Source organism: Streptomyces sp. NPDC046881 (genome assembly GCF_040645015.1).
Taxonomy (GTDB): Bacteria; Actinomycetota; Actinomycetes; order Streptomycetales; family Streptomycetaceae; genus Streptomyces.
The window spans coordinates 1-46,174 of the sequence record NZ_JBEYXJ010000070.1 but is presented as its reverse complement, the minus strand read 5'-3'; the positions used below and the strand labels follow the sequence as shown (position 1 = coordinate 46,174).

At 73.8% G+C, this 46,174-nt stretch carries 47 protein-coding genes, 1 tRNA gene and 1 pseudogene; 27 read left to right on the top strand and 22 right to left on the bottom strand.

Features of this window, described 5'->3' with window-relative positions; translation table 11 throughout:
* Positions 1-170: 170 nt before the first annotated feature.
* Genes ABZ923_RS27865 through mtnB form a run of 3 tightly spaced genes read left to right on the top strand, consistent with a single transcriptional unit; the run spans position 171 to position 2,091 of the window.
* Positions 171-770 carry a cupin gene (locus tag ABZ923_RS27865; RefSeq protein WP_361476645.1) on the top strand — a complete coding sequence of 200 codons (600 nt, stop codon included), beginning with the start codon at positions 171-173 and terminating at the stop codon, positions 768-770.
* Positions 767-1,486 carry an acireductone synthase gene (mtnC, locus tag ABZ923_RS27860; protein WP_361476643.1) on the top strand — a complete coding sequence of 240 codons (720 nt, stop codon included), beginning with the start codon at positions 767-769 and terminating at the stop codon, positions 1,484-1,486. The genes ABZ923_RS27865 and mtnC overlap by 4 nt, the downstream gene beginning before the upstream one ends.
* On the top strand, positions 1,483-2,091 hold the full coding sequence (gene mtnB / locus ABZ923_RS27855; protein ID WP_361476641.1) for a methylthioribulose 1-phosphate dehydratase: 609 nt from the start codon (positions 1,483-1,485) through the stop codon (positions 2,089-2,091). The genes mtnC and mtnB overlap by 4 nt, the downstream gene beginning before the upstream one ends.
* Positions 2,092-2,130: 39 nt before the next feature.
* Here the strand turns inward: mtnB and mtnA are convergent, their stop codons facing one another.
* Positions 2,131-3,162, bottom strand: a complete 1,032-nt coding sequence (gene mtnA / locus ABZ923_RS27850; protein ID WP_361476639.1) for an S-methyl-5-thioribose-1-phosphate isomerase — start codon at positions 3,160-3,162, stop codon at positions 2,131-2,133.
* 138 nt (positions 3,163-3,300) lie between these two features.
* Between mtnA and ABZ923_RS27845 the strand changes: the two genes are divergently transcribed.
* Together ABZ923_RS27845 and ABZ923_RS27840 are read left to right on the top strand one after the other, a co-directional pair.
* Positions 3,301-3,972, top strand: a complete 672-nt coding sequence (locus ABZ923_RS27845) for a FadR/GntR family transcriptional regulator (RefSeq protein ID WP_361476637.1) — start codon at positions 3,301-3,303, stop codon at positions 3,970-3,972.
* A 165-nt stretch (positions 3,973-4,137) separates the two neighbouring features.
* Entirely contained in the window at positions 4,138-5,061 is a 924-nt protein-coding gene (locus ABZ923_RS27840; protein ID WP_361476635.1) for a PAC2 family protein, read from the top strand.
* A gap of 170 nt (positions 5,062-5,231) precedes the next feature.
* Here ABZ923_RS27840 and mshC read toward each other — a convergent pair whose 3' ends face one another.
* From mshC to ABZ923_RS27820, 4 genes are all read right to left on the bottom strand, one after another.
* Positions 5,232-6,461, bottom strand: a complete 1,230-nt coding sequence (mshC, locus tag ABZ923_RS27835; protein WP_361476633.1) for a cysteine--1-D-myo-inosityl 2-amino-2-deoxy-alpha-D-glucopyranoside ligase — start codon at positions 6,459-6,461, stop codon at positions 5,232-5,234.
* Positions 6,462-6,554: 93 nt separating this feature from the next.
* Positions 6,555-7,379: an SCO1664 family protein gene (locus ABZ923_RS27830; RefSeq protein ID WP_361476631.1), complete on the bottom strand. Its 825-nt coding sequence runs from the start codon at positions 7,377-7,379 to the stop codon at positions 6,555-6,557.
* Entirely contained in the window at positions 7,343-7,933 is a 591-nt protein-coding gene (locus tag ABZ923_RS27825) for a DUF3090 domain-containing protein (RefSeq protein WP_361476629.1), read from the bottom strand. Before ABZ923_RS27825 ends, ABZ923_RS27830 begins: the two co-directional genes overlap by 37 nt.
* Before the next feature lie 99 nt (positions 7,934-8,032).
* Complete coding sequence (locus ABZ923_RS27820; protein ID WP_361476627.1) at positions 8,033-8,722, bottom strand: histidine phosphatase family protein; 690 nt, start codon at positions 8,720-8,722, stop codon at positions 8,033-8,035.
* A gap of 62 nt (positions 8,723-8,784) precedes the next feature.
* On the opposite strand from ABZ923_RS27820, the gene corA reads away from it, so the two are divergent.
* The gene (gene corA / locus ABZ923_RS27815) at positions 8,785-9,780 is read left to right on the top strand and encodes a magnesium/cobalt transporter CorA (RefSeq protein ID WP_361476647.1); all 996 of its coding nucleotides are present in this window, start codon (positions 8,785-8,787) and stop codon (positions 9,778-9,780) included.
* A 6-nt stretch (positions 9,781-9,786) separates the two neighbouring features.
* Here corA and ABZ923_RS27810 read toward each other — a convergent pair whose 3' ends face one another.
* Together ABZ923_RS27810 and ABZ923_RS27805 are read right to left on the bottom strand one after the other, a co-directional pair.
* Entirely contained in the window at positions 9,787-10,575 is a 789-nt protein-coding gene (locus tag ABZ923_RS27810; protein WP_361476625.1) for a ferritin-like domain-containing protein, read from the bottom strand.
* A 206-nt stretch (positions 10,576-10,781) separates the two neighbouring features.
* Positions 10,782-11,837, bottom strand: a complete 1,056-nt coding sequence (locus tag ABZ923_RS27805; RefSeq protein ID WP_361476623.1) for an LLM class F420-dependent oxidoreductase — start codon at positions 11,835-11,837, stop codon at positions 10,782-10,784.
* Between the two features lie 167 nt (positions 11,838-12,004).
* Here ABZ923_RS27805 and ABZ923_RS27800 point away from each other — a divergent pair, with 167 nt between their 5' ends.
* Positions 12,005-12,988: an aldo/keto reductase gene (locus tag ABZ923_RS27800; RefSeq protein ID WP_361476621.1), complete on the top strand. Its 984-nt coding sequence runs from the start codon at positions 12,005-12,007 to the stop codon at positions 12,986-12,988.
* On the top strand, positions 12,985-15,279 hold the full coding sequence (locus tag ABZ923_RS27795) for a helix-hairpin-helix domain-containing protein (RefSeq protein WP_361476619.1): 2,295 nt from the start codon (positions 12,985-12,987) through the stop codon (positions 15,277-15,279). The genes ABZ923_RS27800 and ABZ923_RS27795 overlap by 4 nt, the downstream gene beginning before the upstream one ends.
* 102 nt (positions 15,280-15,381) lie before the next feature.
* Here ABZ923_RS27795 and ABZ923_RS27790 read toward each other — a convergent pair whose 3' ends face one another.
* Entirely contained in the window at positions 15,382-16,083 is a 702-nt protein-coding gene (locus ABZ923_RS27790) for a hypothetical protein (RefSeq protein WP_361476617.1), read from the bottom strand.
* Positions 16,084-16,130: 47 nt separating this feature from the next.
* On the opposite strand from ABZ923_RS27790, the gene ABZ923_RS27785 reads away from it, so the two are divergent.
* Positions 16,131-16,319 (top strand): DUF5703 family protein, encoded by a 189-nt coding sequence (locus tag ABZ923_RS27785; protein WP_043407302.1) that lies wholly within the window; start codon positions 16,131-16,133, stop codon positions 16,317-16,319.
* A gap of 69 nt (positions 16,320-16,388) precedes the next feature.
* On the opposite strand, the gene ABZ923_RS27780 is transcribed toward ABZ923_RS27785, so the two are convergent.
* From ABZ923_RS27780 to ABZ923_RS27770, 3 genes are all read right to left on the bottom strand, one after another.
* Positions 16,389-17,249: a chaplin gene (locus ABZ923_RS27780; RefSeq protein WP_361476615.1), complete on the bottom strand. Its 861-nt coding sequence runs from the start codon at positions 17,247-17,249 to the stop codon at positions 16,389-16,391.
* A gap of 116 nt (positions 17,250-17,365) precedes the next feature.
* Complete coding sequence (gene chpH / locus ABZ923_RS27775; protein ID WP_189985800.1) at positions 17,366-17,599, bottom strand: chaplin ChpH; 234 nt, start codon at positions 17,597-17,599, stop codon at positions 17,366-17,368.
* Positions 17,600-17,746: 147 nt separating this feature from the next.
* A complete protein-coding gene (locus tag ABZ923_RS27770) occupies positions 17,747-19,072 on the bottom strand; it encodes a M20/M25/M40 family metallo-hydrolase (RefSeq protein WP_361476613.1) in 1,326 nt (441 codons plus the stop codon).
* A 215-nt stretch (positions 19,073-19,287) separates the two neighbouring features.
* Here ABZ923_RS27770 and ABZ923_RS27765 point away from each other — a divergent pair.
* Together ABZ923_RS27765 and polX are read left to right on the top strand one after the other, a co-directional pair.
* Positions 19,288-19,375 (top strand) — tRNA-Leu (locus tag ABZ923_RS27765).
* Between the two features lie 62 nt (positions 19,376-19,437).
* The gene (gene polX / locus ABZ923_RS27760; RefSeq protein ID WP_361476611.1) at positions 19,438-21,165 is read left to right on the top strand and encodes a DNA polymerase/3'-5' exonuclease PolX; all 1,728 of its coding nucleotides are present in this window, start codon (positions 19,438-19,440) and stop codon (positions 21,163-21,165) included.
* Positions 21,166-21,175: 10 nt separating this feature from the next.
* Here polX and ABZ923_RS27755 read toward each other — a convergent pair whose 3' ends face one another.
* From ABZ923_RS27755 to ABZ923_RS27745, 3 genes are read right to left on the bottom strand one after another with little or no spacing between them, the layout of a single operon-like run.
* A complete protein-coding gene (locus tag ABZ923_RS27755) occupies positions 21,176-22,291 on the bottom strand; it encodes a CapA family protein (protein ID WP_361476609.1) in 1,116 nt (371 codons plus the stop codon).
* A gap of 10 nt (positions 22,292-22,301) precedes the next feature.
* The gene (locus ABZ923_RS27750) at positions 22,302-23,606 is read right to left on the bottom strand and encodes a phosphoribosyltransferase family protein (RefSeq protein ID WP_361476607.1); all 1,305 of its coding nucleotides are present in this window, start codon (positions 23,604-23,606) and stop codon (positions 22,302-22,304) included.
* Between the two features lie 12 nt (positions 23,607-23,618).
* Positions 23,619-23,927, bottom strand: a complete 309-nt coding sequence (locus ABZ923_RS27745; protein WP_361476605.1) for a dsRBD fold-containing protein — start codon at positions 23,925-23,927, stop codon at positions 23,619-23,621.
* Between the two features lie 172 nt (positions 23,928-24,099).
* On the opposite strand from ABZ923_RS27745, the gene ABZ923_RS27740 reads away from it, so the two are divergent.
* A complete protein-coding gene (locus tag ABZ923_RS27740; protein WP_361476603.1) occupies positions 24,100-24,480 on the top strand; it encodes a YchJ family metal-binding protein in 381 nt (126 codons plus the stop codon).
* 18 nt (positions 24,481-24,498) lie between these two features.
* Here ABZ923_RS27740 and ABZ923_RS27735 read toward each other — a convergent pair whose 3' ends face one another.
* Positions 24,499-25,200: a FadR/GntR family transcriptional regulator gene (locus ABZ923_RS27735; RefSeq protein WP_361476601.1), complete on the bottom strand. Its 702-nt coding sequence runs from the start codon at positions 25,198-25,200 to the stop codon at positions 24,499-24,501.
* Between the two features lie 140 nt (positions 25,201-25,340).
* Between ABZ923_RS27735 and ABZ923_RS27730 the strand changes: the two genes are divergently transcribed.
* The 3 genes and pseudogenes from ABZ923_RS27730 to ABZ923_RS27720 all read left to right on the top strand — a co-directional run.
* Entirely contained in the window at positions 25,341-25,859 is a 519-nt protein-coding gene (locus ABZ923_RS27730) for a gluconokinase (RefSeq protein ID WP_361476599.1), read from the top strand.
* Between the two features lie 39 nt (positions 25,860-25,898).
* Positions 25,899-27,296, top strand: coding sequence for a gluconate:H+ symporter (locus ABZ923_RS27725; protein ID WP_361476597.1), 1,398 nt, complete (start codon positions 25,899-25,901; stop codon positions 27,294-27,296).
* Between the two features lie 10 nt (positions 27,297-27,306).
* Positions 27,307-27,567, top strand: a pseudogene (locus tag ABZ923_RS27720) (SDR family NAD(P)-dependent oxidoreductase); the annotation flags it as partial.
* Positions 27,568-27,636: 69 nt separating this feature from the next.
* Here ABZ923_RS27720 and ABZ923_RS27715 read toward each other — a convergent pair.
* The 3 genes from ABZ923_RS27715 to ABZ923_RS27705 all read right to left on the bottom strand — a co-directional run bounded on the left by ABZ923_RS27715 (position 27,637) and on the right by ABZ923_RS27705 (position 30,091).
* Positions 27,637-28,263 (bottom strand): cytochrome b/b6 domain-containing protein, encoded by a 627-nt coding sequence (locus tag ABZ923_RS27715; RefSeq protein ID WP_361476595.1) that lies wholly within the window; start codon positions 28,261-28,263, stop codon positions 27,637-27,639.
* Positions 28,247-28,993 (bottom strand): molybdopterin-dependent oxidoreductase, encoded by a 747-nt coding sequence (locus ABZ923_RS27710; protein ID WP_361476593.1) that lies wholly within the window; start codon positions 28,991-28,993, stop codon positions 28,247-28,249. Before ABZ923_RS27710 ends, ABZ923_RS27715 begins: the two co-directional genes overlap by 17 nt.
* A 120-nt stretch (positions 28,994-29,113) precedes the next feature.
* The gene (locus ABZ923_RS27705) at positions 29,114-30,091 is read right to left on the bottom strand and encodes a hypothetical protein (protein WP_361476591.1); all 978 of its coding nucleotides are present in this window, start codon (positions 30,089-30,091) and stop codon (positions 29,114-29,116) included.
* A 373-nt stretch (positions 30,092-30,464) separates the two neighbouring features.
* Here ABZ923_RS27705 and ABZ923_RS27700 point away from each other — a divergent pair, with 373 nt between their 5' ends.
* Genes ABZ923_RS27700 through ABZ923_RS27685 form a run of 4 tightly spaced genes read left to right on the top strand, consistent with a single transcriptional unit; the run spans position 30,465 to position 32,652 of the window.
* Entirely contained in the window at positions 30,465-31,361 is an 897-nt protein-coding gene (locus tag ABZ923_RS27700; RefSeq protein WP_361476589.1) for a DMT family transporter, read from the top strand.
* 23 nt (positions 31,362-31,384) lie between these two features.
* Positions 31,385-31,900 carry an NUDIX domain-containing protein gene (locus tag ABZ923_RS27695; protein ID WP_361476587.1) on the top strand — a complete coding sequence of 172 codons (516 nt, stop codon included), beginning with the start codon at positions 31,385-31,387 and terminating at the stop codon, positions 31,898-31,900.
* Between the two features lie 21 nt (positions 31,901-31,921).
* Complete coding sequence (locus ABZ923_RS27690; protein WP_361476585.1) at positions 31,922-32,314, top strand: DUF202 domain-containing protein; 393 nt, start codon at positions 31,922-31,924, stop codon at positions 32,312-32,314.
* A complete protein-coding gene (locus tag ABZ923_RS27685) occupies positions 32,311-32,652 on the top strand; it encodes a DUF202 domain-containing protein (RefSeq protein ID WP_361476583.1) in 342 nt (113 codons plus the stop codon). Before ABZ923_RS27690 ends, ABZ923_RS27685 begins: the two co-directional genes overlap by 4 nt.
* A gap of 13 nt (positions 32,653-32,665) precedes the next feature.
* Here the strand turns inward: ABZ923_RS27685 and ABZ923_RS27680 are convergent, their stop codons facing one another.
* Positions 32,666-33,631, bottom strand: coding sequence for an NADP-dependent oxidoreductase (locus tag ABZ923_RS27680; RefSeq protein WP_361476581.1), 966 nt, complete (start codon positions 33,629-33,631; stop codon positions 32,666-32,668).
* Between the two features lie 112 nt (positions 33,632-33,743).
* Here ABZ923_RS27680 and ABZ923_RS27675 point away from each other — a divergent pair, with 112 nt between their 5' ends.
* The 6 genes from ABZ923_RS27675 to ABZ923_RS27650 all read left to right on the top strand — a co-directional run bounded on the left by ABZ923_RS27675 (position 33,744) and on the right by ABZ923_RS27650 (position 40,105).
* A complete protein-coding gene (locus ABZ923_RS27675; RefSeq protein WP_361476579.1) occupies positions 33,744-34,043 on the top strand; it encodes a hypothetical protein in 300 nt (99 codons plus the stop codon).
* Between the two features lie 169 nt (positions 34,044-34,212).
* Positions 34,213-35,235 carry a phosphotransferase family protein gene (locus tag ABZ923_RS27670; RefSeq protein WP_361476577.1) on the top strand — a complete coding sequence of 341 codons (1,023 nt, stop codon included), beginning with the start codon at positions 34,213-34,215 and terminating at the stop codon, positions 35,233-35,235.
* Between the two features lie 5 nt (positions 35,236-35,240).
* The gene (locus tag ABZ923_RS27665) at positions 35,241-36,455 is read left to right on the top strand and encodes an acyl-CoA dehydrogenase (protein ID WP_361476575.1); all 1,215 of its coding nucleotides are present in this window, start codon (positions 35,241-35,243) and stop codon (positions 36,453-36,455) included.
* Positions 36,456-36,600: 145 nt separating this feature from the next.
* Positions 36,601-38,271, top strand: a complete 1,671-nt coding sequence (locus ABZ923_RS27660) for a helix-turn-helix domain-containing protein (protein WP_361476573.1) — start codon at positions 36,601-36,603, stop codon at positions 38,269-38,271.
* 221 nt (positions 38,272-38,492) lie between these two features.
* Positions 38,493-39,887 (top strand): diaminopimelate decarboxylase, encoded by a 1,395-nt coding sequence (locus ABZ923_RS27655; protein WP_361476571.1) that lies wholly within the window; start codon positions 38,493-38,495, stop codon positions 39,885-39,887.
* An 11-nt stretch (positions 39,888-39,898) separates the two neighbouring features.
* Positions 39,899-40,105 (top strand): hypothetical protein, encoded by a 207-nt coding sequence (locus tag ABZ923_RS27650; protein ID WP_361476569.1) that lies wholly within the window; start codon positions 39,899-39,901, stop codon positions 40,103-40,105.
* Between the two features lie 16 nt (positions 40,106-40,121).
* Here ABZ923_RS27650 and ABZ923_RS27645 read toward each other — a convergent pair whose 3' ends face one another.
* The 3 genes from ABZ923_RS27645 to ABZ923_RS27635 are packed head-to-tail and all read right to left on the bottom strand — an operon-like array spanning position 40,122 to position 43,191.
* Positions 40,122-40,715 (bottom strand): TetR/AcrR family transcriptional regulator, encoded by a 594-nt coding sequence (locus ABZ923_RS27645; RefSeq protein ID WP_030347448.1) that lies wholly within the window; start codon positions 40,713-40,715, stop codon positions 40,122-40,124.
* Positions 40,716-40,756: 41 nt separating this feature from the next.
* Positions 40,757-42,421: an AMP-binding protein gene (locus tag ABZ923_RS27640; protein ID WP_361476567.1), complete on the bottom strand. Its 1,665-nt coding sequence runs from the start codon at positions 42,419-42,421 to the stop codon at positions 40,757-40,759.
* A complete protein-coding gene (locus tag ABZ923_RS27635) occupies positions 42,418-43,191 on the bottom strand; it encodes an SDR family oxidoreductase (RefSeq protein WP_361476565.1) in 774 nt (257 codons plus the stop codon). Before ABZ923_RS27635 ends, ABZ923_RS27640 begins: the two co-directional genes overlap by 4 nt.
* Before the next feature lie 156 nt (positions 43,192-43,347).
* Here ABZ923_RS27635 and ABZ923_RS27630 point away from each other — a divergent pair, with 156 nt between their 5' ends.
* Both ABZ923_RS27630 and ABZ923_RS27625 read left to right on the top strand, forming a co-directional pair.
* On the top strand, positions 43,348-44,568 hold the full coding sequence (locus ABZ923_RS27630; protein WP_361476563.1) for a DUF1343 domain-containing protein: 1,221 nt from the start codon (positions 43,348-43,350) through the stop codon (positions 44,566-44,568).
* A 93-nt stretch (positions 44,569-44,661) separates the two neighbouring features.
* Entirely contained in the window at positions 44,662-45,963 is a 1,302-nt protein-coding gene (locus tag ABZ923_RS27625) for a serine-threonine protein kinase (protein ID WP_361476561.1), read from the top strand.
* Positions 45,964-46,174 lie beyond the last annotated feature (211 nt).

The following is a 46,174-nucleotide window of genomic DNA, read 5'->3' as shown; positions in this document are numbered from 1 at the left end:
AACCCCCCTTCCGCCCCCCCCCCCGGCGGGGGGCGCCCCCCGCCCCCGCCCCCCCCCCCTCTCGCCTGCCCGGGCGGAGTCCGCCTCGCCGCGATGCCCTCTTCCCTCCCCCGCCCCGCGGTGCTTGTCTCGGTGTCCGGACGTTCCTCCTCTTCGCTGGAGTTGCCGCCATGACCCTGCTGACGACCTGGCCGGAGTCCGGCCCCGGGACGCTGGTCCGCCGCACCGCGGACCCCGCCGAGATCGCCGCCGCCCTCAAGCCCCTCGGGGTGCGCTACGAGCAGTGGCCGGTCCGCGAGGACGTGCCGGACGACGCCGACAGCGAGACGGTGTTCGCCGCGTACGGCCCGGAGATCGACCGGCTCACCGCCGAGGAGGGCTTCACCACCGTCGACGTGCTGGGCCTGCACCCGGGCGACGACCCCGCGTACCCGGTGAAGGCGAAGGCGGCGCGCGAGAAGTTCCTCCAGGAGCACACGCACGAGGACGATGACGAGGTCCGTTTCTTCGTCTCCGGCTCCGGCATCTTCTATCTGCACGTGGGCGGCGCGGTGCACGCGGTCTACTGCGAGAGGGGCGACCTGCTGGGCGTGCCGCGCGGCACCACCCACTGGTTCGACATGGGCACCCGGCCCTCGTTCACCGCGATCCGCTTCTTCCACGAGGAGGACGGCTGGATCGGCACCTTCACCGGCTCCGCCATCTCCGCCCGTTTCCCGGACTTCGACACCATCGCCGCCGGGTACGCGCGGGGCGAGGGCGCCGCGTGAGCCTGCGGATCGAGGCGGACGCCGTGGTGCTCGACATCGAGGGCACCACGAGCGCCACGGGGTTCGTGGTGGACGTGCTGTACCCGTACTCGCGCTCCCGCTTCGCCGCACTGCTCACCGAGCGGGCCGGCGAGCCGGAGGTGGCCCGCGCCATGGCGGGGGTGCGGGAGCTGACGGGCGAGCCGGACGCGGACGCCGTACGGATCGAGAAGGCGCTGCACGCCTGGCTGGACGAGGACCGCAAGGCGGCCCCGCTGAAGACCCTGCAGGGCATCATCTGGTCCGAGGGTTTCGCCCGCGGCGACCTCGTCTCCCACTTCTACGCCGACGTCGTCCCCGCGCTGCACGCCTGGCACGCGGCGGGCGTACGGCTGTACGTCTACTCGTCCGGGTCGGTGGCGGCCCAGCGGGCGTGGTTCTCCTCGGCCCCCGGGGGAGATCTGCTGCCGCTGCTCTCGGGGCTGTACGACACGGAGAACGCGGGGCCGAAGCAGGAGCCGGAGTCGTACCGCCGGATCGCCTCGGCGGCCGGTGTGCCGGCGGACCGGCTGCTGTTCCTCTCCGACCGCCCCGGCGAGCTGGACGCGGCCCGGGAGGCGGGCTGGCGGACCGTGGGCGTCCGGCGGCCCGGGGAGCCGTACTACGACCACGGTGCCGGCGACCACGCGCAGGTGGGGACGTTCGGCGAGATCACCGTCGCGAGGAGGAGCACATGACCGCTGGCATCGGCGCGCTCGACCTGGAGGAGGCGGGGGCGGTCCTGGCCGCCGAGTCCGCCCGGTTCGCCTCGTTCGGCTGGATGCGGGGCACGTCCGGCAACCTGTCGGTGGTGCTGTCCCGCGATCCGCTGCGGCTGGCGGTCACCGCGAGCGGCCACGACAAGGGCGAGCTGACGCCGTCCGACGTGGTGCTGGTGGACGGGCGGGGCGCGGCCGTGCGGGGCGGCAGGCCGTCGGCGGAGGCCGCGCTGCACGCGCGTGTGGCCGCGCTGACGGGCGCCGGCGCGGTGGTGCACGTGCACACCGTGGCGTCGGTGGCCATGGGGCGCCGGGACCCGGGCGGGATCGTGTTCCGGGACCTGGAGATGCTCAAGGGCGTGGGGCAGCCCGCCCACGACGTCGACGTGGTGCTGCCGGTCATCGCCAACAGCCAGGACATGACGGAGCTGGGCGACCGGCTGGAGGCCGCGCGCAATCCCCGGATGCCGGCGGTGGTCGTCGCCGGGCACGGGCTGTACGCGTGGGGCGCGGACCCGCGGCAGGCCCGGCACCACACGGAAGTGGTGGAGTGGCTGCTGGAGTTGGAGCTGGGGGGGAAGTGAGCCCAGGGCTGGCGGCGGAGCCCGTCCCCGGCCGGGCTCCTACCGCAGCCGCTCGCCCGGCAGTTCGCCCGCCGCCACCTCCAGCACGCCCCGCTCGGTCACCAGCCCGGTGACCAACCGGCCCGGCGTGACGTCGAAGGCCGGATTGTGGCCGCGCGAGCCGGCGGGGGCGGTGCGTACGCCGGCCCACTCCAGCACCTCGCGTTCGTCGCGGAGTTCGATGGGGATGTCGTCCCCGGTGGCCGTCCCCGGGTCCACCGTGGTGGTCGGGGCCGCGACCAGGAAGGGGATGCCCGCGTCGGCGCAGGCGAGGGCGACGCCCACCGTGCCGACCTTGTTGGCGGTGTCGCCGTTCGCCGCGATCCGGTCGGCGCCCACGACCGCCGCGTCGACGGCCCCGCGCAGAATCGTGCCCGCGGCGGCCCCGTCGGCCTGCACGGAGTGCGGGATGCCCTCCTGGGCCAGCTCCCAGGCGGTCAGGCGCGAGCCCTGCAGCAGCGGGCGCGTCTCGTCGGCGTAGACCCTCTCCAGGCGCCCGCGGGCGTGCAGTTCGCGGACGACGCCGAGCGCCGTGCCCCAGCCGGCCGTGGCCAGGGCGCCCGTGTTGCAGTGGGTCAGGATCCGCAGCGGACGGTCCTCGCCGATCCGCTTCAGCAGCCAGTCGGCGCCGTGGGCGCCCATCGCCCGGTTGGCCTCGACGTCCTCCCGCTGGACGGCCGCGGCCTCGGCCAGCACCGCGTCCGGGCCCTCCTCGAAGCGGGTCATCACGCGGTCCACGCACACCATGAGGTTGACGGCGGTCGGGCGGGCGGCGCGGATGCGGGCGACGGCCGCCCGTGTCCGCTCGTCGGTCCAGCCCTCCCGCCGCCCCTGGAGCAGCGCGAGTGCCACGCCGTAGCCGCCGGCCGCGCCGATCGCGGGTGCGCCGCGCACCACCAGCCGCCGGATCGCGTCGACCAGGGTGTCCACGTCCCGCACGTGCACGGTCTCGGCGCGGTGCGGCAGCAGGGTCTGGTCGAGCAGCGCGAGACCGGTACCGGTCCATGCGACGGCGCGCAGTTCCTGGGGCATGAGGGGGCACTCCTCAGGGCCGGTGGTGTCCGCCACCGTACCCGGCCCCCGGGAACTTCCGTTCGAGACGATCAGGCCATAAACGGCGCCGCATAATGTGGCGGAGACATCCGATGTCCGGGCGACAGGAGGCCGGCCGTGGCAGTCACCGACGAGGCCATCGAGAAGATCAAGGGCATGATCGTCTCGGGTGCGCTGGGCCCCGGCGACCGGCTGCCCAAGGAGAGCGAACTCGCCGCCGGGCTGGGCCTGTCCCGCAACTCCCTGCGGGAGGCCGTGCGGGCGCTGTCGCTGATGCGGATCCTCGACGTACGGCAGGGCGACGGCACCTATGTCACCAGTCTCGACCCGCAGTTGCTGCTGGAGGCGATGGGTTTCGTCGTGGACTTCCACCGCGACGACACGGTGCTGGAGTTCCTGGCGGTGCGCCGGATCCTGGAGCCGGCCGCGACCGCGCTGGCCGCCTCGCGGATCGGCGCGGCCGAACTGGACGCCCTCGAAGCCCAGTTGGACGAACTGGGCGCGGAGCCGTCGGTGGAGCAACTGGTCGCCGCCGACCTGGAGTTCCACCGGAGCATCGTGCGCGGCGCCGGGAACTCGGTGCTGTGTTCGCTGCTGGACGGGCTGTCCGGGCCGACCACCCGGGCCCGGATCTGGCGGGGGCTCACCGAGGAGGACGCGGTCGGCCGCACCCTGCGCGAGCACCGGGCGATCCTGGGCGCGCTGCGCGACGGGGACGCGGAGGCGGCCCGCTCCTGGGCGACCGTGCACATCGCGAGCGTGGAGCAGTGGCTTCGCCGCTCCCTGTGAGGGGCGCCGGGCCGGCTGCCGGCCTCCCCGCTGACCGGGGGTGTTCCGGGCCCGGGAACGGGGCAGTGATCCGGTCACTCCCCCGTGCAAGGGGGCTGCGGGCGCCCCCGCCGGACGCCGTAAGGTTGGTGAGTCAAGCGAGGGCACGTCGGAAGGAGGCACTGGGTGATCGAGCTGGAGGGGGTTCCCGAGCTGATCGACCCAGTCATGGTGGCCGCGTTCGAGGGCTGGAACGATGCCGGCGACGCCGCCTCCACGGCGGTCGCGCATCTGGAACGCGAGTGGAAGGGCGAGGTGTTCGCGGCGCTGGACGCCGAGGACTACTACGACTTCCAGGTGAACCGCCCCACGGTGTTCATGGACGGCGGTGTGCGCAAGATCACCTGGCCGACGACAAGGTTGTCGGTGGTCCGCGTCGGCGGCGCGAAGCCGCGCGATCTGGTGCTGGTCCGGGGCATCGAGCCGTCCATGCGCTGGCGTTCGTTCTGCAACGAGCTGCTCGGCTTCGCGCACGAGCTGGGGGTGGAGCTGGTGGTCATCCTGGGCGCCCTGCTCGGTGACACCCCGCACACGCGGCCGGTCCCGGTCAGCGGGGTCACGTCCGACCCGGACCTGGCCCGCCGGATGGACCTGGAGGAGACCAAGTACGAGGGCCCGACGGGGATCGTCGGCGTGCTCCAGGAGGCGTGCACGCACGCGGGCGTCCCGGCGGTCTCGCTGTGGGCGGCCGTACCGCACTACGTCTCCCAGCCGCCCAACCCCAAGGCCACGCTGGCGCTGCTGAACCGGCTGGAGGACCTGCTCGACATCCGCGTCCCGCAGGGCGAGCTGCCCGAGGACGCGCGGGCCTGGCAGGTGGGCGTGGACCAGCTGGCCGCCGAGGACAGCGAGGTCGCCGAGTACGTGCAGACGCTGGAGGAGGCCCGGGACACCGCGGAGCTGCCGGAGGCGTCCGGTGAGGCGATCGCGCGGGAGTTCGAGCGGTATCTGCGGCGGCGGGACGTGGGCCCTCCGGGCGGCAAGCAGCGGCCGCCCGCCTCCGGCGGCGGTGCCAGGGAGGACGAGGAGGACGGCTCCTCGGAGGACTGAGGCGCCGGAGGTACGACGAAGGGGCGGTTCCCGTGGGGGAACCGCCCCTTCTCCGTGGTGCCGACGCGATCCGTGGTGCCGACGCTATCCGGGGTGCCGCGACGGGCCGTCGAGCGACCGGCGGCCCGTCGTGGCTGGTCGCGCAGTTCCCCGCGCCCCTTCGGGGCGCTTTACAGGGCCACTCCCAGCAGCGCGTCCACCGCTCGGGTCACCACGCCGGGGGCACCGGTGTCCGTGCCGCCCTCCTGTTCCTGGCGGGCCGCCCAGCGGTCCACCGCCGCGAGGGCGGTCGGAGCGTCCAGGTCGTTCGCCAGGGCCTCGCGGATCTCCTCCACGAGGGCGTCGGCGGACGGCCCGTCGGGGCGGGAGACGGCCGCGCGCCAGCGGGCCAGGCGGGCCTCGGCGTCCTGGAGGACCTGGTCGGTCCACTCCCAGTCGGCGCGGTAGTGGTGGGCCAGCAGGGCCAGGCGGATGGCGGCGGGGTCGACGCCGTCGCGGCGCAGCGCGGAGACGAAGACGAGATTGCCCTTGGACTTGGACATCTTCTCGCCGTGCAGGGCGACCATGCCGGCGTGGACGTACGCCTTGGCCATGGGGAACTCGCCGGTGAGCACCTGGGCGTGCGAGGCGCCCATCTCGTGGTGCGGGAAGGCGAGGTCGGAGCCGCCGCCCTGGACGTCGAAGCCCATGCCGAAGTGGTCGAGGGCGATGGCCACGCACTCGATGTGCCAGCCGGGCCGGCCCCGGCCGAGGGTGCCGCCGTCCCAGCTGGGCTCGCCCTCACGGGCCGCCATCCACAGCATCGGGTCGATCGGGTTCTTCTTGCCCGGGCGGTCCGGGTCGCCGCCGCGCTCGGCGGACAGCAGCCGCATGGCGGCGGCGTCCAGGTTCGAGACCTTGCCGAAGTGCGGGTCGGACTCGACGGAGAAGTAGATGTCGCCTTCCAGCTCGTAGGCCGCGCCGAGTTCACGCAGCCGCTCCACGAGCGGGACGATGCCCGGTATGGCCTCGACCGCGCCTATGTAGTGCTGCGGCGGGAGCATCCGCAGCGCGGTCATGTCCTCGCGGAAGAGGGCCGTCTCCTTCTCGGCGAGGGCGACCCAGTCGACGCCGTCCCGCTCCGCCCGCTCCAGCAGCGGATCGTCGACGTCGGTGACGTTCTGGACGTAGTGGACCTGCCGCTTGGTGTCGAGCCACACGCGCTGAACGAGGTCGAACGCGTTGTAGGTCGCCGCGTGACCCAGGTGGGTCGCGTCGTACGGCGTGATGCCGCAGACATAGATACGGGCGACGGGACCGGGGTCGAGGGTGACCAGGCCGCCGGTCGCGGTGTCGTGGATCCTCAGGTCGCGGCCCTGACCAGGCAGGGCGGGGACCTCGGAAGCGGGCCAGGCATGCATGTACATGAGCCTAACCGGCGCCGAGCTGCGGATACGAACGGGATCGCGCCCGATGGCCGGATTCGCGGTCTTGTACCTCGGCGCCGGATGTGCTTACACGGGCGGCCAGGGGATGGCGGGCCACTCCCCGCTCGGTTCCGGATGCAGGCCCGAGGTGAGCAGCGTCTCGACCCGCGCGCGCGTGGCCTCGATCTCGTCCGCCGTGATCAGGGCGGCCAGCCGCCGGCCCAGCTCGCCCTCCAGGCCGTCCCGGAGTCCCTTGAGGACGTCCACGGCCTCCGGGGTGAGGGACTGGCCGGCCCAGCCCCACAGCAGCGTGCGCAGTTTGTTCTCGACGTTGAAGGTGACGCCGTGATCGATGCCGTAGAGCCGGCCGTCGGCGGTGGGCAGCAGGTGGCCGCCCTTGCGGTCGGCGTTGTTGATCACCGCGTCGAGCACGGCGAGCCGGCGCAGCCGCTCGTCGTCGGCGTGCACCAGCAGCGCGGTGCGGCCCTCGCCGACCTCGGCGAAGCCGATCGCCTTCCAGCCCGGCTCCGGCTCCTCGGCGTCGACCAGGGCGAGCAGCTCCGCCTCGGCGTGCACGTCGATCCACAGCTGGCACATGCCCTCGCCGTACGGCCCGTCGCGCAGCACGGTGGGGGGCACGAGCCCCCAGCCGGTTGCCTCGGAGACCTCGTAGGCGGCCACCTCACGGCCGGCGAGGGTGCCGTCGGGGAAGTCCCACAGGGGGCGCTCCCCGGCCACCGGCTTGTACACGCAGGAGGCTTCCCGGCCGTCCAGGGCGACCGTGCAGAACAGCGCCGCGTTGGACGCCTCGCGGATCCGGCCGCGCACGGTCAGCTCACCCCGCGCGAGCAGCTCGGCGGGGTCGGGACCGGCCGTCACGCTCCGCGGCGGTATCCGTTCTGGCGCGGACATACATGTCCTTCCGGATCGAGCGGGAGGCTGCACAGCGGGCACGGCGGCCGCCCGGCGTTGACGATGTCGAGGGCACGCTTGGCGAAGGCCCGCGCCTGCGCGCCGGTCAGCCGGACCCGCAGCATCGGGGGTCCGTTCTCCTCGTCCTGGAGCAGCCGCTCCTCGGCCTCCGCGAGGTCCTCCTCGGTGTCGGCGTCCAGCTCGACCAGAGCCTGGGCCTCCACGATCATGCGCTGTTCCTCGCCGTCCCAGGCCAGGGCCATGGTGCCGACGCGGAACTCCTCCTCGATGGGGGTGTCGAGGGGGGCGGTGTCGGCGACCTCGGCGGGCGCCACCGCGGGGACGGGGGCGCTGCCCCCACTACGCCGGACGACCTCGTCCAGCAGCTCTTCCATGCGCTCGGCGAGCGCGGCGACCTGGGTCTTCTCCAGGACCACACTGGTCACCCGGGAGCCTGCGATGGCCTGGAGGAAGAAGGTACGGCGCCCGGGCAGTCCGACCGTGCCGGCCACGAAGCGGTCCGGCTGGTCGTAGAGGAACACCTGACGGGACACGTCCTGTCTCCATTGGATTCGTGGTTTCGAGCGGTTCAGCGGTGCGTGCCGTGCGGATACGCGACGCAGTAAGTCGCTTCACCCTACTGCGGCGGACGATCACGGTGCGCCCGCACCACCCCCGACGGGTGCGTCGCCGCTGTCACCGGGTTCCTCGCGGGGGGCGAGCGAAGCGAAGTCGCCGGTGTCGCCGAGCCGGACCAGGAACGGCCGCAGGCGGGTGTAGCGGATGGCGGTGACGGAGCAGGGCTCCACGGAGATCCGCTGGAAGAGGTCGAGGTGGAGGCCGAGGGCGTCGGCGACCAGCGACTTGATGATGTCGCCGTGGGAGCACATGAGGTAGACGGCGTCGGTGCCGTGCTCGGCCTCCACGCGCGCGTTCCACTCGCGCACGGCCTCGGCGGCGCGGGTCTGCATGGCGCGCATGGACTCCCCGCCGGGGAAGGCGGCGGCGGACGGGTGGGCCTGGACGACCTCCATCAGCGGCTCGTCCTTCAGCTCGGCGAGCTTGCGGCCGGACCAGTCGCCGTAGTCGCACTCCCCGATCCGCTCCTCGGTGTGGCAGCGCAGGCCGGGGCGGGCCTCCAGCAGCGGCCGCACGGTCTCCTGGCAGCGCTGGAGCGGGCTGGTGACGACCTCGGCGATCGGCAGGCCGGCGAGCCGCGCGGGCAGCGCGGCGGCCTGCGCGGCACCGCGCTCGTCCAGGGCGACGCCCGGGGTCCGTCCGGCGAGCACGCCCGAGGTGTTGGCGGTGGAGCGTCCGTGCCTTACGAGGATCAGCGTGGGCATGCGGACCAGGGTAGGCGCATCACCCGGTGCGCCGGCGGGCGGGCGAAGGGAGAATGCGCACCGTGATCGTGGACTGCGCCATCTACCGGCACGGACACCGCACCGAGGGTCCGGAGGACCTCTCCGACGCGCTCGCCGAGGCGCGGGCCGCGGGCGGGTTCGTGTGGATCGGGCTGTACGAGCCGTCGGAGCGGGAGTTCGACCTCGTCACCGACGAGTTCGGGCTGCATCCGCTGGCGGTCGAGGACGCCCTCAAGGCCCATCAGCGGCCCAAGCTGGAGGTGTACGACGACTCGCTGTTCATGGTGATCAAGCCGGTCGTGTACGAGCCGGACAGCGACGCGGTGTCGGCCGGCGAGGTGATGGTCTTCGTGGGCGACTGTTTCGTGGTGACCGTCCGGCACGGCGAGGGCGCGCCGCTGGCGGCGGTGCGGCACCGGCTGGAGGAGGAGCCGGAGATGCTCGACAAGGGGCCCACCGCGGTGCTGTACGCGATCGCCGACGCGACCGTCGACCACTACCTGGAGGTGGCGACGGAGCTGCAGACGGACCTGGACGAGCTGGAGGCGCAGGTGTTCCAGCCGGAGACCGGCAGCTCCCGCAACACCGCGTCCCGGATCTACACCTTCAAGCGGCAGGTCCTGGAGTTCCGCCGGGCCACCGTGCCGCTGGCGCTGCCGCTGGCCCGGCTGGCCGGCAACGGCTCGCTCGGCGGGTCGGTGCCGTTCGTGCACGACAAGGCGCGGCCCTTCTTCCGGGACGTGGGCGACCACCTCACGCGCGTGAACGAGTCCGTGGAGTCCCTGGACCGGCTGGTGTCGGACATCCTGTCGGCCCACCTGGCGCAGATGAGCGTGCGGCAGAACGACGACATGCGGAAGATCTCCGCGTGGGCGGCGATGGCCGCGGTCCCCACGATGATCGCGGGGATCTACGGCATGAACTTCGACCACATGCCCGAGCTGCACTGGCTGTGGTCGTACCCGGCGGTGATCGCGCTGATGGCCGTGCTGGAGGTGCTGCTGTACCGGCTGTTCAAGCGGCGCGGCTGGCTGTGAGGCGTCCTACGCGAACTCGGGGGCCGGGGTCGCCGGTCCGCCGAGGGCGTCGCGGTGCTCGGGCATGCGCAGGCCGACCATGCGGTGCCAGCCGGCGAGGCGTTCGTAGGCGTAGACGGCGTGGATACCGGCCGCGAGCAGCGCCGACTTGGCTCTCGGCCAGCCGAGGATGCGGCTCATACGGGCCATGACGGCGAGGCTGACGTCCCGGTGGACGCGGATCTCGGCGAGCGCGCAGGCGCGCAGGGTGCGCTGGATCAGCCGGCCGTGCCCGGCGGCGGCGAGGCGCAGCAGTTCCTCGTGGGTGTAGGCGAGGTGGTTGTCCTCGTCGTGGGAGATCATGCGGACGGCCCTGCCGATGTCCGGGTGGTCGGCGAAGTGCCGGAGCAGCAGTTCCATCTGCTCGGAGGCGCGCTGTTCGGTGACCCGGCTGTGCGCGAGGTAGACGACGATGTCCCGCTCGGTGAGCGGCTCGTCCCGTTGCAGCCTGGCGTGCGCGAGACCGATGCCCATGCGCTCCAGGAGCATAGTGTAGTCGGTCTCGGGCGGTACGGGTACGGGGGTCAGGCCGCGCTTCTTCAGCAGCGCGGTGAAGATGCGGCCGTGCTTGTCCTCGTCGGCGCCGTGGCGGGCGATCTTCGGGGCCAGCGCGCGCTGGCTCTGCGGGACCAGTGCGGCGATCCGCCCGTTCTCCCAGCCGCCCTGGGCCTCTCCGCCGGCGGCGATGGAGCAGAACAGCCGGAAGGACTCGTCGTGGGCGAGGATCTCCTGGAACAGACTCTTGGCCGAGAGCATGGGCGCCACCTTCCGCAGGATTCCGCGGGTTTCCGCAAAGAACGAGTCAAATGCGGACAGAGGGGAGCTGCAACAGGGGTGCGGGCCCGCTCGGCCGAAAGAAGGACCTCGGGGGGTCGTAACCGTGCGGGGCCGGGCGCGTTGTTCCCGGTGACGGCCGTGGCGGGGAAGACCCCCGAGCCCCCACCACGGCCGCTGAACTCCCCCTACGCCAGTCCGGCGCGCTCCAGCGCCTCGCTGCCGGCCCGCAGGGAGGCGATCCGCTCCTCCAGCGTGAAGCCGGCCGGGGCCAGGCTGAGGGTGGTGACCCCGGCGGCGGCGTAGGCCTTCATCCGGTCGGCGATCCGGTCGACGGAGCCCAGCAGGGTGGTTTGGTCGATGAGGTCCTGCGGGATCGCGGCGGCCGCTCCCTGCTTGTCCCCGGAGAGGTACTTGCGCTGGATGTCGGCGGCCTCCTCCTCGTACCCCATGCGCTGCGCCAGCTGGTTGTAGAAGTTCTGCTTGGCGCTGCCCATGCCGCCGACGTACAGCGCGGTGTACGGGCGGAAGGTGTCGGCGAGCCGGGACACGTCCTTGTCGTCGCCGAGGGCGATCGGCAGGGTCGGGCACACGTCGAAGCCGTCGAGCGTCAGACCGGCCTTCTCCCGGCCCGCGCGCAGGTACTTCATGGTGGTCTCCTCCAGGTGCTCGGCGGAGGGGAAGATGAGCAGCGCGCCGTCGGCGATCTCGCCGGTCTGCTCCAGGTTCTTCGGGCCGATCGCGGCGATGTAGAGCGGGATGTGCTCGCGCTGCGGGTGCACGGTCAGCTTGATCGGCTTGCCCGGGCCGCCGGGCAGCGGCAGCGTCCAGTGCTCGCCCTCGTACGACAGCCGTTCCCGGGTCATCGCCCGGCGGACGATCTCCACGTATTCGCGGGTCCGGGACAGCGGCTTGTCGAACTTGACGCCGTACCAGCCCTCGGAGACCTGCGGGCCCGAGACGCCGAGACCGAGCCGGAACCGGCCGCCGGAGAGCGAGTCGAGCGTGGCCGCGGTCATCGCGGTCATCGCGGGCTGCCGGGCCGGAATCTGGAAGATGGCCGAGCCGACGTCGATGCGCTCGGTCTGCGCGGCGACCCAGCTGAGCACGGTGGCCGCGTCGGAGCCGTAGGCCTCGGCGGCCCAGCACACCGCGTAGCCCAGCCGGTCGGCCTCCTGCGCCACGGCCAGGTTGTCGCCGTCCATTCCGGCACCCCAGTAGCCGAGGTTGATCCCGAGCTGCATGGCCGATTCCCCTTACCCATGAGTAACGTGCCTGTCGGGGTGACCTTAGCGCGGCGGCGGGTGCCGGGGGCAGGGTGTGGGGCCGCGTCTCACCGGCGCGTTCACGCATCCGGTTGGTTGTCCACAGGCCACCCACCGCACCGGTTCTGGCCAGTAATCTCGCCCGCATGGAGCAGAGGCATCTCGGCCGCACCGGCCTGCGCGTGTCCCGGATCGGGCTCGGCACCCTCACCTGGGGCCGGGACACCGACGAGCACGACGCCGCGGACATGCTGAAGGCGTTCTGGGAGGCCGGCGGCACCCTGGTCGACACCGCGGACGTGTACGGCGACGGGGAGGCGGAGTATCTGCTCGGACAGCTCATGGACGGCCTGGTACCGCGCCGTGACCTGGTCGTCTCCACCAAGGCGGGCAGCGTCCCCGACCCCGACCGCCGCTTCGACGGCTCCCGCGGCCATCTGCTCGCCGCGCTCGACGCCTCCCTGACCCGCCTGGGCACGGACTACGTCGACCTGTGGCACATCCACGCCTACGACCCCGACACCCCGCTGGAGGAGACCCTCCACGCCCTCGACCTCGCGGTGAGCAGCGGCCGGGCGCGGTACGCCGGCGTCTCCAACTTCTGCGGCTGGCAGCTGGCCAAGGCGGCCACCTGGCAGCTGGCCGCGCCGGGCAGCCGCACCCGGCTGGCCAGCACCCAGATGGAGTACTCGCTGCTGCAGCGGGGCGTGGAGCGCGAGGTGCTGCCGGCCGCGCTCGACCTCGGCGTGGGCCTGCTGCCCTCCTCCCCGCTGGGCCGCGGCGTGCTCACCGGCAAGTACCGGCACACCACTCCCGCGGACTCGCGCGGCGCCTCGGAGCACCTGGCGCCGTTCGTCGAGCCGTACCTGGACGACACGGCGACCCGGATCGTGGACGCGGTGACGACGGCCGCCGACGGGCTCGCGGTCAGCCCGCTCCAGGTGGCGCTCGCCTGGGTGCGGGACCGGCCCGGAGTGGCCGCGCCGATCGTCGGCGCGCGCAACGCGCAGCAGCTCACGGCGGCGTTGTCAGTGGAGGCCCTTAGTCTTCCTGACGAGATCTGCCGGGCGCTGGACGATGTGTCGGCGCCCGTGCACCGCTACCCCGATCACGACTGGAGCACGCTGTGAGCACGGAGCCGGAGACCACGGAGAACGCCGGGCCGGGGACGCCGGACACCCGTGAGACCCCGGACCGGGGCACCGCCGGGGACGTCACGGCCGAGGCCACGGAGTCCGCCGACGGGACGGAGTCCGCCGACGGGACGGAGTCCGCCGACGGGACGGAGTCCGCCGACGGGACGGAGTCCGCCGACGGGACGGAGACGGCCGACGGGACGGAGTCCGCCGACGGCGGGGAAGGCGCCGCCGCCGAGGGTGGTGCCGCGGCGGAGGACGGTGCCGCCGCGGGGCTCTCCGAGGCGGAGGCCGAGCTGGCCGCGCAGCGGATCGAGCGGGAGCGGATCGAGCGGCGCAAGGCCGAGAAGTCGAGCCCGATCGAGAGCGGCGGCAAGCTGAGCGGCACGGCGGCCGACCTGCTCGCGGCGGTCCGGGCGGTGGAGAGCGGCGAGAAGCCGACGGCCACGGTGTTCGCGGAGCCCGCGCCCGCACCGCGCCGCCCCGCCCCGGAACCGGTACGCAGGCCCGAGCCCGTTCCCGCGCCGGCCGCGCCGAGCGGACCCGCCCCGGAGACCGTCGACGCCGTGCGCCGGGTGCTGGCCGAGGGCGGTGCCCCCGACACCCTGGCTCCCCAGGTCGCCGCGGTCCTCGGCGAGGGCGCCGGCACCGCCCTGCGGGAGGACCCCTGGCAGCTGCTCCGGGTCGCCGGGGTGCGGCCGGAGCAGGCCGACGGTTTCGCGCGGGCGCTGCTCGGCGCCGACTGCGCCCCGGACGACGAGCGGCGGGGCCGCGCGGTGACCGTCTGGCTGCTGGAGCAGGCGGCTGTGGCCGGGCATACCGCCCTGGACCTGCCCACGCTCACCGCGGCGCTGGGCCGGCAGGCCGTGCCGGACCCGGACGCGGCCGTGCAGGCCACCCTCGCCGAGGGCGAGGCGCTGGTGTTCCAGGACGCCCTGGAGGAGCCCGGCGCGCCCGCGCCCCAGGACACCGGCGCCGGTGAGGACACCGACGAGGAGCAGGAGCGGCCGGTCCGGGTCCTGGTCGGCCTGGAGCGGTACGCGCTGGCCGAGGAGAGCCTCGCGGACGGCCTGGCCCGGCTGGTCAACTCCCTGTCCCAGGAGGCCGGGCAGGTCTGGGAGACGGTCGCCGCCGGACTGTCCGGCGGTGCGGCCGAGCTGGCCCGCGCGGTCGCCGGGCACGGCCTGGTGCTGCACACCGGCGGGGAGGCGGCCCGCACCGAACCGGCCGCGCTGCTCGGTGCCGCCCGCGCCGCGGGCCTGCGCGCCTTCGCTGTCTGCCACACCGCGGACGGGCGCGGGCGGCTGGCCGCGCGGCTGGGCGGGGAGCCGGCGGAGCACGGCGTGGGTACGGTCGCCGGGCTGCTGTCCGGTGCCGAGGGCCCGGGACGGGACACGGACGGCGCCCTGGAACTCGACCTGCTGATCGTGCTGGACGCGCCCCAGCTGGACGTGGAGGGCGCGGCGATGCTGGTGGAGTCGCTGCCCGACGGGGCCCGGCTGGTGCTGAGCGGCGACCCCGGGGTGCTGTGGTCGGCCGGTCCGGGCCGGGTCTTCGCCGACCTGCTCGCGGCCCGCGTCTGCCCGCAGACCGCCTCCCGCGTCCCCGACCCCGGCCCGCTCGGCGAGCTGGTCTCCGGCATCGGCATCGGCGAGCTGAACCAGGTCGCCGCCCCGGGCAAGGAGATCGTCATCGTGCCGGTGCGGGACGCCGGCGAGGCCGTGCACCGGACGGTGCAGCTGGTCGCCGACTCGGTGCCGCGGGCGATCGGCGTCCCGGCCGACCAGACCGTGGTGATCACCCCGGGGCACGGCGGCGCCGCGGGCACCCGCGCGCTCAACGCCGCCCTGAAGGAGCGCCTCAACCCCGGGCCCGGCCGGTTCGGCGGCTTCGATCCCGGCGACCGGATCGTCCACTCCCCCGCGCCGGGGCGCGCGGTGCCGGGCGTGGTGGTGAAGGCCGACGCCGAGGGGCTGCACCTGTCGTGCGCCGGCGCCTCCGTCGTCGTACCGCGCGAACGGGTGGAGGCCGGTGTCCGGCACGGCTGGGCGCTGACCGCGCACCAGGCGGTGGGCGCCCGCTGGCCGGCGGCGGTCGTGGTGCTGCCCGGCGATGCCGTGCAGGCCCTCAGCCGCCCCTGGGTGTACACGGCGTTCGGCCGGGCCGAACGGCACCTGTCCGTGGTGCACGGCGTGGAGCAGGCCCTGCCGAAGGCGGTCGCGGACATCCCGCCGAAGCCCCGCACGACCCGGCTGCAGACCCTGCTGCGCCCGCAGGAGGCCTGAGTCCTCCTCCGGCCGTGCTCCCCTCCGCAGGGGCGGTCGGCCGCGAGGGCGGATTCCGGCGGTGCCGTACCGGCCCGAGGCCCTACGGCACCGCCGTCCCGCTCACTTCTCGGCGTCGAGCGGTTCGAGCTGCTCTTCGTCCTCGTCGTCCTCGTCGACGAAGTCGATGTCGTCGTCCTCGCCCGCGGAGACCTCGTCGTCGTCGAACACCGCGCTCACATCGAACCGGCACACCACGTGCTGCGCATCGATGTGCTCGAACGGCGAGTCCAGCCACTCCCCGGCCTCGGGCGGCTCCTCGGAGGCGGTGACCCAGAGCGTGGAGTCGCCCTCCTCCAGGCCGAACTCCTTGTGCCGGGACGCGATCTCGTCCGGTTCGAACTCGCCGAAGAGGACGCCCAGCGCCCCGGGGAGGGTCCCGGCGGCCTGGTCGTCGTCCCCGCCGGCGTCGAACTCGGCCGCCTCCACCCGGTGGGCCTGCGCCAGCAGCCGCTGGGGCTCGGCCACGGTGTAGTCGCGGCGGATCAGCACACTGATCGCGTTCGGTTCGTCCGGGCCCGCGTACGGCGGCAGGGTGTCCTCCGCCCCGGGGATCTCGAAGGGGGTGACCTCGTCGTAACGGTCGTAGAGCAGCTCGTCGTACGCCTCGGCGGCAGCGGCCAGCTGGTTGAACGCCTCGGAGACGGCCGGGTCGTCCTCCCCCGACCTGCGTTCGACCGCGGCCAGATGACGGTCGAGCGCGGTCTTGACCGCCTCGGCGGCGGCGCGTACCTCGGCAGCGGTGGGCTGCGCAGCATCAGACATAGTGCAGACGCTATCCGTACCGGGCACCAGCCCGCACAATAGATGCGATGCCGGAATACGAATTTGTCGACGTGTACGTGCCTCGCGGGGTCTCCCGCAAGGAGGCGACACGTCTGCTGACGGACCATGCCGAGTACGGACACTGGGAGTTGGACCGACTGAGCCTGCTGCGCGACGGCAGCCGCAAGGTGCGGTTGCGCCGGCGGATCATCCGCCAGGTGCGTGCCACGTGGTGAACCAGGACAGGTGACCGGACGAGACGGAAGCGGGCCCCGCCGGCATGGCAGGGCCCGCTCCGCTTCGGGTCACGCCGCGGCCCGTGCCTTGCGGTAGAGCACCGCGCCCGCGAGCAGCGCGCCCGCACCGGCCGGCAGCGCGATGCCGAGCGGCACCTCGCTGCCCGTGTGCGCGAGCTGGGCGGTGCTCAGCGGCTGGGCGGAGCGGCCCGCCGCCTCGGCCGTCACCTGGGAGGCACCGTGGGCCGTGGAGCCGCCCGTGCCGCCCTGGCTGCCCGTACCGGTGTGACCGGGCTTGCCGGAGTCGCCCGGGGTACCGGGGTGGCCGGGCTCACCCGGCTGCCCGGGGTGGCCGGGAGTCCCGGGGTGCCCCGGCTGACCCGGGTGTCCGGGGTGACCAGGATGGCCCGGGTGACCGGGGTGACCGGGGTGACCCGGCTGACCGGGGTGACCCGGGTGACCGGGCGGGGTGCCGTGCCCCTGCCCGCCGCCGTTGGCACAGTCGTTGCCCGTCGTGGCGTTGCCGGCCCCGATGACGTCGACGCTGTTGCCGCAGACGTTCACGGGGACGTCGACCGGTACCTGCACGGTGTTGCCGGAGCCGACGCCCGGCGAGCCGCTGGAACGACCGCTCGCGTGCGAGCCGCCGGAGCCGTCCTGCTCACCGTACTGGCCCCCCGAAGTGCCGCCGCGGTTGGCGCACTTGTTGCCCACCGACGGGTTGAGCAGCCCGACGACGTTGACGGTGTTGCCGCAGATGTTCACCGGTGCGTGCACCGGTGCCTGCACGGTGTTGCCGGACAGTACGCCCGGTGAACCGCCGGCGCTGCCCGCCGCGCCCGCGTCGGCGTGTGCGTAGCCGCTCGCGGCGGCGATCACGCCGGTCGCGGCCGCCATGGTCATCAGACCCTTGCGCGTGCCCTGTCGCATGCTGAATTCCCCCCTGCCTTCCATGTCCTCGTGCGAAAGACCGGTCGGCCTCGGAGCGCATGGCGCGCGCACCGAGGCCGACGGCTCGTTGAATGACGCCCCTCAGGGAGCCGGCGTCACTTGTTGACGCAGGCGTTGCCGAAGGCGGGGTTCAGGAGCCCGATCACGTTGATCGTGTTGCCGCACACGTTCACCGGGACGTGGACGGGCACCTGGATGACGTTGCCGGACACCACGCCCGGGGAGCCCACGGCGGCACCCTGGGCACCGGAGTCGGCGACGGCGAGGCCCGCACCCGCGAGCACCAGTCCACCGGTGGCGGCCGCAGCAGCGACGACCTTCTTGATCATTCTTCCTCCTCGTTGGCAATGCGACCCCAAGGTTCGGGATCACATGAGCTGTAACGAGGAGGGGCTGATGAAGCTACGAACCGATCGTCGCATTCACCCTTCTCAGTCGGTCTCGCACGGCTGCCCGAAATGCCTGGGGGCAGAGCCTCAGGACGCGTCGAGGAACCGGTCGAGCACCCGCACGCCGAACTGCAGCCCGTCCACCGGCACCCGCTCGTCCACGCCGTGGAACATGCCGGCGAAGTCCAGCTCCGGCGGCAGCTTCAGCGGGGCGAAGCCGAAGCCGCGGATGCCGAGGTCGTCGAAGGACTTGGCGTCGGTGCCACCGGAGAGCATGTAGGGGATCGCCTTGGCGGTGGGGTCCTCGGCGAGCAGCGCGGACTGCATGGCCTCCACCAGCGCGCCGTCGAAGCCGGTCTCGACCGCCTTGTCGGCGTGCACGTCCTCGCGGCGGACGTTCGGGCCGAGCAGCCGGTCGAGGTCGGCGAGGAACTCCTCCTCGTGGCCGGGCAGGAACCGGCCGTCGATGTGGGCGGTGGCCTCGCCCGGGATGACGTTGACCTTGTAGCCGGCGGTGAGCTGGGTGGGGTTGGCGGTGTTGCTCAGGGTGGCGCCGATCAGCTTGGCGATGCCGCCGAGCCTGGCGAGGGTGGACTCCATGTCCTCCGGGTCCAGCTCGGTGCCGAGCGCGTCGCCGAGTTCGTCGAGGAAGGCCCGGGTGGTCTTGGTGACCCGGACCGGGAACTTGTGCCGGCCGACCCGGGCGACCGCCTCCGACAGCTCGGTGATGGCGTTGTCGCGGTGGATCATCGAACCGTGCCCGGCGGTCCCGGCCACGGTCAGCTTCATCCAGTGCATGCCCTTCTCGGCCGTCTGGATCAGGTACAGCCGCCGCTGGTCGTCGACGGTGAAGGAGAAGCCGCCGACCTCGCTGATCGCCTCGGTGACGCCCTCGAACAGCTCGGGGTGGTGGTCGACCAGGTAGCGGGCGCCGTACGTGCCGCCCGCCTCCTCGTCGGCGAGGAAGGCCACCACGACGTCCCGCGGGGGCCGGCGCCCGCTGCGCAGCCGGTCGCGGACGACCGCCAGCGTCATGGCGTCCATGTCCTTCATGTCGACGGCCCCGCGCCCCCACACGCACCCGTCCGCGATCTCGCCGGAGAACGGGTGGTGGGTCCAGTCCACGGCGTTGGCCGGTACGACGTCCAGGTGGCCGTGGATGAGCAGCGCGGGCCGGGACGGGTCCTCGCCCTCGATGCGGGCCACCGTGGAGGCGCGGCCGGGGTGGGACTCGTAGATCTTCGGCTCCAGCCCGACCTCGGCGAGCTTCTCGGCGACCCACTCGGCGGCCTTGCGCTCGCCCGGGCCGGAGTGGTCGCCGTAGTTGCTGGTGTCGAACCGGATCAGCTCGCGGCAGAGGTCCACGACCTCGTCCTCGCCGGTGACGCTCCTGGCCGTGTCCGTCTCGCTCACGTGCTTCCTCCCGGTGTCACTGCTGGTGGTCCCCCTCATCCTCTCTCCGGCCCCGCTCCGGGCCCAAGACCGGACCCGGCCCGACACACGCCGTTCACGGGCGACCGGCCCCGGGGCCGGGGGGTGATCAGCCACCCCCGAAAGCCTGGTAATGTTTCCTTCGTCGCCGCGAGGGAAACCCCGCCGAAAGGGAAACCCCGCACGACAGACACCTTGTCCGGGTGGCGGAATGGCAGACGCGCTAGCTTGAGGTGCTAGTGCCCTTTATCGGGCGTGGGGGTTCAAGTCCCCCCTCGGACACCAGTGAGGCCCCTGCTGTGCAGGGGCCTTCGTCGTTCCCCGGTGCGGCTTCCTAGACTTGAGGGGTGGCCCGGCCCAACGACGCGGTCGAGGCGCTCCTGCGGGAGTACGCCGATCTCATCGCGATCACCGGAGGCGACGCCTTCAAGGCGCGCGCCTACGAGAAGGCCGCGCGGGCGATCGGCGGGTATCCCGCGGACATCTCCACGCTGGACGCCGAGGGGCTGCGGGAGATCCCGAACGTCGGCCGGTCGATCGCCGACAAGGTGGCCGAGTACCTGCGCACGGGCCGGATGGCGGTGGTCGAGGAGCGCCGGGCGAGGATCCCCGCCGGGGTGCGCGAGCTGATCACGATCCCGACGCTGGGCCCGAAGAAGGCGTTGCGGCTCTACGAGGACCTGCACATCTCGTCGGTGAGCGAGCTGGCCGCGGCCGTCGAGGCGGACGCGCTGGCCGATGTGAAGGGCTTCGGCGAGAAGACGCAGGAGAACATCCGGCACGGCATCGAGCTGCTCCGGCGGGCGGGCGGGCGGGTGCCGTTGCCGCTGGCGCTGGACACCGCCGAGGAGATCCTCGGGGAGCTGTCCGCCGTGCCGGGCTGCGAGCGCTGTGCGTACGCCGGTTCGCTGCGCCGGATGCGGGAGACGGTGGGCGATCTGGACGTGCTGGTGGCCGCGGAGCGGTCGGCGCCGTTCATGGACGCCTTGTGCGGGCTGCCGGTCACCGCGGAGGTGATCGCGCGGGGCACGAAGAAGACGTCGGTGCGCACCGGTCGGGGTCTGCAGGTGGATCTGCGGGTGGTGCCGCCGGAGTCGTGGGGCGCCGCGATGCAGTACTTCACCGGGTCCAAGGCGCACAACATCCGGACCCGGACCATCGCCGTGCACCGGGGGCTGAAGCTCTCCGAGTACGGCGTGTTCGACACCGGGAGCGGGGAGTCGGTCGCCTCCCGCTCCGAGGAGGAGGTGTACGCGCGGCTGGGGCTGCCGTGGATCGCGCCGACGCTGCGCGAGGACCGCGGGGAGATCGAGGCGGCGCTGGGCGAGGGCCTGCCGGAGCTGGTCACCGAGCGGGACATCCGCGGCGACCTGCACACGCACACCGATCTCACGGACGGTCTGGCCTCGCTGGAGGCGATGGTGGAGGCCGCCGCCGAGCGCCGGTACGCGTACTACGCGGTCACCGACCACGCGCCCGACCTGTACATGCAGCGCATGACGGAGGAGAAGATCCTCGCCCAGCGGGAGCGGCTGCGGGAGCTGGACGGCACCCGGCACGGGATGCGGCTGCTGCACGGCACCGAGCTGAACATCGGTCCGGACGGCGGGGTGGACTGGCCGCCGGAGTTCCTGGCCGGTTTCGACCTGTGCGTGGCCTCGCTGCACTCGCACTTCGACCTGGGCCGCGCGGCGATGACGCGGCGGCTGGTACGGGCCTGCGAGAACCCGTACGTCCACGTCATCGGGCACCCCACGACCCGGCTGATCGGCAGGCGGCCGGGGGTGGACGCCGACTGGGACGAGGTCTTCGCCGCGTGCGCGCGCACCGGGACCGCGCTGGAGGTCAACGCCCAGCCGGACCGGCTGGACCTGCGCGACGAGGACATCCTGCGGGCCCGGGAGCACGGGGTGCGGTTCGCCGTGAACACCGACGCGCACTCCGTCCCGCACCTCGCGCAGCTGCGCTTCGGGGTGGGCACCGCGCAGCGCGGCTGGCTCACCCGGGAGGACGTCATCAACACCTGGCCGCTGACCCGGCTGCGCCGGTTCCTGCGCGAGGGCGCGCGGAGGTGAGGGTCGGGTCTCACGGGAGGGGGCTTACCGTCAGCGTGCCGTCGGCGCCGTGCTCGACGCGGGTGCCGAGGTCGCGGGCGTAGCCGTCGAGGACGGTGCGCAGCCAGGCGGTGTCCTCGGCCGAGGCGTGCTCCAGGCGGAGCCGGCGGGCCTGGAGCGGCACCATGCGCAGACCGGTGAGCCGGCCGGTGCCGGGCTCGGCCGAGACGAGGTAGAGCAGGCGCAGGTCGTCGCGGTAGCGCTCGTAGCCGCCGATACCCTCGTAGTCGTCGACGAGGTCGCCGCAGCCGTACAGGACGAGCCGGTCGCGGTAGACCTCCGGCGGGCGCGGGTGGTGCGAGGAGTGTCCGTGGACGATGTCGGCGCCCGCCTCGACGAGCGCGTGGGCGAAGCGGATCTCGGCGCGGGAGGGGGTGTAGCCCCAGTTGGGGCCCCAGTGGACGGAGGCGACGACGAGGTCGCCGGGCCGTTCGACGCGGCGCAGGCGGTCGGCGAACTCCGTGGCGGCCGCCGTGGTCGGCCCGGTGACGAGGGCGACGCCGGGCCGGTCGGCGGTGGCGGCCCAGCCGTGCGGGATGCCGCTGGAGGGCATGCCGAAGGCGAAGACGAGGACGCGTCCGCCGGACGGCAGCGCAACGGCCGCCGGACGCCATGCCGCGGCCGCGTCCCGGCCCGCCCCGGCGGTGCGCAGTCCGGCCGCGGCGAGGGAGTCCAGCGTCTCCCGCAGGCCGGCCGGCCCGAAGTCGAGCACGTGGTTGTTGGCGAGGACACAGACGTCCGGGCGGGCCGCGGCGAGGCAGGGCAGGTTGGCGGGGTGCATCCGGTAGTGGACGGCCTTGCCGGGCGCGAAGTCGCCGTCCCGGGTGACGGCGGTCTCCAGGTTGAGCACCCGGACGTCCGGTGCGGCCCGCTCCAGGACGGGCAGCGCCTCGCCCCAGGGCCAGCGGGGGTCCACGGGCCGGGGGATCGGCCCGTTGGCGGCCTCGGCCAGGGCGACGTACTGCCGGGCGTCGCGCACGTAGTCCTCCCGCAGGAGGGGGGCGACGGGGTGCGGGAGGATCTGGTCGACGCCCCGGCCGAGCATGACGTCGCCCGCGAGGAACAGGGTGACGGCGTCCTCGCCCATGGCCGACGGGCTAGACGTGGGCGGGTGCCATGTGGTCCGTGAACCAGTCACGGGCCAGCTCGGTCACCTGCTCCAGGGTGCCGGGCTCCTCGAAGAGGTGGGTGGCGCCCGGGACCACCGCCAGCCGGTTCTCGCAGCGCAGTCGGGCCTGTGCCTCCCGGTTGAGGTCGAGGACCAGCGGGTCGGCGCCGCCGACGACGAGCAGGGTGGGTGCCGTCACCGCGGCCAGCCGGGCTCCGGCGAGGTCGGGCCGGCCGCCGCGGGAGACGACCGCGGCGGGCCGTGCGTCGGGGTCGGCGGCGGCCCACAGCGCGGCGGCCGCACCGGTGCTGGCGCCGAAGAAGCCGACGGCGAGCCCCTCGACGTCGGGTTCCTCGCGCAGCCAGCGGGTGGCGTCGAGCAGCCGGCCGGCCAGCAGCGCGATGTCGAACACGTTGCCCCGGTCGGCCTCCTCCGCGTCGGTGAGCAGGTCGAACAGCAGGGTGCCGAGGCCGGCCCGATGAAGTCCCCCGGCCACGAACCGGTTGCGCGGGCTGTGCCGGCTGCTGCCGCTGCCGTGGGCGAAGGCCACCACGCCGGTGGCGCCGTCGGGCACGGTGAGCCGTCCGCCGAGCCGTACGGTTCCGGCCGTCACGGTCACCTCGCGGTCGGTGGATGCGGCGCCCGCGGTGTGCCGGTGCCGGCTGGCGGCCCGGCGCAGGCAGGCGGTCACCTCTTCGTCGTCGACCTGGGCGAAGTCGGCGTAGAACTGGCCGACCGCGGCGAAGTCCCAGGGGGTGTGCAGGCAGACCAGTTCGTCGGCGTCGCCGCCGAGCCGCCGGGCGAAGTCCCGCGGGGCCACGGGGACGGCCAGCACGATGCGGGCCGCGCCCCGGGCGCGGGCGATCCGGCAGGCGGCGCGCGCGGTGGAGCCGGTGGCCACGCCGTCGTCCACCACGACGGCGGTGCGTCCGGCGACGGACACGGCGGGGGCGGCGCCCCGGTAGCGGGCGGCCCGGTCGTGCAGCACCCGCAGCTCGCGTTCCTCGACGCCGGCGAGGTCCGCGTCGGAGACGCCGGTGCCGCGCAGCACCTCCTGGTTGATCACGCGGACGCCGTCCTCGCCGATCGCCCCCATGCCCAGTTCGGGCTGGTAGGGCACGCCGAGCTTGCGCACGAGGCAGACGTCCAGGGGCGCGTCGAGTGCCGCGGCGACCTCGGCGGCGACCGGCACGCCTCCCCGGGGCAGCCCGAGCACCACCACGTCCTGGCCCCTGAGGTACTCCAGGCGTTCGCCCAGCCGTCGGCCCGCTTCGAGGCGGTTCCTGAAGTGCACGGCGGCGCTCCTTCACTCCCGGGGCAGCCAGAGCGGCACCGGGGCGTCCGTGTCGGCGGCTCCGGTCGCCTTCATGTCGCCGTCGGCGGCGCGCAGCAGCATGCGGCCCATGGCGATGAGCGCGCGCCCGGCGGCGAGTTCGTCGCCGATGTCGGGCATCGCCCGGTCGTAGGGGTTGCGGCGGGCCTCGGCGTGGCTTTCCAGGACGTTGTCCCCGGTGTCCAGGACGATCCGGGCCGTGGTGTCCGGATCGTGTTCGCACAGGTACACGTTCAGCCGCCACTCCTTGACGGCGGGACGGCTGCTCACGGGTCGGGTCATCGTCGGCCACCTCGCTCCGCGGATCGTGCCGCGACGGGCCGTCGGCCGTCTGCCGGTCCGTCGTGGCTGGTCGCGCAGTTCCCCGCGCCGCTGCGGGCGCTCCAGTCCGGCACTTCCACTGTGCACCCGACCCGCGGCGGACGCCTCCCCTGCTGCGGGCAGAATGTGGGCCATGACCTCGCGCACCTGCCCCTGCGGGCTCCCCCGGTCCTACGACGCCTGCTGCGGCCGCTTCCACGCGGGTGCGGCGGCCGCGCCGACCGCCGAGCTGCTGATGCGCTCGCGGTACTGCGCGTTCGTGAAGGGGGACGCGGGGTATCTGCTGCGCACCTGGCACCCGCGGACCCGGCCGGAGCGGCTGGACCTGGACCCGCGGATGCGGTGGACGGGGCTGGAGATCCTGGACACCACCGACGGGTCCGCCTTCCACGGCACCGGCACGGTGACCTTCCGGGCCTCCTACCGAGGCGGTTCGCTGCTCGAGCGGAGCCGGTTCGAGCGGGTGGACGGGGCGTGGGTGTACGTGGACGGGGACTTCCCCGACCAGCCGTGACGCCCCGGGGGCGCGCAACTAGGGCGCGAGGATGTCCAGTTCCTGGAGGGCGCCCACGGTGATCTGCCGGGTCAGTTCCTCGGCGCGGGCCGCGTCGCCCTCGCGGACCGCCTCGGCCACCTGCACGTGCAGGGTGACGGCCGCCGGGTCGGGGTCCTCGAACATGACCTCGTGGTGGGTGCGGCCGGCCAGCACCTCCGCGACGACGTCGCCGAGCCGGGCGAACATCTCGTTCCCGGAGGCGGTCAGCACGGCCCGGTGGAAGGCGATGTCGTGGACCAGGTACTTCTCCAGCCGGTGGCCGCGTGAGTTGGCCACCATGCCGAGCGCGCACTCGGTGATTTCGGCGCACTGCTCGGCCGTGGCGTGCTGGGCGGCGAGGCCGGCCGCGACGGGTTCGACCGCGGAGCGCAGCACGGTGAGCGAGCGCAGCTGGTGCGGGCGGTCCGCGCCGGCCAGGCGCCAGCGGATGACCTGCGGGTCGTAGACGTTCCACTCGGCCTTCGGGCGGACCGTGACGCCGACCCGGCGGCGGGACTCGACCAGGTGCATGGACTCCAGCACGCGGACGGCCTCGCGCATCACCGAGCGCGACACCTCGAAGTGCTGTGCCAGCTCGTCGGTGCGCAGAACGCTGCCCGGCGGGTACTCGCCCGCGGTGATCGCGGGGCCGAGGGTGTCCAGTACATGGCCGTGCAGCCCCCGGCCCGGTGTGCTCATGCACTCAGCGTACGGCGTGGATCACGCAGACAAAAAGTCAGACTTATACGTCACAGAGTCTTGAATTCGTCGTACCTAATGGGTTTCAGTGTGGCGACGCCGAAGTGGCGTCGGATGTCGAGGAAGACAGCGAGGCAGTCATGCGAACCCCCCAGGTCGTCGTCGTGATGGGCGTCGCGGGGACGGGCAAGACCACGATCGGTCCCCTGCTCGCCGCGCGGCTGGGCGTCCCGTACGCCGAGGGCGACGACTTCCACCCGCAGGCCAACATCGACAAGATGTCGGCCGGGATCCCGCTCGACGACGCCGACCGGTGGCCGTGGCTCGACGCCATCGGGCACTGGGCGCACGGCCGGGCCGGACTGGGCGGGGTGGTCAGCAGCTCGGCGCTGAAGCGGTCGTACCGCGACCGGCTCCGGGCCGTGGCGCCCGGGATCGTGTTCCTGCACCTCACGGGTGACCGGCGGCTGATCGAGGACCGGATGTCCCAGCGGCAGGGTCACTTCATGCCGACCGCGCTGCTGGACTCGCAGTTCGCGACGCTCCAGCCGCTCCAGACGGACGAGGCCGGAGTGGCCGTGGACGTCGGCGGCAGCCCGCAGGAGATCACCGAGCGGGCCGTGCGCGCCCTGGAGACGCTTCCCGTCGCATCCGAGTAACACCTCACCCCCGTCCCCCGTAACCCAAGGGAACCCCCCGTGACCAGACTCAGCGTCGAGATGCTGGCAGCGGACGCACCTGCGCCGATCACCTCCGCCGGACACGCCCAGCTGGGCATCGCCGTCCTGGTGGGCATCGCCGTCATCGTCCTGCTCATCACCAAGTTCAAGCTCCATGCCTTCCTGGCGCTGACCATCGGGTCGCTGGCGCTCGGGGCGGCCGCCGGGGCGCCCCTCGACAAGGCCATCACCAGCTTCACCACCGGGCTCGGCTCCACCGTGGCCGGCGTCGGCGTCCTGATCGCGCTCGGGGCGATCCTGGGCAAGCTGCTCGCCGACTCCGGCGGCGCCGACCAGATCGTCGACACGATCCTCGCCAAGGCCGGCGGGCGCGCCATGCCCTGGGCGATGGTGCTGATCGCCTCCGTGATCGGCCTGCCGCTGTTCTTCGAGGTCGGCATCGTGCTGCTGATCCCGGTCGTGCTGATGGTCGCCAAGCGCGGCAACTACTCCCTGATGCGCATCGGCATCCCGGCCCTCGCCGGTCTGTCCGTGATGCACGGCCTGATCCCGCCGCACCCCGGCCCGCTGGTCGCGATCGACGCGGTCAAGGCCAACCTGGGCGTGACCCTCGCGCTGGGCATCCTGGTCGCCATACCGACGGTGATCATCGCCGGTCCGCTGTTCTCGAAGGTCGCGGCCCGTTGGGTCGACGTGCCGGCGCCCGACCGGATGCTGCCGCAGCGCGCCTCGGAGGAGCTCCAGCGCCGTCCGGGCTTCGGCGCGACGCTCGCCACCGTGCTGCTCCCCGTGGTGCTGATGCTGGCCAAGGCGCTGGTGGACATCGTCGTCGACGACCCCGCGCACACCACCCAGCGTGTCTTCGACGTCGTCGGCTCCCCGCTGATCGCCCTGCTCGCCGCCGTGATCGTCGGCTTCTTCACGCTGGGCCGGCCCGCCGGGTTCAGCAAGGAGCGGCTCCAGCAGACCGTCGAGAAGGGCCTGATGCCCATCGCCGGCATCCTGCTGATCGTGGGCGCGGGCGGCGGCTTCAAGCAGACGCTGATCGACTCCGGGGTGGGCCAGATGATCCTGGACGTCTCCAAGGACTGGTCGATCCCGGCGCTGCTGCTGGCCTGGCTGATCGCGGTGGCGATCCGGCTGGCGACCGGCTCGGCGACGGTGGCGACGGTCTCGGCGGCCGGCCTGGTCGCGCCGCTCGCGGCCGACATGTCGACCACCCACGCGGCCCTGCTCGTCCTGGCCATCGGCGCCGGCTCGCTCTTCTTCAGCCATGTCAACGACGCCGGTTTCTGGCTGGTGAAGGAGTACTTCGGGCTGAGCGTCGGGCAGACCCTGAAGACCTGGTCGGTGATGGAGACGATCATCTCGGTGGTCGCCGGCGGCCTGGTCCTGCTCCTCTCCCTGGTCATCTAGGGGTACGGCGATGACGGCTCACCCCCTCTTCGACATCAGCGGCCGTACGGCCCTGGTCACCGGGTCCAGCCGGGGCATCGGCCTCGCCCTGGCCCGGGGCCTGGCCGAGGCCGGCTGCACGGCGGTCCTCAACGGGTGCGACGCCGGCCGGCCGGCCGAGGCGGCGGCGGACCTCCCCGGTGAGGTGCGTACGGCGGTGTTCGACGTGACCGACGGCCCGGCCGTGGCCGCCGGGATCGCGGACGTCGAGGAGCGGGTGGGCCAGCTCGACGCGCCCCGCTGCTGGGAGCGGTCCTGCAAGGTGCTGCTGGAGTGCTGAGCGGCACGGGCCGGCGTGGGGCTACGGGCGCCACAGCGGGTGTTCCCGGTTCGCCCACTCCTCGCTCACCGTTCCGGTCCGCAGGCCCCGCCGCGCCTCCGGGTCGCCCAGGGCCATGCCGATGTGGCCCGCCAGGACCACGCCGATCGTCAGGGCGAGCCAGTCGTGGACGAAGGTCGCCGAGGTGCGCCACATCAGCGGGGTGAGGTGGGTGAACCACATCATCAGGCCGGTGCCGAGCATGACCAGGGTGGCGCCGGCGATCCAGGCGGCGTAGATCTTCTGGCCGGCGTTGAACTTGCCGGCCGGGCGTTGCCCGTGGCGCCGGTCGCGGCGCAGGGCGGCGCGCAGCCAGACCCGGTCGTGCGGGCCGAAGCGGTTGAGGAAGCGCAGGTCGGTGCGGAAGGCGCGGGAGGCCAGGCCCAGCAGGACCGGCACCGGCAGGGCGAGGCCGGCGTACTGGTGGACCCGCACGACCAGTTCCCGGCGGCCGACCAGGACCGCCAGCTGCGGGATGTAGAGGGCGGCGGCGGTCAGCACGCACACGCCCATCAGCGCGGCCGTCGCGCGGTGCACCCGGCGTTCGGCGCGGGTGAACCGGTGGACGCGGGCGTCCGGCGGGGCCGGGGTCTCAGCTCGTAGGCTCATCGGTCCGTCCGTTCGAGCGGCCGACCCAGGCGTCGACGTCGTAGCCGAGCTCCTCCCAGTAGCCGGGCCGCACCCGGTCGGTGACGGTGATGCCGGAGAGCCACTTGGCGGACTTGTAGAAGTACATGGGGGCGACGTAGAGGCGGACCGGGCCGCCGTGGTCGTGACCGATGTCCTTGTCCTGCATGCGCAGGGCGACCAGGACGTCCGGGCGGCGGGCCTGGTCGAGGGTGAGGCTCTCGCTGTAGGTGCCGTCGAAGCAGGTGAAGCGCACGGCCCTGGCGGTGGGGCGGACGCCCGCCGCGTCGAGCAGGTGGGACAGGCGTACGCCCTGGAAGGGGGTGCCCGGGACCCGCCAGCCGGTGACGCACTGCACGTCCCGGACCAGCCGGGTTTGCGGCAGGGCACGCAGGTCGGCGAGGGTGTAGCCGCGCGGGCGGTCGACCAGGCCGTCGACGGTGAGGCGGTAGTCCGCGGCGGTCCGGTGCGGGACGGAGGCGGCCACGGAGTAGTAGCGGAAGCCGCCGCCGTTGGGCAGCAGGCCGGTCAGGCCGGTGGGGTCCTTGTCGGCGACGCCGCCGAGGAAGCCTTCCAGGCCGCGTTGCAGCGCGGGCGCGGCGACCACGCCGAGGGCGCCCAGGCCGAGGGTGCCGAGGAAGACACGGCGGCCGACGGGCCGGCCGTCCGGTTCCGGTTCGGGTATCGGTTCCTCGGATGGTTCAGGGTTCACGTGTTCATTCGAGCACTCGGGGCCGCGGGGGGCCAGATGATCGGGTCGCCGGTCAGACTTTCGTCACTTTTTCCTGCCGGCTGTCTGTACGTCGGCGAGGGCGCTGTTGCTCACTGCTGCTCACTGCCCGAGCGCGCGGGCGCGGGCGGCGGAGAAGGCGGCCCGGGGATCGGGGTGCGCGTAGGACCAGGGTGCCGGGGTGGCGTGCTCGCCGATGCGCTGGAACAGGGCCGCCGCCTCGGCCGGGCGGCCGGCGCAGGTCAGGGCGAACGCGAGGTGGTTGAGGTCGATGTGGCGGCGCGGGTGTTCGTCGTGCTCCCACTCCAGCCACCAGTCGAAGCAGGTGCGCAGGATGCGCCGGGCCCGCGGGCCGGACCAGTGCCCGGAGGCGACGGGGTCGGCCGGGGCCAGTCCGGTGGCGGCGAGGACCCGGTAGCGCTCGGCGTACGCGACGACCGGCAGGACGGCCAGCGGGGAGTCGGCGGGGGCCTCGGCGGCGGCCAGCTCGGCGACGTCGTACACCTCGTGGACCTCGGCTCCGCGGCCGCCCGCGGGCCGCTCGGCGAGGCGGGCGATCAGCAGGTGGTGGGCGTGGTGGTGCTCGGGGTGCCGGCGGTGCAGCTCGCCGAAGGTGGCGCGCACCTCGCGCTCGGGGCCGAGGTCGCGGGCGAGCAGCAGCCGGCCGAGCCAGGGGGTGGGGTCGGCGGGGGCGAGGCCGGCGGCGGTGTCGCAGGCCTCGCGGGCCCGGGCGGGTTCCTCCTTGCCGCGCAGCGCGCGGTGGACCAGGGCCAGGGCGAGCAGCGCCGCGGCGTCGGCGGAGCCGGGCTCGGCGGTCAGCCAGTCGCTCGCCCAGGCGGCGGCGTACGGGTCGCGGGCGAGCGCGGTGAGGCGGTGGCCGCGGCGGTCCCAGTCGTCGCCGGTGTGCACCAGCAGGGAGCGCGCGGCCTGCCGTCGGCCCTGGGCCAGCGCGGCCCGGGCGGTGCGCAGTTCGGCGTCGTCGAGGGCGGCGTCGAAGGCGCCGGAGTCGTCCTGGGCGGGCGCGCCGGACGGTTCCGTTCGGGCCCGGCGAGCGCCGAGCAGAGGCGGGAGAGGGGGCACCGCGGGCTTCCTGTTTCTCGGGCTGCCATCGACCGATCACGCACAGCAAACCCCCAGCCAAGGGTGGCGTCAAGCGGAACGCCGTTGTTGCGGGCTTCAACTTCCCGGCTCCGAACCGGACTTGGGGGCTCCGGTGCAGGTGGGGCGCGTCCGGGCGGTCCCGTCGGGGGAATTTTCCTGTGGCGTATGCCATCGCGTTTCCGGGCCGACCGCCCGGACTTCTGTGGCGTACGCCATGGCGCCGGGCCCGCCGGTCGCGGAGCATGGCGAGTCCACCGCCGGTTCCGGGCAGTTGCGGGGCACCCCCGTCCCGGGAGCGCTACAGTCGGCCACTACGCGCCCGTGGTCCGGCCGGATGATCGAGGTACGCAGCGTGTCGGTTCTGGTTCTCCTCCTCGCCGTGAGCGCGGCCTGCTGTCTGGGCTTCGGGTTCGTACTCCAGCAGGACGCGGCGCAGAAGGCACCGCTGAGCGACTTCCTCTCCTTCCGGCTGCTGCTCGACCTGATGCGGGTGCCGCGCTGGCTCGGCGGGCTCGGGCTGATGGTGGCCGGCATGGTGCTGGGCGCGGTCGCCCTCGGCAGGGGCGAGATCTCCCTGGTCGAACCGCTGCTCGCGACGAATCTGCTGTTCGCCCTCGCCCTGTCCCGGTACCGGACCAGGCAGGCGCTGGGCCGCCAGGGCTGGTCCGGTCTGCTGCTGCTCGCGGGCGGGGTGAGCGCGTTCATCCTGGCCGGCGAGCCGCGCGGCGGCACGGCCGTCTCCGATCCGCTGCGGCACTGGCTGATCATCGGGGCGGTGACGGGCGCGGCCCTGGTCCTGACGACGTACGGCAAGCGCTCCCGGCTGAGCTGGGGCCCGGTACTGCTGGCCCTGGCGGCCGGACTGCTGTACGGCGTCCAGGACGCGCTGACCCGGGTGAGCGGCATCCGCTTCGCCGACGGCGGCCTCGGCGAGCTGTTCACCGGCTGGCAGCCGTACGGCGTGGTGGCGTGCGGGGTCACCGGCCTCGTCCTGGTGCAGAGCGCGTTCGAGACGGCCCCGCTGCGCATGTCGCTGCCCGCGCTCACGGCGGCCGAGCCGCTCGCCGGGATCCTGTGCGGGGTGGGCTTCCTCGGCGACCGGCTGCGCACCGACACCGGGGCGCTGGCCGGGGAGGCGGCCGGGCTCGCGGCCGTGGTGACGGGCATCGTGCTGCTCGGGCTGCATCCGGCGATGCCGTGCGGAGCGGTGGAGCAGGAGCACCGGGCCGGGGACCTCCAGCGACGCTGAGCCCGCCCTGCTTGGATACGGGCATGAACCCTGCTGACGAGATCCTCGACATCGTCGACGAGCACGACCGGGTCGTCGCCCGGTACCCGCGGGGCGAGGCCTACGCCCGCGGGCTGCGCCACCGCTGTGTGTTCGTCCAGGCCCGGGACGCGGCCGGCCGGCTCTTCGTGCACCGGCGCACCGCGACCAAGCTGGTCTTCCCCTCCCTGTACGACATGTTCGTCGGCGGGGTCGTCGGCGCGGGCGAGTCCTACGACGAGGCGGCGCTGCGGGAGGCCGAGGAGGAGCTGGGGGTGCACGGGCTGCCGCAGCCGGAGTTCCTCTTCAAGTTCCTGTACGACGACGGCGCCGGGCAGGGCTGGTGGTCGGCGGTGTACGAGGTGCGCTGCGAACTGCCCGTGCGGCCGCAGGCCGAGGAGGTCCAGTGGCACGCCTTCCTGTCCGAGGACGAGGTCGGGCGGCGGCTCGGCGAGTGGGAGTGGGTGCCGGACGGGCTGGCGGCCTACGAGCGGCTGCGGGCGTTCCGGGCGGCCCGGTGATCGCCGGGTAGGGTCGGCCGCGTGAGCGAGTTCGTACGGAACATCCGGTTGTGGTTCGCGCCGGAGCGGGTGCGGGACGAGGGCGGCACGCCCGACTACCGGTTCTCGCTGGCCAACGAGCGCACCTTCCTCGCCTGGCTGCGCACCGCGCTGGCGCTGATCGGCGGCGGATTCGCGGTGGACCAGTTCCTGCCGGACCTGCGCTGGGGGTGGCGGGTCGGACTCGCGCTCGCGCTGCTCGCGGCCGGTGTGCTCTGCTCCCTGCGCGCGGTGAACCACTGGGTGCGCTGCGAGCGGGCGATGCGCCGCGGCGAGGACCTGCCCGCGTCCCGCTTCCCGGTGCTGCTGAGCCTCGTCGTCGCGGTGGTCGCCGTCGCGATGGTCGTGGTGGTTGTCGTGGGGTGGGAGGGATGACGGCGGGGCCGGGCCCGGACGCCGAGGACCCGGCGGGCCGGGATCCCGGGCTGCAGCCCGAGCGGACCCGGCTGGCCTGGCGGCGTACGACCCTGTCCGGTGCGGTGGTCGCCGTCCTGGGCGTCAGGACGGCGCTGCGCGGCGGAGCGTCGGCCACCGGCGTCCTCATGTGCGCGCTGTGCTGCGGACTGTGGCTGGGCTTCCTCGGCGTGGCCCACCACCGCATCCGCGCACTGTCCACCGGCACCCCACCGCCCGCCCTGGCCCCCCGCCACGCGACGACGGCGGTGCTGTGCGCGGTGGCGACGGCCGCGTGCGCCGCCGTGCTGGTGGTGTAGACACGGCACCGCTCTAGGCGGCGCCTTCCCCGGTGTCCCCTTCCCCGGCCTCCTCCTCCACCGTCACCACGATCTTGCCGCGGGTGTGGCCCTCCTGGCTCAGCCGGTGGGCGTCGGCCGCGCGGGTCAGCGGGAAGGTCTGCTGGACGTGGACGGTGACGGCGCCCTGGTCGGCCAGCCGCGACAGGTGCCGCAGGTCCTCGGCGTCCGGGCGGACGAAGCAGTAGCGGCCGCCGTAGGCCACCACCTCGGGGTCGGCGATCGAGGCCAGCCGGCCCTCCGGGGCGAGCAGGTTGGCCGAGGTCTTCAGGGTGTCGCCGCCGATGGTGTCGAAGACCGCCTCCACCCCTTCGGGGGCGAGCCCGCGCACCCGTTCCGCCAGGCCGTCGCCGTAGGCCACCGGCTCGCCGCCCAGCGCGCGGACGTGGTCGTGGTTCCGTTCGCCGGCCGTGCCGATGACCCGGGCGCCGAGGTGGGCGGCGATCTGCACGGCGAGCGAGCCGACCCCGCCGGCCGCCGCGTGCACCAGGACGGTCTCACCCTGCTTCACCTCCAGCGCCTTGACCAGCACCTGGTAGGCGGTGAGCCCGGCCAGCGGCAGTCCGGCGGCCTCCTCGAAGGACAGCCTGCGCGGCTTGCGGGCCAGGGTGCGCACGGGTGCGGCGACGTACTCGGCGAAGGTGCCCCGGGAGAGGAAGTCCTCGCGGACGTAGCCGATGACCTCGTCGCCGGCGGCGAACTCGGTGACCGCGGCCCCGGGCCGGACGACCACTCCGCTGACGTCCCAGCCGGGGACCACCGGGAAGACGGCGTCCAGGAGCGGGTCCAGATACCCCTCGCGGCACTTCCAGTCGACGGGGTTGACGGCCGCCGCCCGCACCTTGACCAGAACCTGGTCGGGACCGACCTTGGGGTCGCGCAGCTCGCCGTACTCCAGCACCTCGGGTCCGCCGTAGCGGCGGTAGCTGATGCCCTTCATGCCCTCGACCCTCCGGGGTACTCGTGCGCCACGCAACCGGGATGCCCTGATATGCGGCTTTCTCGTGGCAGCCTTTCGGTCGTCACCCCCGTACCCCCCGAAGGGGAGCACCATGACCACCCTCCACCAGGAACACACCGAGCACGGGACCCACCGCCACGGGCCGGACTGCGGACACAGCGCCGTACCGCACGGCGACCACGTGGACTACGCCCACGACGGCCATCTGCACCGGGAGCACGAGGGCCACTGGGACGAGTGCGAGCCGGCCGGGCACACCGTCCACGAGGGCCATGAGCACGTGCACCACGACGAGTGCGGGCACGCGCAGGTGCCGCACGGCGACCACGTGGACTACCTGCACGGCGGGCACCGGCACGCCGAGCACGGCAACCACTGGGACGACCACTGATCCTCACGGTCACAGCGACGACGGCTCCCCGGGCAGCACCCCGGGGGGCCGTCGTCCTATCGTGGCTCCGGTCACGTTTCCCCCCGGGTTCGGCTCCCGCACTGGACGACATACCGACCGGTCGGCATCATGAGTCCTGTTCTTGTTGACCCGTTGGTAGGAGTGATGAATGAGCGCCGACCACCCGCCCGGACTCGACCTGGACCGGCTGCGCGCCCTGCTGGAGCGCGAGCGTCCCGGTCTGGTCGGCGGCCCGCTGACCGGACGGCTGATCGAGGGCGGACGGTCGAACCTCACCTACGCACTCTCCGACGGCACCTCGAAGTGGGTCGTCCGCCGGCCCCCGCTCGGCCACGTGCTGGCCACCGCGCACGACATGAAGCGCGAGCACCGGGTCATCAGCGCCCTGCACCCGACCCAGGTGCCGGTCCCCCGCCCGGTGGTGCTGTGCGAGGACGAGGAGGTGCTCGGGGCTCCGTTCTACGTGATGGAGTTCGTGGAGGGCACCCCGTACCGCACCGCCGACCAGCTCGCCGCGCTCGGCCCGGAGCGCACCCGGAACGCGGTGCTGTCCCTGGTGGACACGCTGGTCGAGCTGCACGCGGTGGAACCGGCGGCCGTCGGTCTGGCGGACTTCGGCCGCCCCGAGGGCTTCCTGGACCGGCAACTGCGCCGCTGGGGCAAGCAGTTGGACGCCTCCCGCAACCGCGACCTGCCGGGCATCGACGAGCTGCACGCGGCCCTCGGCCGTGACCTGCCCCGCTCCCCCGCCCCGGCCGTGGTCCACGGCGACTACCGGCTCGACAACGTCCTGATCGGGGACGACGACCGGATCAAGGCCATCCTCGACTGGGAGATGTCCACGCTCGGCGACCCGCTGACCGATCTCGGCCTGCTGGTGATGTACAGCCGGCCGCTCGGGATGCCGGACTCCCCCGTCTCCACCACCGCCGAGGCCCCGGGCCACCCGGACCCCCGCGAGCTGATCGAGCGGTACGCGGCCGGCTCCGGCCGGGACGTCTCGGCCGTCTCCTGGTACACGGCGTTCGCCTGGTTCAAGCTCGCCGTGATCCTGGAGGGCATCCACTACCGGTACACGCTCGGCCAGACGGTCGGCCGCGGCTTCGACCGCATCGGCGACCTCGTGCCCGTCTTCATCGACCACGGACTGACCACTCTCCAGGAAGGCTGACCGGCATGGACTTCGCGTTCGACGCGCGCACCGAGGAACTGCGCGCCAAGCTCCTCGCCTTCATGGACGAGCACGTCTACCCGGCCGAGGCGGTCGCCGAGGAGCAGCGGGCCGCTCTCGCCTCGCCCTGGGACACCCCGGCCGTGGTCGAGGAGCTGAAGGCCGAGGCCCGCAGGCAGGGCCTGTGGAACCTCTTCCTCCCCGACGGCGAGTACGGCGCCGGGCTCACCAACCTCCAGTACGCCCCGCTCGCCGAGATCACCGGCCGCTCCCCGCACCTCGCGCCCACCGCGACCAACTGCGCCGCGCCCGACACCGGGAACATGGAGGTGCTGGCGCAGTTCGGCACCGAGGAGCAGAAGAAGCAGTGGCTGGAGCCGCTGCTGGCCGGCGAGATCCGCTCGGCGTTCGCGATGACCGAGCCGGAGGTGGCCTCCTCGGACGCCACCAACATCACCACCCACATCGAGCGGGACGGCGACGAGTACGTCATCACCGGCCGCAAGTGGTACATCTCCGGGGCGATGAACCCGGACTGCCAGATCTTCATCGTGATGGGCAAGACCGACCCGGACGGCGCCGACATCCGCCGCCAGCAGTCCATGGTCCTGGTCCCGCGCGACACCCCCGGCGTCACGGTCAAGCGGGCCATGCAGGTCTTCGGCTACGAGGACCACTCGCACGGCGGCCACGCCGAGGTGGTCTTCGACCACGCGCGCGTGCCGGTGGCGAACCTCGTCGGCGAGGAGGGCGGCGGCTTCGCCATCGCCCAGGCCCGGCTCGGCCCCGGCCGGATCCACCACTGCATGCGGCTGATCGGCATGGCCGAGCGGGCCATCGAGCTGATGTGCCGGCGGGCCGTGAGCCGTACCGCGTTCGGCAAGGCGCTGGCGCAGCAGGGCGTGGTCCAGAACTGGATCGCCGACGCCCGGGTCACCGTGGAGCAGCTGCGGCTGCTGGTGCTGAAGACGGCCTGGCTGATGGACACCGTCGGCAACAAGGGCGCCCACACCGAGATCCAGGCCATCAAGATCGCCACGCCGCGCGCGGTGGTCGGCATCCTGGACCGGGCGATCCAGCTGCACGGCGCGGGCGGGGTGAGCCAGGACTTCCCGCTGGCCGAGCTGTACGCGAGCGCCCGCACGCTGATGCTCGCCGACGGCCCGGACGAGGTCCACCAGCGGTCGCTGGCCCGCCGGGAGCTGAAGCAGTACCTGTGACGCGCACACCGGTGCGGCCCCGGCGCCGCACCGGCCGTGCCCCCCGCGTGAGTTCCGTGCGCCGTTGAGTGCGCGCCCCGTCTGTGGTGTCGTACCCCTTCCGGAACCGGCCCGGCGGGCCGGCGGCGCGTCGAGTGGGGGAAGCGTGACGGACCTGCGGGACCACCCGGAGTGGCGGACGGCCACGGAGACCGGGGTGACCTTGGAGCGGCTGCTGTCCGTCGTGGGGTCGGGGGCCCTGGAGCTGGACACGGCACCGGCCGGACTGGCGGTGCCCGTCGGCAGGGCGGCGGTGCTGGATCCGCTGGAGCCCGGCATCGGTCCGCGGGTACTGCTGCTCGCGCCGGCCGTCGACCCCGCCTCGGCGCACGCCCTGGACGTCGTGCGCCGGGCCGGTGCCGCCGGCGCCAGCGGTGTGGTGCTGGGCCCCGACCGCACCGAACAGTCCGCCCGGGCGCTGCGTTCGGCCGCCGAGGAGGCCGGGGTGGCGGTGCTGTACCGCACCCGGTGGTGCGACTGGGAGCAGCTGGTGGGCGTGGTGCGGGCCGGACTGGCCGCCGCGGGGGCGCCACCGGCCCTCGGGCCCGCCGTCGGGGACCTGGACGCGCTGGCCGACGCGGTCGCCGCCCTGGTCGGCGGCTCGGTGACCATCGAGGACACCGACTCCCGCGTCCTGGCGTACTCCTCGACGGAGGAGAACGTGGACGAGATGCGCCGGCTGACCATCCTGGGGCGGCGGGTCCCGCCCTGGCGGGTGGCCGCGATGCGGGAGGCGGGGCTGTTCCGTGCCCTGTGGGCGACGGACGAGGTGCTGCACCGGCGGGCCCGGGGCGACGATCCGGAGCGCCTGGTGTGCGCCGTCCGCGCGAACGGCGAGGTGCTGGGGTCGGTCTGGGTGGCCGCGGTCGGCGGCAGGCCGCTCGCCCCGAACGCGGCCGAGGCGCTGCGTACGGCGTCCCGGGCGGCCGCCGCCCACCTGCTGCGCCACCACACGCGCGGTGCGGACAGCCGGCTGGCGGAGGACGCGGCGCGGGCGCTGCTGGAGGAGCGCGGCTCGGCGGAACTGCTGGCCGAGCGGGCGTCGCTGCCGGCGCAGGAGCCCTGCGCCGTGCTGGCGGTGGGCCTCGGCACGGACGCGCCCGGGGAGGAGCCGTCCCGCGACCCGTCGACGATGTACGGCCTGCTCACCCTGCACTGCACCGCGCTCGGGCACCGGGTCGTGGTCGTACCGGCGGGCGGCCGTGCCCTGGTGCTGGTGTGCGCGCTGCACCCGGACCGGGCCCGTGAGCAGCTGGCGCGGCTCGGGGAGTCGCTGGCGGCACGGGTGTCGGAGGCGACCGGCGGGCCGGTGCGGGTGGGACTGGGTGCGGTGGTGCCGGCGCTGGCGCGGGCTGCCGGGTCGCGCCGGGACGCCGAGCTGGCGCTCAAGGCCCTGGGCCGGGCCGGGGGTTCGCGGACCGTGGCGTGGGTGGAGGAGGTGGCGGACACGATCGGCGTCCTGCAGGCGGTCGAGGCGCTGCGGGACGTACGGCTGCCGCCGGGGACCTCGGTGGCGCGGCTGGCCGCGTTCGACGCCGAGCACGCCGGGAGCCGGCTCGTGGAGACGCTGCGGGCCTACCTCGACCACTTCGGTGACGTGTCCGCCGCCGCGCGCAGCCTCTCGGTGCATCCCAACAGCCTGCGGTACCGGCTGGGCCGGATCACCGCGGTCTCGGGGCTCGACCTCGGCAGCCCGGACGCGCGTCTGCTGGCGCAGCTCCAGTTACGGCTGGCCGACGACGGCCCGGGACCGGCCGGGCCCTCGCAGCGGCCGTGACACCGGCGCCGCCGTTCGTGCGCCCGCACGGAGACGGGGCGCCGTTGTCGTCGGGGCGCACAACGGCGCGGCCCGCGGGGCCCGGTAGCGCCTCCCGCATGCGGTCACGGGAGGGGCCTCTCTGCCGAACCGACGAAGACGGGCGGCGGGCGCGGCGAGCAGCCTGGGAGGGCGCCCGGGACGCTCCCGGGCCTCGCGATCCCGACACCGGAAGGTTCACCATGACCGCTGTGATCCCCGCCGCCGCCCGGCGTGAACGCATCCTCCAGGAGGCCGTACGGCAGGGGCTGCTGGACCCGGAGGAGTCCCTGCTGGCCGCCTTCGTCGACCTCGACGGGGTCGCGGCCACGGTCGGCGCGCTGCACGAGGCGTTCGCCGGCCCCGGCGGGGAGAGCGCCCGGCAGGGCGCCGGCCCGTCCGCGCCGCCGCGCGTCCTGCACACGTTCGCCGCGAAGGCCAACTGCCTGGTGCCCGTGCTCCGGGAGCTGGCCGGGCTCGGCATGGGATGCGAGGTGGCGTCCGCGGGCGAGCTGGCCCGGGCGCTCGCGGCCGGCTTCCCGGCCGAGCGGATCGTGTTCGACGCGCCCGCCAAGACCCGGCCGGAGCTGGAACGGGCCCTGGCCCTCGGGGTGGCCGTCAACGCGGACGGCTTCCAGGAGCTGGAGCGGATCGCGGACCTCCTCGCCCGGCGCCCTTCGTCGTCCCGGATCGGGGTGCGCCTCAACTGCCAGATCGGCGGCGGCAGGATCGCCGCGATGAGCACCGCCACGAGCACCTCGAAGTTCGGCGTGCCGCTGACGGACCCGGGCAACCGGGAGCGACTGGTCCGGGCCTTCGCCGAGCACCCGTGGCTGACCTGGGTGCACACGCACACCGGGTCCCAGGGCTGCCCCCTGGACCTCATGGCCCGCGGGGTGGCCCAGGCGGTGGAGTTCGCGGACGAGGTGGAGGCGGCCTTCGGGCCGGGCCGGATCGAGGGCGTCGACATCGGCGGCGGACTCCCCGTCAACTTCGCCGGCGACGAGGTCACGCCCGGCTTCGCCGCGTACGTCGGACAGCTGCGGGCGCACGCGCCGAACCTGTTCCGGGGCGGGTACCGGATCATCACCGAGTTCGGCCGCTCGCTCCTGGCGAAGAACGGGTTCCTGGCCGCGTACGTCGAGTACACCAAGACCGCGGGGGGCCGGCCGATCGCCGTCACCCACGCGGGTGTGCAGGTCGCCACCCGGACCGTGTTCGGCCCCGACGCCTGGCCGCTGCGGATCGAGGCGTACGACGGGAACGGCACGGCCAGGCGGGGCCGGCCCGTGCGGCAGGACGTGGCGGGCCCGGCCTGCTTCGCCGGCGACCTGCTGGCCCGCGACCGTGCGCTGCCGCTGCTGCGCCCCGGTGACCTGGTCGTCGTCCCGGACACCGGCGCCTACTACTTCTCGACGCCGTTCCACTACAACAGCCTTCCGGAACCGGCGGTGCACGGCGTCCGGGTGCGCGCGGACGGGGAGGTCGAGTTCCCGCTGATCCGGCCCGCGCAGGACCCGTGGCTGCTGTCGGACCGGGACGGCGTCGGCGTGCCGCCCCGGGAGCCGGTGGGCGCCCCGGTCCCCGGTGTCAGGTGAGGGGTGCCGGGGTGTCCCAGCCCGACCGTTCGCGGCCCGACCGGGACGGGCCGCTGCTCACCCAGCGCGCCGCCCTGGTGTTCCTGCTGGCCGCCCTGGCCGGGGCCGGCGCCACCGTGCTGGCGGCGCTGGCCGGCAACCCGTGGCCGGTCGCGGTGAGCGTGGGCGGCGGTGCGGCCGGCTCCGCCGTCCTGTTCTTCAAGGAGATCATCGGCTAGCCGGCCGGCCCGCGGGCTACGGGCGCAGGGCCCGCAGCAGCAGGTCGGCGAGGTGGTCGGCCACCTCCTGGGGGCTCAGCGGGCCGTCGGGGCGGTACCAGGTCGACAGGTGGTGGACGGAGCCGAAGTGGTAGTCCACGATCAGGTCGGCCGGGGTCGCCGTGGAGAAGACGCCGGCCTTCTGGCCCTCCTCGATCAGCGCGCGGAAGCGCTCGTGGTAGCGCCGGCGCTCGGCGCGGACCTGCTTGTTCTTCTCCGGGCTCAGGTGGTGCATGGACCGGAAGAAGATCATCGCGTCGTCGAGGTTCTCGATCGTCGTGACGACGACGTCCGCCGCCGCGCCTCTGAGCCGCTTCTCCACGGGCTCGTCGGCGTTGGCGAAGGTGTCCAGCCGCTCCTGCTGGAGGCGCAGCACGCGCGCGTACACCTCGTGCAGGAGGTCGTCCTTGGAGCCGAAGTAGTGGTACAGCGCCCCCTTGGTGACGCCGGCCGCCTCCACGATCTCCTGCACGGAGGTGCGGTCGTAGCCCTGCTCGGCGAAGAGCCGGGTGGCGGCGGCCAGCAGCCGCTGCGGGACGGGCGTGCCGTCTCCGTCCGTCGTCCTGGGCACTGCCGCCACCTGCCTTTCCGTTCTGCTGATCGGGTCTGCTGCTAGTCGTGTCCGGTGGGGGAACGCAGTTCCCGCCGGAGGATCTTCCCACTCGCCGTCTTGGGCAGGTCGGGCAGGATCTCCACCAGCCGCGGGTACTTGTAGGCGGCCAGTCTCTCCTTGCAGTACACCGCCAGTTCGTCCGGGTCCGCCTCGGCCCCCGGACGGAGGCTGATATAGGCCTTGACCGTCTCGCCACGGTACCCGTCCGGCACGCCGACCACGGCCGCTTCGCGCACCGCCGGGTGCGTGTACAGGACGTCCTCGACCTCGCGCGGCCACACCTTGAAGCCGGACGCGTTGATCATGTCCTTCTTGCGGTCCACGACGTACAGCCAGCCCTGCTCGTCCATGAACCCGATGTCGCCGGTGCGCAGCTCGCCGTCCGGGAAGGTCTCGGCGGTCGCGTCGGGGCGCCGCCAGTAGCCGGGCACCACCTGCGGGCCGCGGACGACGATCTCGCCGTGCTCGCCGAAGGGCACCTCCGCGCCCTGCTCGTCCAGGATCCGCACGACCGTGTCGGCGCCGGGCAGACCCACGGACAGCGTGCCGGAGACCGGGTCCACGGGCGCCTCCAGGTGGGGTGGCACGGAGGCGCAGGGGGCGGTGCACTCGGTGAGGCCGTAGCCGACGCGGATGTACGGTCCCAGGCGCTCCCGGAACGTCTCCACCAGGGCCGGCGGTACGGGCGCGCCGCCCGAGGACAGGTTCACGAAGGAGGCGAAGTGCTCGCGGCCGGCGTCCGGGTGGGCGGCGAGCGCCATGTAGGCGGTGGAGGGGCCCACGGTGTAGTGCGGGCGGTGCTCGGCGAAGGCCTCCAGGACGACACCGGGCTCGAAGCGGTAGGTGAGCACCAGGGTGCCCGCGCTGCTGAGACAGGCGCCGAACTGGCAGACCATGCCGGTGATGTGGAACAGCGGCGCGAGCGCGTAGTAGACGGGCGCCTCGGGCAGGCCGAGCCCGGTGGCCTGCCGCTCGGCGTTGTACATGATGTTGGCGTGCGTGTTGGTGGCGCCCTTGGGGGTGCCGCTGGTGCCGGAGGTGTAGCTGATCAGGGCGATGTCGTCGGGGCGCGGCAGGCGGTCCTCGGGGGCCCGGCCGCCCTGCCGGGCGACGGCCACCAGGTCGTCGGCGTCCGGGGCCTGGGGCAGCCGCTCGAAGGTCAGCACGCGCGGGTCGTCGCGCGTCTGGAAGTCCCGCTCGCACGCGGTGAGCGCGATCCGCACCGGCGAGTCGGCGGCCGTCTCCCGCAGGTACGTCTCCCAGGCCCGGTCGGAGCAGATCAGCGCGGCCACCTCGCCGTCCCGCAGGACGTGCGCCACCTCGCCCGACTTGTACATGGGGTTGACCGGGACGACGGTCGCGCCCGCCTTCCAGGCGCCGAGCACGGCCAGCACGAAGTGCGGGGAGTTCTGCAGCAGGACGGCGACCCGGTCGCCGCGCTCCAGGCCGCGCGCGACGAGGTGGGCGGCCACGCCGTCGGTCAGCTCGTCCACCTCGCGGTAGTCGAGCCGGGCGTCGAAGTAGGCGAGGAAGGTGCGGTGGGGGGCGTCGGCGACGGCGTCGCGCAGGGCGTGCACGAGCGAGTCGGCGGGGTCGAGCGGGGCGCGCTGGCTCTCGTCGAGCAGCGCGAGCCAGGGACGGGCGGCGTAGCGGGAGGCGGTCACCGGGCGGCCTCCCACTTCTGCTGGATGTGGTTCATGGTGGCGAGCCAGCGGTCGGGTTCACCGGCCCGCACCTGGTAGAAGCCGGCGACCTCGGGGTGCGGCAGGATCAGGAAGCGGTCCTCCTCCATGCCCTGGAACAGCGCGTCGGCCACGGCCGCCGGCTCGATCGCGGTGGGGTGGAGCACCAGGTCGCCGGCGCTGCCGGTGGCGGCCAGCATGTCGGTGCGCACGCCCTGCGGGCAGATGGCGTGCACCTTGATCCCCCGGTGGCGGTACGTCAGCGACAGCCACTCGGCGAAGGCGTAGGCGCCGTGCTTGGTCACGCTGTAGGAGGGCGCGCCGATCATCGTCAGCAGTCCGGCGGCGGAGACGGTGGAGACGAACCGTCCGCTGCCCCGCTCCAGCCAGTCGGGCAGCAGCGCGTGGGCCGCGCGGACGTGGGCCATCAGGTTGACGTCCCAGGACGTCGCCCAGGTCTTCTCCTCCAGCGGGCCGTCGAGGTCGCCGTCCTCGAAGGCGACGCCGGCGTTGGCGCAGTAGACGTCCACCGTGCCGCCGAGCGCGTCCCGGGCCTCGGCGACGATCGCGGAGGCGTCGCCGGGCACGGCGGTCCCGCCGATCTCGTGGGCCACGGCCTCGGCCTTCGCGGCATCCAGGTCGTTCACCACGACCCGGGCCCCCGCGGCGGCGAACCGCCGGGCCAGCGCGGCCCCGATCCCACCGCCCGCCCCGGTGACGACCACTCCCGCATCCTGCACGGCTTCCACCATCGGTCTCCTTCGACACGGTGCGAAATCGGCTCTGCCGAGGACAGACTAACCAGTCGGTATGTGTGAGGGAAGGGGAACTGTCCCAACCTAAAGGGCGCGGGGGAACTGCGCGACCAGCCCCACCCGGCCCGCACGCGACGACCCACCGGAGGACCCATGCCCCTCTCCCGAAGAAGCCTGCTCGCCTCCACCACGCTGGCGGCGGCCCCGGCGGCACCCCGGCACCGCGAGCATCCGCGCACCGGCTTCGAAAGGCTCGCGGCCGACGGCTACTCACTCCTCTCCGGCCAGAAGGTGGGCGTCGTCACCAACCCCACCGGCATCACCAGAGACGCCCGGCACATCGTCGACGTCATGCACCAGGACCCCCGCGTCGAGCTGACGGCGGTCTTCGGCCCCGAACACGGCTTCCGCGGCACCGCCCAGGCCGGCGGCTCCGAGGGCCGCTACGACGACCCCGCCACCGGCCTCCCGGTGTACGACACGTACCTCAAGAACGGCCGGCCGCTCGCCGACGTCTTCACCTCCTCCGGCGTCGACACGGTCGTCTTCGACATCCAGGACGTCGGCGCCCGCTTCTACACCTACATCTGGACCCTGTACGACTGCATGGAGGCGGCCCAGCTCGCCGGCAGGCGCTTCGTCGTCCTGGACCGCCCCAACCCGGTGACCGGCCGCGAGGCGCAGGGTCCGGTGCTGCACAAGGAGTTCGCCACCTTCGTCGGCCGGCAGCCGATCGCGCAGGCCCACGGGATGACCGTCGCGGAGCTGGCCCGCCTCTTCAACGGGGAGTTCCTGGCCACGCCGGCCGCCCTGGAGACCGTACGCATGACGGGCTGGCGACGCGCCGGGTTCTACGACGCCTCCGGCCTGCCCTGGGTGCCGCCGAGCCCGAACATGCCCACCCCGGACACCGCGCTGGTGTACTCCGGCACCTGCATGTTCGAGGGCACCAACCTCTCCGAGGGACGCGGCACCACCCGGCCCTTCGAACTCCTCGGCGCCGAGGGCGTCGACGGCCGCTGGGCCGCCGCCGCGAACGGACTCGGGCTGCCGGGCGTGCGGTTCCGGGAGGCGTACTTCACGCCCACGTTCTCCAAGTTCCAGGGCAGGACCGTCGGCGGGGTGCAGATCCACGTGACCGACCGGGCCGCCTACGACCCCGTACGCACCGGGATCGCGCTGCTGGTGACCGCCCGGAAGGTGTGGAGCGGCTTCGCCTGGCGGTCCGACAACTGGATCGACAAGCTCACCGGTTCCGCCCGGGTGCGCACGATGATCGACGCGGGCGCCGGCACGGACGAGGTGACGGGCGCCTGGCAGGAGGAGCTGGCCGCGTTCCGGCGGGTTCGAAAGGAATATCTCCTCTACAAGTGAGCCGCACCGTATGGCCAACCCCGCGTCCCCGCAGGACGATACGCGCGAAGCACACCGTTTCGCACCGTGTCTCGGGGGACGAGGGAGCCTGGTATGGCGGATGCTGGGATGAGCGTGACTCCCTACTGGGAGCTGACCTTCGACGCGGACGGGGACGTGGAGGGCCCCGAACGCGACCGGCTGGTGGCGCAGGTCACGGAGCGCGGCGTCCGTGACCTGATCGTCTTCTCGCACGGCTGGAACAACGACCGTTCGGGCGCGACCGCGCTGTACCGCCGCTTCTTCGCCCCGATGCCGAAGCTGGCCCCGAAGGCGCGGCTCGGGTACGTCGGCGTGGTCTGGCCGTCGATGCGGTTCAGCGACGAGCCGATCCCGGACTTCCCGAAGTCCGTGGCGGCCGTGGAGGCGGAGGCGGCGCCGCGCCCGGTGCTCGACAAGGACTCCCGGCGCGCCCTGCTGGAGGCCTTCCCGGGCCGGGCGCCGGTGCTGGACCAGCTGGCCCGGATGCTGGACGAACGGCCGGACGGCGCACGGGGGCTGGCCGAGTTCGGGCGGCTGGTGCGGCTGCTGCTGGACGCCGACGGGGACCCGGGGGTGGCCGACACGGACGAGGAGGGCGAACCGGCCGTGTTCGCCGGGGATCCGGTGACCGTGTGCGAGCAGTTCGCCGAGGCCCTGGCCGCGCTGGGACCGGAGGGCGGCGGGGCCGGGTTCAGCCTGCCGAATCCGTGGGACGGCGCGAAGGAACTGCTGCGGCAGGCGACGTACTACCGGATGAAGCGGCGGGCCGGGACGGTCGGCGAGCGGGGACTCGGTCCGGTTCTCGGGCGGGTGGCCGACGCGGCGCCGGGGGTGCGGGTGCATCTGGCCGGGCACAGCTTCGGCGGCCGGCTGGTGGCGTTCGCGCTGCGCGGGCTGCCCGCGGGCGTGGACACGGTGAAGTCGGTGACCCTGCTCCAAGGGGCCTTCTCGCACTACGCCTTCGCGGACCGGCTGCCGCACGCCCCGGACCGGTCCGGGGCGCTCGAAGGCCGGCAGCGGCGCGTCGACGGTCCGGTGGTGTGCTGCTACTCGCACTTCGACGCGGCCCTCGGCACGTTCTACCCGCTGGCCTCCCGGCTCGCCGGGGACGACCGCGCGTGCGCGGGCAGCGAGATCGCGGCCGTGCTCGGGCCCCGGTGGGGGGCCATGGGGCACGACGGGGTACAGGCCGTCCCGGGCACCGCCCGCCTGGACCTGGCGGCGGCCCTCGGCGGCCCGCTGCCCGCATCCGGCTGCGTGAACGTGGACGCGGCGGCCGTCGTCCGGCGCGGGGGCGCGCCGACCGGGGCCCACAGCGACATCGTGCACCCCGAACTGGCGCGGTTGGTGCTGGCGGCGGGCCGCATCGCCTGACGGACGGTCAACGGGCGTGGGCCTGCGGGTGTGGGCCTACGAGTGTTGGCCTACGCGTGTGGGCCTAGGGGCGTGGGCCTACGAGCGTTGACCGAGGCGTGTTGGCCTACGGGTGTTGGCCCACGGGCGTCGGCCTACGCATGTGTGCCTGCGCCCGTAGGCCCCCCGGCGTCCGGCCCAGGGCGTGTGGCCGCAGACCGAGGGGGCAACC

Bases quoted from the DNA above. Each gene is read 5' to 3' on its own strand.
- ABZ923_RS27865 (WP_361476645.1), top strand. From the start codon at position 171: ATGACCCTGCTGACGACCTGGCCGGAGTCCGGCCCCGGGACGCTGGTC.
- mtnB (WP_361476641.1), top strand. From the start codon at position 1,483: ATGACCGCTGGCATCGGCGCGCTCGACCTGGAGGAGGCGGGGGCGGTC.
- mtnA (WP_361476639.1), bottom strand. From the start codon at position 3,162: ATGCCCCAGGAACTGCGCGCCGTCGCATGGACCGGTACCGGTCTCGCG.
- mshC (WP_361476633.1), bottom strand. From the start codon at position 6,461: ATGCATGCCTGGCCCGCTTCCGAGGTCCCCGCCCTGCCTGGTCAGGGC.
- ABZ923_RS27830 (WP_361476631.1), bottom strand. From the start codon at position 7,379: ATGTCCGCGCCAGAACGGATACCGCCGCGGAGCGTGACGGCCGGTCCC.
- ABZ923_RS27820 (WP_361476627.1), bottom strand. From the start codon at position 8,722: ATGCCCACGCTGATCCTCGTAAGGCACGGACGCTCCACCGCCAACACC.
- ABZ923_RS27810 (WP_361476625.1), bottom strand. From the start codon at position 10,575: ATGCTCTCGGCCAAGAGTCTGTTCCAGGAGATCCTCGCCCACGACGAG.
- ABZ923_RS27805 (WP_361476623.1), bottom strand. From the start codon at position 11,837: ATGCAGCTCGGGATCAACCTCGGCTACTGGGGTGCCGGAATGGACGGC.
- ABZ923_RS27800 (WP_361476621.1), top strand. From the start codon at position 12,005: ATGGAGCAGAGGCATCTCGGCCGCACCGGCCTGCGCGTGTCCCGGATC.
- ABZ923_RS27790 (WP_361476617.1), bottom strand. From the start codon at position 16,083: ATGTCTGATGCTGCGCAGCCCACCGCTGCCGAGGTACGCGCCGCCGCC.
- ABZ923_RS27785 (WP_043407302.1), top strand. From the start codon at position 16,131: ATGCCGGAATACGAATTTGTCGACGTGTACGTGCCTCGCGGGGTCTCC.
- ABZ923_RS27780 (WP_361476615.1), bottom strand. From the start codon at position 17,249: ATGCGACAGGGCACGCGCAAGGGTCTGATGACCATGGCGGCCGCGACC.
- chpH (WP_189985800.1), bottom strand. From the start codon at position 17,599: ATGATCAAGAAGGTCGTCGCTGCTGCGGCCGCCACCGGTGGACTGGTG.
- ABZ923_RS27755 (WP_361476609.1), bottom strand. From the start codon at position 22,291: ATGGGCGAGGACGCCGTCACCCTGTTCCTCGCGGGCGACGTCATGCTC.
- ABZ923_RS27745 (WP_361476605.1), bottom strand. From the start codon at position 23,927: ATGACCCGACCCGTGAGCAGCCGTCCCGCCGTCAAGGAGTGGCGGCTG.
- ABZ923_RS27740 (WP_361476603.1), top strand. From the start codon at position 24,100: ATGACCTCGCGCACCTGCCCCTGCGGGCTCCCCCGGTCCTACGACGCC.
- ABZ923_RS27735 (WP_361476601.1), bottom strand. From the start codon at position 25,200: ATGAGCACACCGGGCCGGGGGCTGCACGGCCATGTACTGGACACCCTC.
- ABZ923_RS27730 (WP_361476599.1), top strand. From the start codon at position 25,341: ATGCGAACCCCCCAGGTCGTCGTCGTGATGGGCGTCGCGGGGACGGGC.
- ABZ923_RS27715 (WP_361476595.1), bottom strand. From the start codon at position 28,263: ATGAGCCTACGAGCTGAGACCCCGGCCCCGCCGGACGCCCGCGTCCAC.
- ABZ923_RS27695 (WP_361476587.1), top strand. From the start codon at position 31,385: ATGAACCCTGCTGACGAGATCCTCGACATCGTCGACGAGCACGACCGG.
- ABZ923_RS27685 (WP_361476583.1), top strand. From the start codon at position 32,311: ATGACGGCGGGGCCGGGCCCGGACGCCGAGGACCCGGCGGGCCGGGAT.
- ABZ923_RS27680 (WP_361476581.1), bottom strand. From the start codon at position 33,631: ATGAAGGGCATCAGCTACCGCCGCTACGGCGGACCCGAGGTGCTGGAG.
- ABZ923_RS27675 (WP_361476579.1), top strand. From the start codon at position 33,744: ATGACCACCCTCCACCAGGAACACACCGAGCACGGGACCCACCGCCAC.
- ABZ923_RS27670 (WP_361476577.1), top strand. From the start codon at position 34,213: ATGAGCGCCGACCACCCGCCCGGACTCGACCTGGACCGGCTGCGCGCC.
- ABZ923_RS27665 (WP_361476575.1), top strand. From the start codon at position 35,241: ATGGACTTCGCGTTCGACGCGCGCACCGAGGAACTGCGCGCCAAGCTC.
- ABZ923_RS27655 (WP_361476571.1), top strand. From the start codon at position 38,493: ATGACCGCTGTGATCCCCGCCGCCGCCCGGCGTGAACGCATCCTCCAG.
- ABZ923_RS27635 (WP_361476565.1), bottom strand. From the start codon at position 43,191: ATGGTGGAAGCCGTGCAGGATGCGGGAGTGGTCGTCACCGGGGCGGGC.
- ABZ923_RS27630 (WP_361476563.1), top strand. From the start codon at position 43,348: ATGCCCCTCTCCCGAAGAAGCCTGCTCGCCTCCACCACGCTGGCGGCG.
- ABZ923_RS27625 (WP_361476561.1), top strand. From the start codon at position 44,662: ATGGCGGATGCTGGGATGAGCGTGACTCCCTACTGGGAGCTGACCTTC.